This is a genomic window from Psychrobacter sp. ANT_H3 (assembly GCF_027919975.1).
GTDB lineage: Bacteria > Pseudomonadota > Gammaproteobacteria > Pseudomonadales > Moraxellaceae > Psychrobacter > Psychrobacter maritimus.
In genome coordinates, this window is the sequence record NZ_JAQISM010000009.1 from 1 (window position 1) to 57,671 (window position 57,671).

The window sequence follows — 57,671 nt, forward strand, 5'->3', positions numbered from 1 at the left end:
ACGGCAAACGAGATTGGTATGAATGTCTTTAAAGCCGCCATTGATAATCAATGCCGTAGCCAAATTGAAAAACAAAACGCATGGCGCATTGCGAGTGTGGCGATGACTGACGCCCAAGAGGAAGAAGTAAAAGGGAGAGTTTGTGGCTGCGTCAGTGAGCAAGCACCGCAGCAAGTGACTATCGTCGAGCTCGGCAATGCTGCGATAGATGCCAGCTATCGCACACAGCTGGTCGCTAGAGTGGTGGCAAAATCGCTGCAAAGTTGCTACGGCAGCATCGTCAAATAAGTAACTGATAAAGTTACCGACTGAGAGCGTTTTTTTAACGAAATAGGCTGGGTTAGCGATTGCTTAACCCAGCCTATTCATATAGATTATTTACTATCATTAAGGATAAATGGAATTTATCTGTAATCTATATCAAGGATGACTCATGAAAAGACGTGCATTTATAAAACTGGGTGGTCAGGTAACGGTAGCCGGAACGGTACTAACGCAGCTGAGCGCTTGTTCGTCAGATGACGATAACATCAAGCCGCCAAATCAGCTTGATGATTTAGACGACTTAGGCTATCAAGGGGCAGCGCCTTTCGTGCATGGTATTGCCAGTGGCGACCCGCTACATGATCGCGTGATACTGTGGACACGGATTACCAACGACGGCAGTATCGAGGCCTCTAGTATCCCTGTTGCTTATACGATTGCAACAGACCCAGCGCTTAAAAACATCGTTACTCAAGGGCGAGCAAAAGCCAGCGCCGCATCTGATTTTACCGTAAAAGTTGACCCTAAGAATCTCAAACCCAATACCACTTATTACTACGGCTTTGAAGCATTGGGTTATCTTTCTCCTATCGGTCGTACACGTACCATACCGCACCCAGACCTGCCAGCGAGTGAAGTTGATCGCGTGCGCTTGGCAGTGGTTTCCTGCTCGAACTATGGTTTTGGTTACTTTAACGGCTATGCCAATATCGCCAAGCAAGCCGACATATCTGCCGTTATACATTTAGGCGATTATATCTATGAGTACCCCGAAGGCTTTTATCGCGATAACGAATTAAAAGAAGAACGCCCGCTGTTTCCTAAAAACGAAATCATTAGTTTAGACGATTATCGCCGCCGCTATGCTTGCTACCGTACCGATATTGATTTACAAGAATGTCATCGCCAACATCCCTTTATAGCCGTCTGGGATGACCATGAGATAGCCGACAACTCATGGAAAGGTGGCGCCCGCTTCCACACCGATAGCAAAGGCAGTTATTTAGAACGTAAAATGTCCGCCGTACGTGCCTATCATGAGTGGATGCCCATTCGCGATGACAGTAGTAACGAATTAGACAGCCAATTACGCATCTATAGACGTTTCGAGTTTGGCAAATTGTTTGATTTAAATATGCTAGATACGCGCATATTTGGCCGTGAAAAGCTTGATGCGACAGCCAGTAATGAGCCTGAACGTCAACTGCTAGGGCTTGAGCAAGAAAACTGGCTATATTTAAAGATGCTGGAGGGCAAACGCCGGCAAGCAACGTGGCAAATCCTTGGACAGCAAGTCATTTTAGCGCCCTTTAAAGGCTCATCTGCGACCAATTCTGGCGATATTTGGAATGGCTATGCCAGCGCGCGGACGCGTTTATTAGACTTTATCGAAGAAAATGCCATCGATAATACGGTGGTCTTAACCGGTGACTATCATGCCTCATTTGCGTTTGATGTCTGTCAAAATCCTTTTGATGCCAATAGCTACAATCCAGCGACTGGCAAAGGCTCCATTGCGGTCGAATTTGTCTGCCCTGCCCTGACCTCTTTAGCCTTTCCAGAAAGTGGCGCAGGAGTAGAAGAAAATCCACATCAAAAATTCAATAACCAAACCGACCATGGCTATATGTTATTGGACATCAATGAGCAGGCTTTGCAATGCGAATGGTATTATACCGAGACGTTAAAAAAGCGTGATGACCGCTGTCGTTATGCCAAAGGGCTGGTAACCCAAGCAAGTAGCAATCATTTAGTTGAAGGTGGTCAATCGCGCCCTATTACTAAGACGGCTGCTTTAGCCAGTAAAGACACCTCTATGGCGATGAAAAAATCAGCCTCGCTAAGCGCTGGTTAAAGTATAGGCGAGAGCAATCTGCTATTTAAAATAATAATGGCTCATAGTAATGGCGTGTACTAAAAAAACACCTAATAAAGAAAATTCCCAATAAAAAGGGCGTGTTATATGCATATAACGCGCCCTTTTTATAAAAGCCTAACTGAATATATTTTACTTACCATTTATAAAGCCATAATTCTAAATAGCCGTTAAACAGCCACTAAGAATCCGCTAAATTAAAAAGAGCTATCCTCTTTAATAATGGTTGACGTTGGCAGTTGCGGCGTCTGTATAGGCAATACTCTATGATGAAAGTATTTGGATTTTCCGTCTAGGACTTTATTCACCGCTTTAACCAAATCACGAATAATGTCATCGTATATCCCGTGACTTAACTCCTTTTCAAACGGCGTATAAGGGTGCTTGCGCGCCGCTGAACTGACTTCCGTCACCCCTTGCTTAGTATAAAAAATATCAACGCGACCATCACTATTTAACACACAATTTAATTTACCACCTTCGAGTGCCATCTCTATGCGCTCAGGCATAAATATATAATCATCTACATCAATAAGCTTTTTTTCTACCTCGCGCTTTAACAACGCTTTTATATCGAACATTTCTATATCCCTAGCATTTACAAAATTATAATTATGATGAAGTATCCATTAGCAGACCTAGTTTTTAACTTTCACCAGTCTTTAGTTATTAGTTAATTGGCTTTTAGTTACTGGTCTTTTAGCCAATTGGCTAATAGGTCATGCTTTGTTTACTTAGACTATAAGAGGTAGTGCTATTTTTTAAGACCGGATATGTAAAGCTGCGTTTGCTGTTGGTAAAAAATGCTGCTCATTCTAGCGACAGGATATAAAATTCATTAGAAAAAAACAAAATTAGAAAAATAAAAAAGGAAAGCTGCCGTCTAAGCCGCTTTCCTTTTTGGTGAGTTAAAACATACGATTTAGCTTACTCAGACCCAGCCTTGCTTCCGAAATAATTGCAACGTGTCAATAACGACCGTCATCTCTTCGGGTGTCCCAAGGGTAATACGGTTGAAACCTGGAATAGAAGGAAACTCACGACCGACCGCGATGCCATGCTCTTTCATTCTATCTATGTATGTTTGCACATCACCCTTTACTTCATAAAAAATAAAATTGGTCTGCGAGGGCAAATAACGCAGTCCTAGCTCATCGAGTGCCGTCTCCATCATTTGCCTTGCTTGGTTAGTGGTTTGCAAACTGTGCGCCAAAAACGCCTCATCTTCGAGCGTTGCGATTGCAGCAACCGCACCTGATACATTGATATTATCCGTAGACATTAAAGACCCAATCTCTGCAATAATCTGCGGATGTCCAATCGCGTAGCCAACGCGCAAACCTGCAAGGCCAAATAGCTTTGAGAAGGTACGAACGACAATCAAATTATCTGATAGCCCTTGCTTTATCCACTCAACGCCACTCTCAAAACTTGGGTCTGTGACATACCCAAAGTAGGCTTCATCCAATAAGAAATAGTGGTTTTTTGGTGCATTTTTTATCCAAGCTTTGAGCGTATCCGTCGCGGTAATGATGGCCGTTGGATTGTTAGGATTGCACAGATAAAACAGGCTCATACCGTCAAATTCAGCCGTAGCTTTTTGTAGGTTGTCAAAATCTAAATCATAGTTATCGCGAGTTAATGGTACTTTGACCACTGGCACGCCTAGAGAGTGTGCATACAACTCTGCACAGCCAAAGGTTGGGTCTGGGATGACTAGCTGAAATCCTTTATCTGTCTTTAAGGCTTTGTCATACAGCATTTGCACGACAGCCCTGATACTCTCGATTGAACCATTACCCAATAAGACCTGCTTTTCAGGTACGCCGTTGATTTCGGCTACTTTGCTCAGCAGTTGAGCGCGCGGCTTATCGGGATAACGAGCAGCACCACCTAAAGCATTGAGGATGGCTTCTTTGGCAGAGTCTGACATGCCTAAGGAGTTTTCATTGAAGTCTAATCTGAGTAATTCATTGGTTTTAATTTCATTGGTTTTATTATGGGTACTTGTATGCATGATAGATAGTCCGCCTAAGTCGTCCGTGAGTAATAAAGCGCATGCAGCTGCTTAATATCATATTAAGTGGCATTTGGTATAATTACAAGTTATCTAACGGCAAATTATTAGTTATCAATATATACAGGTGAAAGCCTTCTTGGTTTAAGTATTAAATATAAAAAAAGGTGAGCTGCAACCTATGCAACTCACCTTCTCTACGTTTACACTCAGTCGAAATTGAACTATTAGATTAAATGCGCTTTTAATTCCAAAACTTTATCACGCGTTTTTGCCGCTTCTTCAAATTTTAAATCCCGTGACATTTGCTGCATCTGCTTCTCTAAACGCTTAATTTCTTTGGCGAGCAAATCAGGACTACGTAAAATACTGATATCAACATCAGGCAGATTACTCTTGATAGGAATCACCTGATTGTCATTGGCATTCTGATCTTCGCCCGTATCAATTTTATCGGTGATACTACGGCGCGCGCCTTTTGGCGTAATGTTATGCTCAAGGTTAAAGGCGACTTGTTTTTCGCGGCGACGGTCGGTTTCTTCAATCGCACGCTCCATACTGGGTGTGATGCGATCAGCGTAGAGAATAGCCTTGCCATTAATATGACGCGCCGCACGACCGATAGTCTGAATCAGCGCACGCTCAGAACGCAAAAAGCCTTCCTTATCCGCGTCAAATATCGCCACTAACGACACCTCTGGCATATCAAGCCCTTCACGCAAGAGGTTAATACCAACCAGCACATCATGGACGCCAGTACGCAGCTCATGAATAATCTGCATACGCTCAACCGTATCAATATCCGAGTGCAAATACGCGACTTTGACATCGTACTCTTTTAGATAACTGGTCAAATCCTCTGACATACGCTTGGTCAAAGTGGTAATCAATACGCGCTCGTCTTTTTCGCGGCGTTTGGTAATCTCTGATAGCACATCATCAACTTGGGTCAATACCGGACGAATCTCAATCTCAGGGTCAATCAAACCCGTTGGACGCACGACTTGCTCAACCACCTGCTCGCTATGCTCAAGCTCATATTGTGCCGGCGTGGCACTGACATAAATAGTCTTTGGCTTAATACGTTCCCACTCTTCAAACTTCATCGGGCGGTTATTCATCGCACTTGGCAGGCGAAAGCCGTAATTGACAAGGTTTTCTTTACGCGACCTATCACCTTTATACATCGCACCGATTTGCGATACCGTCACATGCGACTCATCGAGAAACAACAGTGCATCTTCTGGAATATAATCAAACAACGTCGGCGGCGCTTCCCCCGATGGACGACCAGAGAGATGCTGCGAGTAGTTTTCGATACCGTTACAGTAGCCAAGCTGCTGAATCATCTCAAGGTCATACTGGGTACGCTCTTTCAGACGCTGCGCTTCAACCAACTTATTATTTTCACGGAAATACTCAAGACGCGGCTCAAGCTCGGCGCGAATCGTATGGCTGGCCGCTTCCAATTTATTACGCGGGGTCACATAATGCGATTTTGGATAAATGGTAATACGCGGCACGCTACGCACAGTTTTGCCCGTTAAAGGGTCAAACCAAGTGATTTTCTCCACTTCATCATCAAACAAATGCACACGTACCGCCAGCTGCTCAGACTCAGCAGGATAGATATCCAACAGCTCACCGCGCAAGCGATATGTACCACGCCCAAAGTCCAGCTCGTTACGCGTATATTGCATTTCAACCAAGCGCTTAATAGTAGCAGTACGGTCGATTTTATCGCCCACCACCACATGCAGCAGCATTTTGAGATAACTTTCTGGGTCACCCAAACCATAGATGCACGATACCGACGCGACGATAATCGCATCACGACGCTCTAATAAAGCACGCGTGGCTGACAGACGCATTTGGTCAATATGATCGTTAATAGCGCTGTCTTTTTCGATAAAGGTATCACTAGCGGCGACATAGGCTTCTGGCTGATAATAGTCATAATAGCTGACAAAATACTCGACCGCATTGTTCGGAAAGAACGCTTTAAACTCACCATAAAGCTGCGCGGCAAGGGTTTTATTGTGCGCCATAATAATCGTTGGACGTTGGCATTCCGAGATGACCTTTGCCATGGTATACGTCTTACCAGAACCCGTCACACCGAGTAATAGCTGCTCATCCATGCCAGAATTAATACCCTTGACTAACTTTTCAATCGCTTGCGGCTGATCGCCTGCTGGCTCAAATTCGGTGACCATCTCAAAGGCGCGGCTCGATATTTGCGTCCCAGACGCATTGACACCACTAATTTCAGCTTCGCCTTGGAGCTGAGTGGCCAATTGGTTTAACTGACGCGACGAGCGCGGTTCAGGCATTCGCATAATGGTTTTCTTCCTGATTTTTATAAAAGGTTATAATAGTTATAAAAGCTTATAAGAGCTTAGGTTTATAACAATATGGGGTCTAAACTACAGTTTTTAAAGGATAATATCTGGGTTTATCCTCTAACGGCAATGCTATCTAAAAGCCAAAGTAAAAGGTCAAGTCAGCCCAGTATAAATAAGCAAATAACATCCAAGACAGAAGCATTAAGCTGAGTATTTCTAGAATACTGCCTGCACTATAAGTATGCTTTATTTATAAAAAACGCACAGAGCGACGGTTAAATTTACAAAGCTTTTCACGATTAACAAACTCATTACACGACCACTCAATAAAGCCTAACGCGCAAGGGTTCTATAGCGAATTTAAGCTGCTATCATCGGTAGTGAATTAAATAAGTAGCAACATATAAGCAGCAACACGATTAGTAAATATTGAATTGGCTAGTCAGCATTTAATGAATAGCCATTTAGAAAAATATTAGACCTCTTGCAAAAGTACCGTTTTATTGACCTCCGCTAACAGAGTATCAAGGGCTAGCAATGACTTATGCAAGAGATCTATTAATAACAATTTATTCATTAACGGCTTATCTACTAACGATATAAATTCAGTAAAATAATACAATGGAGAAAAACATGAGAGAACGTTACGCAAGTGGTATCGATGACAAAACAGCTAAAAAAATGGTCGATTTATTAAATGCCAATTTGGCAAATTTGATTGACCTAAGTATGGATAGCAAACAGTGCCATTGGAACTTGCAAGGTACTGGCTTTATCGGGGTGCATCAGCTATTAGATGATACTTATGAGCGCTTAACAGAAGCTTATGATACGGTTGCTGAACGCATTGTTATCCTTGGTGGTAAAGCCAATGGTATCTCTAAGCGTGTCGTTGAGGACTCTATTTTAGAGACTTACCCGACTGATATTACAGCAGTGGATGAGCATGTGCGCGAGCTTACCAACCGCTATAAAACCATTGCCGCTTCATTGCGCGAAGGGATTGATGTTGCGAGCGATGCGGGCGATGAAGATACCGCCGACTTATTGACTGAAGTTAGCCGTATTGTCGATAAAGATGCTTGGTTTATCGGTGCCAATGCGCCAAAGAAATAAGCATTTTATAGAAAAATGAAATATTATAATAAGTTATAGAAATAGAAAGGTCACTTTGAGAGTGACCTTTTTTATGTGTGCCAGTTTTATACAGTCATTTGATATAAAAGCGGTACGTTTAACTCAGATTTGAAAATAACAGGTTTAAAAAATACCTTTAATAATCTGCTTCATTTGCGGCAACAGCTCGCCTAGTTGTGCTTCGGTTGCACTGGTATCTTCAGGCAATGATTGCTGTAAAAAGGCAGCGGTAATTTGTGGTTGCTTGGCAAGGATACTTTGACCCATTTCAGTGTCGTAAAATTTAATTTGGGCATCAACTTCTGCTTGCGTATAGTAAGTCTTCGCTGCGCTGATATAAGCTTGGGTCAAGGTTTGCGCGTCTGTCGCATCGCCTATTCAATTACTCATAATTTTCGCATATTGACCTAAAACACTTTGGATTTGCTCTTGTAGCTGACGTTGACGCTTGTTTAACGACTTATCATTTATCTGCTGGCTGCCTTTTTGAACCTGATTTTGCGTTTGCATATTGATGGCATCGATAGCCGCCTGTTGGCCGTTGACGATAGATTGGATTTGCTCGTCAATATGCATCACTTGCATCAGCTTAATGATAGATACATCGGTCGGTGCTTGTTTATTATTATGCTGATTGGCAATCTTATTGACGTCCTTATTAACTGTATTGGGCTCGCTATGGATAATCAATTCTGCATTGGCATTTGCGATAGGAGCTGACATCAGCGTTACCACAACCAAGCTAAGTAACGGATTTATAATGGTAGTACGCTGGCGTGATTTTTTTATCGTAGCGTTATTAGAACGTTTCATATTAGGCTCTCATTATTATCGTTTTCGGTATTATATTTTTTAAATATTATGGATATCAGTTTTCAATTATTAATGTTCAGTGAGCAAATGAACGCTTTAAACAGTATCAGCTATTTGGTAAGTGTAAAATCTCAGCATTAGGCACTGACAACGTTATGATAGCTTCTTGAAATAACGGCTTGGCACGGAACTGATTTTCAATATCTTCAAATTTTTGTGCGATTTGTTGCTCTTTTTGGTTACCGGCGATGTCTACTGCGGCGACCATAAATATTTTTTTGGGTCCAACCCATTCTAAGTGTAAATAAGAGACACTATCGATATCAGGATGATTTAATAGCTCAGTTAATATGTAGTCATGCATTGTTTCTGAGACTTTATAGCCAACCAAAAAATCGCGATTACGATTGATCAAAAAGATGGCGACCATACCCAATAAGATACCAACCACAATCGAACCAAGCGCATCCCAAAACGGCTGTCCCGTATAAGCATGCATACCCATCGCCGCTGCCGCGACCACCAAGCCAATAACCGCGGCTAAATCTTCAAAGAAGACACCGCGCAAAGTTGGGTTTGAGGTATCAACAACATAACCAAGGGCGCTAACATTGATAGCCTTGCCATGCTTTTTACTTTGCAAATACGCTTGCGTTAGCGAGAAACCTTCAAGCACAAAAGCCACTGCTAAGATAATAAAGCCGATGGTATAGTTGGTTTCGGTCTCGGGCGCGTTCCATTCGGTAATACCGGTATAAATGGACACAATAGAACCTGCCATAAAGACGCCAAAGGCAGCAATCATCGACCACACATACGCCTCTTTACCGTAACCTAATGGATGACTCCTATCGGCAGGCTTAACCGCTTTTTTCTCGGCCACAATCAGCAACGTGCCATTGCCTGCATCTGCCCACGAATGCGCCGACTCCGCTATCATAGAAGCAGAACCGGTCATAAATGCGGCAACCGTTTTAGCAATCGCAATAATCAGATTTGCCCCAACCGCAATTAACACAGTGAGTAATGAGGAAGATTTTTTGTCATCCTCTTTTTTATCAGCATTGGTTGCAGAATAGGAGGAAGTGCTTGTAGTATCAAGGGGCACGCTATCAACGCCCCGCGCACGACCAGCTTGCGGTATTGATTGCTCTATAGATTGGGATTCTGATGGCTTTGCAGGTTTTGAACTCATGTGAGTCTCTGTCAATGGTCTATTTAATGGGTTAAAGCAGTCAAATAACACAGTCGAACCATAAGTATGCACGGTTTTAACTGTTTATTTGCCTGCCTTGTTTACCATTAAATTTAACCAAAAACCTAGCCTTGGTCAGTAAGGTTTTCGTGAGACTTTGTTTAAGTATTGATGGTCTTAATAGCTTTAAAGATTTGGGAGTGTCCCATTTTACGAGAACCCTACTGGATATGGCGATGCTGAGAAAGCTCGCCTATCATACATTTTCGATGATATGATTTATCCGTCATGTGATTAGAGTTTAGCTCTTACTATCTGAATTGTCGCTAATCATTTTATTAATATCGCAGCTAGGACGATGCGAGACTTCCATACGCAAGTTTTTACGGGCTAAGCCGGCATCAAAACGACATTGCTGCATCTCATTTTTAATCTCAAGCGCAGGGACTGGCGTTGGCTTACCATTGTCATCAATCGCCACCATGGTAAAATAGCAGCTATTGGTATGGCGAATCGTGCGGGCGCGCACGTCTTCTGCTTCTACACGAATACCCACTTCCATGGAGGTTCTACCGACATAGTTGACACTTGCCGCAAAGGTAACCAGCTCACCGACGTAAATAGGCTCACGAAACATCACTTGATCGACCGATAGCGTCACAACGTAACTACCACTATAGCGACTGGCGCAAGCATAAGCGACTTGATCAAGCATTTTGAGTAAATCACCACCATGTACATTGCCTATAAAGTTTGCCATATCGGGCGTCATCAGTACCGACATATACAATTCATGGTTTAAAGGGGCGCTTTTGGCAGTGGAGCTGGTATTGTATTGCGACATAATATTCCTTACCGTTATCAGAGACCTATCTATTTTGAATGTCCGTTATACAGTAGCCTCTGATAAATCGCAAATAAATGCCTATTAGAGGATACTATTTATGAAAAGGTAATGATTCAGCACAGTATTGGCTTGTTAGTTTATTTATAGGCATATAACTTTTATCGATATCTCAATTGCCAATTTTTAGCTAAAACCCTTGTAAAAGGGCTTATCTAGCAAGTAAAAGGACAATATTTGCTAAATAAGCAAAAAAAGCTTGACGTATTTTTTATCTTTGCTAGAATACGCCCCACTTAGCAAGAACTCGTTAGAGACTTTCTAAGCTCGCAGTAAGCCATTAAACACTTACCGCTTATTCTCCAATAGCTCAGTTGGTAGAGCAACGGACTGTTAATCCGTGTGTCCCTGGTTCGAGCCCAGGTTGGAGAGCCATATTTTAGTAGTAAATTTTTTGAGTCATCTTTGATTCGATTATGGCATTTGCCAAGACCCTCATCACTTTGATGGGGGTTTTTTTATGGCTGTTTTTCCATTTTATAAATATCTAACGCATAAAATCGTTAATCCAATATCCTTTTCTCTTAGTTCTGCAGAGCTTATAACCTCAGCTACATTCTTAAATATATGCAATGCACGCAAATAGATTTTGCCCTACTCCACTCGACCTTTATTAACCATCAAAACATAAAACAAAAGCATTTATACCCAGACTATTGTACGATAACCTCAAACGAGCAAACAATTTGACCTTGTAACGCTTGGCGATTAGAGTGTTCGTCCCCATTATTTATTTTTATAATAAAACCTTTATACCTATATATACTGTCTGTATGTTAACCCTTCACCATTCAAGGACTGGATTTTTATGAGTCACACTGAACAAATTACTTCTTCTGATAACACTCATTATTTAAACCATACTTTTTTTGAGCCAAGCGATGCTAGCACGGCGATTACTGCTACCTTGCTGATTGTGCATGGGATGGCGGAGCACAGTGGCCGCTATGCAGAGTTTGCGCAGTTTTTAGCGGATAATGGCATTGCGGTTGCCACTTATGATCAGCTTGGTCATGGGCAGACCGTTAAATCAACCGATGATTTGGGTTTTTTTGCTGAAGAGCATCCGGTACAGTCGTTATTAAAAGACGTTATTATCATGGCAGACAGCCTAAAGGCGCGCCATCCTAACGTACCGCATTTTGTCATGGGTCACTCGATGGGCTCGTTTATTGTGCGTAACGTCCTCAAGCATCATGCACAGAACTTTACTGGTGCAATCCTAATGGGCACGGCTGATGCCAATCCATTAACCAAGGTACTGTTGCCGATTAATAAAATCTTAGCAAAAGCCGCTCCTAGAAAGCCAAATACCGTCTTTGCCAACGTGATGAATAAAGTGCTCAATAGTAAGCTTGATAATCGTATTTCTACTTCGAAATTTGCGTGGCTAAATGAAGATCCTGCGGCTATCGAAGCGTACGAAGCCGATCCATTGACGGGTTTTGACTTTACCAATAATGGCTTTTTGACCTTGTTCACCTTAATGGACGCTGGTCTCAATAAAAACTGGGCGACAACAATTGCCAAAGGCTTTCCTATGTTATTGGTCAGTGGTGAGAACGATCCTATTGGCGATATGGGTAAAGGCATCCGCAAAATTGCCAGCCGTTTAGAAAAACAGAACTTTAGTGATGTCAAGCTTCAGCTTTATCCGCACATGCGCCATGAGCCACTTCATGAGCAGAATAAAGCATTGGTTTATCAAGACATCTTAGAATGGATAACGAGCCATACTCCTAATTAATAGCAGCATTAGTCATGAATAACAGCACTGCTACTGGCGCTTAAGTTATTTGCTAAAAGTCGCCAAATTAGCGACAATACAGCAAGCCCGTTTTTTAGTTAAAACGCTTTTATTCACTTTATTAGCACCGCTCTTTTTATTCGTTTTTATTTACCTTCCATCAATTTTAGGAATATTTATGTCATTGCAACAAACCATTGAACAAGCCTTTGAAAATCGTAACGAATATAGCCCAGCAACCATGCCAAAAGACGTACGCGATGCCATCAATGAAGTGCTTGAGCAACTAGACAACGGTAGCTTGCGTGTGGCAGAGAAAAAAGCTGGCGAATGGGAGGTCAATCAGTGGGCTAAAAAAGCGGTTTTATTATCATTTCGTTTAAATGATAACTATGTCCAAGCTGCGGGCGAACACGTGCAGTTTTATGATAAGGTGCCAACGAAGTTTGCCAACTGGACAGAAGCGCAGTTTAAAGAAGCCGGCGTACGCGTGGTACCACCAGCGGTTGCTCGTAAAGGCTCATACATCGCAGCGGGTGCCGTCTTGATGCCATCGTACGTTAATATTGGCGCTTATGTCGACCAAGGGGCGATGATCGATACGTGGGCTACGGTTGGTTCGTGTGCCCAAATCGGTAAAAATGTGCATTTATCAGGCGGCGTTGGTATCGGCGGTGTCTTAGAACCTCTACAAGCCAATCCAACGATTATTGAAGACAATTGCTTCATCGGTGCGCGCTCTGAAATCGTTGAAGGCGTGATTGTAGAAGAAGGCTCAGTAATTTCTATGGGCGTGTTTATCGGGCAATCAACGCGCATTTATGACCGCGAAACGGGCGAGATTCATCGCGGCCGTGTACCAGCAGGCTCAGTCGTTGTACCCGGTAGCTTGCCATCAGAAGACGGCACTCACAGCTTATATGCTGCCATTATCGTGAAAAAAGTCGATGCGCAAACCCGTGCTAAAACCTCAGTCAATGAGTTATTACGTTTAGCCTAATGCTCTATTTATTACGTTAATTGTTTTTATCATAAAAGATGCTGAGGCTGACTCCAGCATCTTTTTTAATGCTTTATGGCAGGTTAATAGCAGCTTAATGGCAAGTTTAATGGCAAGTTTAATGTAAGACATTACGTTATAATCTGCCTCTCGTTTGGATACTGAAACTCCGAGCGTTAGACAGATTATTAAGCCCTTTTTATTTGATAAATGCTCACGGCATTATCAATCTCTAACTGTATTTGAAAATATTATGAGTGAGTTATCTTTACGCACATCATTGATTCCTGTCACCGACCCTGAAGCAGGGTTACGTTTGACCGAAATTTTTTATTCGCTGCAAGGTGAAGCGCTGACCTCAGGATTGCCGACGATATTTGTGCGCTTGACCGGCTGCCCGCTGCGCTGCGTCTATTGTGATACCGAATATGCCTTTAGTGGCGGCGAACGTCATTCGCTAGAAGCCATTATCACGACCATCAAAAGCTATCCGTGTAAGCGTATCTGCTTGACTGGTGGCGAGCCATTAGCGCAGCCAAATGCCATTGAATTAATGCAGCGTTTGTTAAATGAGGGTTATGAGATATCGCTTGAAACTGCCGGCGCGCTGACGGTAGAAAATGTGCCGCCCACAGTCAGTAAAGTGATGGACCTGAAAACGCCAAGCTCAGGTGAAGTCGATAAAAACCTTTGGTCAAATCTTGACTATCTTACGGCGCACGACCAAATCAAATTTGTCATTATGAACCGCGCTGATTATGAGTGGGCGAAAGAAAAACTGCTTGAGCATCAGCTGGATAAATTGGTTGGTACGGTTTGGTTTTCACCGATGTTTAATGTCGCAGAAGATGTAGCCGATAGTAAAGCAATAAGCAGCCCTGAGGTGCCCTTACTGGCACGTGAGCTGGCTGAATGGATGCTAGCAGACGCCTTACCGGTACGTTTTCAATTGCAATTACATAAGATTATTTGGGCCGATGCTAAAGGTAAATAACCGCCTGATATCTGCATAAGTCGTGCAAAATGACAGTCAAAATAAATAGATAAATCAGCAACCTAAAGATAAAAGATAAAAGATAAATACACTCTAAATAGCTAACGAGCCGACTGCAAGGACGCATGAATGGTCAAACTGATTTTATTGGGCTTATTGGCGGGGGCGTTCTTTAGCTCGACATTTATTTTAAATGAGCTGATGAGTAATGCCGGTGGTCATTGGTTTTGGTCAGCAAGCCTACGCTATATTTTTATGTGGCTGATTATTACCGCCATTATTATCCTGCAACATGGTTTTGGTCGCATTCAAGCGCTAACGACCATTTTTCGTCAGCATTGGGGTTTTTGGTGCCTTACCGGCAGTATTGGCTTTGGGTTATTTTATACCGGCATTTGCTATGCGGGCGATCACGTCGCAGGCTGGGTCGTTGCCGCTACCTTTATGTTTACCGTGGTGACAAGCCTTATTGTATTAATGGCATTTGGACAAAGGTTTGACAAGAAATTTATCATTTATGCCTTTTTGGTCTTTATCGGAGTGGTATTGGTCAATGTCAGCGAAGGCTTACGCGCCTCTGCCCTAGCCGATATTGATAGCGCGCCGATGGCAGAAATGCTGCTTTACGGTGCCCTACCTGCATTAATCGCCGCTTTTAGTTACCCTATCGGCAATCAGCTGGTCTGGCAAGTCTCACACAACTCGCGTAAACACAATTCTCGTAAACACAGCGAGAAGCTGCAACCAGCGCGAGAAGCCAATAGTAAGCTTCATAACAATAAAAATCATAACGTCGATGCTAACCAAGCACTTATCTCAGAAGCTTACAATTTATCAGATGCCCTAAATAGTGCAGCTGATAATAGCATGACGTTAAAGACAAATCCTACCATCGAAGCTAAACCCGCCTCTACCTTACAAAACCTCATTGCTCGTATTCCTGCTATCGAAACGACACTCCTACAAAATGCCTTTAACAAAATTTGGCTCATGACCCTCGGTAGCTTGCCATTTTGGGTAATTTTAGGCGTACTCATACATCCCGAACCACCCGCAACCACACAAATTTTTAACACCTTGCTAGTCGCACTGTTGGCTGGAGTGGCTGCGACGAGCATATTTCTTTATGCGCGTGAACAAGCGGTAACCTCAAGTGAGGTGGCAGGCGTTGACTCGACCCAAGCCAGCGAGGTAATCTTTGCTTTAATTGGCGGTATACTATTGTTGAATAACACGCTACCCTCAGCATTGGGATTGGTCGGTATTGGGCTAATTATGCTAGGGCTTATATTGTTTGCAAAAGACGGTTGAGGCTCAAATAAATCATGATAAGTAACTTTATTTTTCCTGATATTCTGCTGTATTTATTAGATATGGTGGGCGTCATTGCTTGTGCCATTGCGGGTACTTTGCTGGCGCAGCATAAAGGCTTTGATATTGCTGGCTGTATTTTGGTTTCTATGGTCAATGCCATTGGCGGCGGTACATTACGTGATATGGCGCTGGATCGCCATCCGCTATTTTGGATGACTGACCTTAACTATGTCATCGTCATTACCGTCACCTCGCTTATTCTACAAATTTTCTTTCATTTGTATCATAAGATTGATAAAGCGCTTAAGTTCTTTGATGCGATTGGGCTGGCGGCTTTTAGTGTGATTGGTTTTAAAGTGGCTTTGGCGCAAGATGTGTCGCCGGTTATTGCGGTTATGATGGGGGTTTGGACGGCGATTATTGGTGGCTTATTACGTGATATTATCTGTAATGAGATACCTTTGCTACTACAGCGCGAAATTTATATCACTGCCAGTATTGCAGGGTCTTTGACTTATTTGGCGCTTGATTACTGGGGCGTTGACGCGGTTACCAATGAATTTATGATGTTATTTATCATCTTTGCCGTGCGTATGCTGGCGCTTAAATTCGATTGGCACCTGCCTTCTATTCGCTTGGTCGATTAACGAATTAGTCGTTTAGCCGCTTATCATCATGGCCGAAAAAATAGCACTGTTTTAATATCCATGCTTTAATATCGCTGCTTTAATGAGAAAAACGCATGCTCACCATTGCTTTAGATGCTGAATTGATTACTACTTTTGACCCGCGCTCGCTGATTTATCTGTTTGATATGATTGGGATTGTCGCTTGTAGTATTTCAGGCACGATACTAGCCAAGCATAAGAACTTTGATGTCTTTGGCTGCTTACTGGTATCGATTGTGACTGCCATCGGCGGCGGTACGGTGCGCGATGTGATTTTGGATCGTCATCCGCTGTTTTGGATGGTGGATATGAGCTATCTGACGGTTATTACCTTCTCTTCACTGGTGATGCAGATATTCTTTCACCCCAACTCTAAACGCGTCGATAAGTTCCTAAAACTCTCCGATACCATTGGGCTGTCAGCCTTTACCTTAATCGGCATCAAAGTTGCTGATAGTATGGGCGCCAATGTGCCGGTGGCATTATTATTGGGGGTAATTACGATTATTGTCGGCGGTATCATCCGCGATATGATTTGTAATGAAATTCCATTAGTGCTACAGCAAGAAATTTATATCAGTGCCGCTTTAACAGGCGGTATCCTTTACTTTGCGCTGCACAATCTTGGCGTGACCGCTTGGATTGCTGATATCTCGGCAATGGCGACGATTTTCACCTTGCGCATGCTTGCCATTCGTTATGACTGGCAATTTCCAACCATTGAATGGAAATATTAAAGTATTCAAGCCTAGCAACTACTAGCTTTCCTCTACTGTTTCTTTTACCAGCGCCAAATCTTTAACCATCAACTGTAAGCTTTGTTTGCCATTCCACTCATTAATGTCTAGCTGGAATAATAAATGCACTTTTTCGGCGCGGTAATCCCAAGCACTACTATCAAAATTGAATTGTATTGCCTCAATCGGATATTGCACATCGGGATAACGTAGCGACAATTTAAGATGTTTGTCTTTTAATACTTTAAAGCTTAATACCTCAAATACGCCGTCAAATATCGGCGGCGCAAAGCCATGACCCCAAATGCTGGCATTCGCTAGATGCTCTGCAAACCATAAGCTAAAGTCACCCGCTTGCAGCTCACCGTCGGTGAATTTTTGCTCAGCAAATACTTCATCATCCATCTGCGCCATCACTTCGTTAAACGCGGTCACAAAGCCATCAAAATTACGACGTTTGATGGTTAAACCTGCGGCCATGGCATGACCACCAAAGTGGCTGATTAAATCAGGATAACGTTCGGCAACTTGCTCAATCGCATCACGAATATGCACGCCTGCGATAGAGCGCGCCGAGCCTTTGATGGCATCGTCGTCACCCGTGCGTTCTGTATCCGCTGGCGCAAAAACGATACTGGGCAGATAATGGCTTTCTTTTAAACGTCCAGCGACAATACCGATAACCCCTTGATGCCAATCGTCTTGATATAAAATAATGCTGCGATTTTTATTATCAGTCGCCTGTTTCTCAGTTTTAGGCTGAATAAGATTTTCATCGCTCTCGTCAGCCCTATTATTAACATCAGCAGTATTAACATCACCAGTATTAACATTAGCATTAGCATTAGAATCAGTAGCAGCTAACGCTTGTACAATGCTATCTGCTTGCGCGCGCATCTCGCCTTCGACATGACGGCGCGTACGGTTAAGCTGCTCAAGCTCTTGCGCCAAACGCTGTGCGGTGCTCCAGTCATCGGTTAATAAGCACTCGATACCGATACGCATATTGTCCATACGCCCAGCGGCATTGATACGCGGACCTAAAACAAAACCAAAATCCTGCGCCTGTAATTGCTTAGGGTCACGACCCGCTTGTTCAAGCAGTGCCAATATCCCAAGCGAGCAGCGCCCTTGACGAATGGCATTTAACCCATGATGGACTAAAATGCGATTGTTTTTATCAAGTACACCCACATCGGCAATCGTCCCAAGCGCGACCAAATCTAAATACTGGCTGACTTGTACGCTAGACTTGCCTGCTTCGCGGCGTAATTTTGCTAGTCGTCCAAGCACATAAAACGCCACGCCGACACCGACCAATGCCTTACTGCTAAAGTGACAGCCGAGCTGATTGGGATTGACCACCGCTTCTGCAGGCGGTGTCTCTTTGGTGGTCAGGTGATGGTCAGTAATAATGACAGTGATACCATCAGCCTGCGCCCGCGCCACACCGTCGTGGCTTGAGATACCATTATCCACCGTCACAATCATGTCGGGCTTATAAGTCTTGATACCTAACTCGACAATCTCTGGCGTCAGACCATAGCCATACTTAAAACGGTCAGGTACTAAAAAATCAACGACTGCGCCCATCTTCGTCAGCGCACGCATCATCAATGCGGTACTGGTTGCTCCATCGCAATCAAAATCACCAACAATTAAAATACGCTGCCCTTCATCGATAGCAACATCTAATAGACGCACCGCTTCCGTGACGCCATGCAGCATTTCGGCTGGCAGTAAACCAGACAGTCCTGTTTCAAGCTCATCAGGCGCAGTGATACCGCGACCAGCATAAAGCCTAGCAAGGGTAAATGATTGGGCGGCAAGTGGTTGCAACGCGGCGGGCAACTCGTCGATGCGAGTGCTGGTATAACGGGGGGTTAAATTTAGCATGTTGGTATTCTACTGGCTTTGGCAGATAGCCACAATGGGAATTTTTAGTACTGTCGTCTAGGTTTAACGATTGCGTTGGTGGGTCTGATGGCGTAATTTATATTCCATATATTTTCTAGTCAACTTTAAATAAAATGAATCTACTAAATTATTAAGCGCGGCTTGAATAGGTTTTTCTTGCTTGCTGTGCCTACGCAGACAGAGGCTGCAAAAAACATATTCAAGCGCCGCTGTATTTTGTGTGTATTAAATTTACTCTATGCCAAACAAGGGTTATATATGGCGCATTTCTAAATCCCTGCTTGCTAAGCCGTTACTTATTTACAAAAACGGTGCAGAGTGACTGTAATTTTCTGCATTTTGCTACAAAGCAATGATTGTATGGGGCGTATAAATCCATAAAATGGTAAACATCTAAGATGACTTATTAGAAAATCATAAGATACTTATCATTTTTGCAATTTTTTCTTTTAATATATTAACCATTTTCTGTTTTTTAAACATTTTAAGGACGCTCTATGAAAACCACTCCGCTTGCTGAAAAACTGCCTAATACCATCGATCCAAATTTAGATCTTGAACAAGTTAAAAAAGACTGCGAAAAATTGGTCAAAAAACGCGCTAAGCTGTCAGCAGGTGTTGCCATCGTTCCAGTACCATTTTTTGACGTGGCAGTTGATGCCAGCATGCTAACCATGCTATTACCTGAGATTAGCGAACGTTTTGGTCTGATTGAAGGTCGTCAGTCTGCCATTGATTTAGAGTCACGCGCCATTCATTGGGCGGCGCTAAAAGACCGTACCGTTGACTTTGCAGGCTTAATGGCAACACGTGGTATCGTGAAAAAGACCGTCCAAGGCTTTGGTGGTCGTATCGCAGCCAAGCAAGTGACCAAATTTATTCCACTTGGCGGACAAATGGTTGCGGCAACCATGGGTTATATGATTTTCAAAAAAATCGCTACCGACCATATCAATGAATGCTATAACTTGGCAAAAGATATTCAGCAAAAGCAACATGGTAAGAATGTCTAAACATATAACGAATTAAAAGCTTAATAACTAATTAATAACTTAATAAGAAGCTAAAAAACAAACCCAGCTAAGAATCTCTTAGCTGGGTTTTCTATTTAAATTTAATTACATAAAGTATATTATGGCAAACTTCTAGCTACTTTTTACACCAAACTTCTAACTATTTTGTTTGGCAATCCAGTTTTGCATTTGCTCAATCTCAGACTGCTGAGCGTCAATAACAGCTTGCGCTAGCTTACGCATTTCGGCATCTTTACCATATTTCAGCTGTACTTTTGCCATATCAACCGCGCCGACATGATGCGGCAACATACCACGTGCAAAGGCCATATCAGGATTAGGATCAGCAATACCCGCCATCATCTCATCATGCATGGCGTCCATACCATCGGCATAGGCTTGTTGCATGGCTTTGGTATCAGGTGTGGCTTCAGCTGCATCAGGATGATTGGCTAGCCACGTTTGCATTTGCTTAATTTCTGCTTGTTGAGCATCGATGATGTCTTGTGCCAGCTGGCGCATCTCTTTATCAGTACCATATTTCAGCTGAATCTCTGCCATATCAACGGCGCCAATATGATGACCTAGCATCCCTTTGGCAAAGGCGGCATCTGGATCGTTATACTCCATCCCGACCATCATCTCGTCATGCATCTTTACCATAGAGTCATTAGACCTCTTGCAAAAGTACCGTTTTATTGACCTCCGCTAACAGAGTATCAAGGGCTAGCAATGACTTATGCAAGAGATCTATTGTATGCTTGATGCATCGGCGTCATATGTTCAGCACCTGCCATCGTGCCCGCTGACATATCGTGACCGGCGTGTGGATCCGCGGCGGCTGCAGTATCGTTAACATTATCAGTATCATTAACTACCGCTGTCTCTTCTGTAGCAGCTGCAGTTTCAACCTTGTCCTTGTCATTGGCAGGCTGACAGGCACTGATTAATAATGCCGCACTAATACTAGCGGTGAGAACAACAAGACGTGAATGATGAGTGATTTTCATGGTATATCCTTTATGTAAGTAGACAATAAAAAATGGTAAATCAGTTAAGATTTACCAATAAAAAACTATTAAACGAATGTGCTAAATGCCGCTACGTTAGAATCATCAGTGAGAATTTTACATATAGGTTCATTTTTTCTTGTTCTGAATGATTCATAAAGCCGTCTTCCTCTACACGACTCAGGTCGTTATGACTGCCTTTACATTGCTTAGGCTATTTAAAAGTCAACCTATTGCAAAAGGTACTTCTTCTTTTATTAGTTTCTTTTATGAGTTTCATATTGTATGAGCTTATAACTGCTGCTCAGCAGATTCAATATCTGCATATACTTGGTTTGTACCGTCTTTGTTTATTTGCATAATCTGATAAGGTGCAAATTGCCCTTGATATTCCATACCCGGACTGCCGACTGGCATACCAGGAACAGCAAGCCCGATGGCTTGTGCCGGTGGATTGGCTAAAAACTGAGCGACATATTTTGCTGGTACATGACCCTCAAACACATAACCGTCGGTTGTGACCGCAGTATGGCACGAGCGCATCTCTGTCGGCACGCCATAACGGTCTTTGAATAATGACAAATCTTTTGGATGCTGGCTCGTCGCTGTAAGGCCATGATTTTGCGCATGCTCTATCCAGTCTTTACAGCAGCCACAATTGACATCTTTATAGACGGTCGCTGAAACGTTTTTGAGTAAATCAGAATATTGGGCTTTAGCATTTATCGTAGCAGACTGATTAGGGTTTTCTAAATTATCCGCCGATGTATTATTCAGCGAAACTTGGGTTTGCGCCGAGTTCAAACTAGCTGCCTCAGTACCTACATTAGTATCTGCTTGATTACAGGCAAAAAGCGTCGACGCCGCTAATATTATAAAGCTGCCGCGTAAAGCTTTTTTCGTTAGCTGATTAGGTTTTAGCTGGCGCGATTTAAACTGACGACTAAATTTAGTGGCAAGGATAACCATAGTAAATATCTCGTTAATGATAAAAATGGCAGGTATTTTTAGAAATGCATGGCGTTGATAGTTGTAGTAATAGTTAGAGCAATAAAGCTCTAGCATTAAAATAGTAAATAAAAAGTATAACAACGTCAGTCTGACAAGCAGATGACGCTAAGATGACAATTTTGTCATCTTGCCAGCTTAGCATAGGAATAGCGCTCACATTACTCTATGATTGATGGCAGAAAATTCAGGAATATCGCAACTGCGCTAGCATAATAAAAAAGCAAAGAGTCTGAACTTAAACTGCCTTTTCATTAACCGCTTTTTATTAACCGTTTTTTATTAGAAAACATCTTTAATTAAGCCCTAAAAAAGCCCTGCCATTGCAGAGCTTTGTTATTTTTAGCGTTGTTAATGATTCAGATAATTAATCGTTCACTGGATTATCAGGTTGGTAGTTTGAATGTGATGGTTTTGCAAAGGCAAACTTAACCACCTGCAATGCCACACAAACGGCACCAGTGATCAAGACCACGTCACCAAAGGTACGAATCCAACGCAGTGTCTGCAAGAAATCTTGCTGTAAGAAGCCTTCACTACGAGCGTACCATAAGCCTTCGGTCATTGATGCGTGCGCTTGGAAAATACCAATTGGTAATAAACTGGTGACAATCATCAATACCAAGCCTGCATTTAATGCCCAAAAACCCGTTTTGATAAGATTTTCACTAAACACATAATCTGGACGGATATAACGCATGACCAGTAAGACAAAACCAATCGCTAAGAACCCATAGACCCCAAATAAAGCGGCATGTGAGTGAACGGCTGTGGTATTTAACCCTTGTAAATAAAACAGTGACACAGGTGGGTTAATCATAAAGCCGAACACGCCTGCTCCCAACATATTCCAGAAGGCGACGGCAACGAAACACATGATAGGCCATTTGAGCTTATCCATCCATGGCGCTTGACGCTGCATAGACCAATGCTCATACCCTTCATAACCTAGTACCACTAAAGGTACAACTTCCAAGGCACTAAATGAGGCGCCGATTGCCATGACTGGCGTGGTTGTGCCTGAGAAGTATAAATGGTGGAAGGTACCGGGTACACCGCCGAGCATAAATAGCGCCGCAGAAGCGATGGCAGAACCAGTGGCGATTTTTTTATTAACCAAGCCTAAGTTATAGAAAATAAAAGCCAATGATACGGTGGCAAATACTTCAAAGAAGCCTTCTACCCATAAATGTACCACCCACCAGCGCCAGTATTCCATGATGGTTAAATGTGTACGCTCGCCGTAGAACAAGCCAGCACCATAAAATAAACCCACGCAAACAACTGATGCAAAGAATATCGCGAGTAAGTTTTTATCGCCCGGTTGTTTAAATGCTGGTAAGCAACCACGGGTCATTAATACCAACCAGAACAATATGCCGACCCATTTTAAAATCTGCCAGAAGCGACCAAGGTCAATAAATTCATAGCCTTGATGACCAAACCAGAAGTTGTATTTCGCCGGCATAATGCCAGCAATGGCAAAGTATTGGCTAATAAATGAGCCAACGACGACGATAATTAACGCCACCCAAAGTATATCAACGCCCAATTTTTGATACTTAGGGTCTTTACCGCCATTGATAAGCGGTGTTAAGTACAAGCCTGCCATCAAGAAAGCAGTGGCAATCCAAAATAATGCGGCCTGAATATGCCACGTACGCACCAGCGAATATGGGAAGTAATCGGCGACGGCAATACCGTAAAACTCTTGTCCTTCAACGGTATAATGCGCGACGAAACCGCCAATAAATACTTGAAAGACAAACAACCCCATGACTAAAACACCGTATTTCGCCAAGGCTTTTTGCGACGGCGTTAACGCTATTTTGGTTAATGGGTCAGCGTTTGGTGTGATTTCCTTGACGTCTTCTTCTTTACGTAAAAATGACCAACCCCAAATAAGGAAACCCACCCCAGCAATTAAGAACACCACACTGGCGATAGACCACATGATATTTTCTGAGGTTGGGACGTTATCAATTAGCGGCTCATGCGGCCAGTTATTAGTATAAGTCGCATTGGTACCCGGACGTTCGGTAGACGCCATCCACGTGGTCCAAAAGAAAAAGTTGGTCAGTTTTTGTCTGTCTTCAATATCTGCCAAAGTATTGTTTTTCATGGCAAAGTTTTCACGCGACTTTTGCAAGGACGGCTCATTACCATACAAGCCAATATAGTAAGGCGCGACTTCATTGATGGCAGCGATACGCGTATCGGACAACACCACTTGATTTTTATCATTGGTATTGCTACCACGGTATTCTTTTTTCAACTGCGCATTGAGCACCGCTCTTTGATCGTCTGTGGTGGCGGCAAAATCATGCCCATATAACTCCTGTGCCCTGATATCTAACCAAGCGACAAGCTCTCTATGTAACCAATCTGCCGTCCAGTCAGGCGCTTGATAGGCACCATGCCCGAGTACTGAGCCAAGCTGCTGGCCACCGGTACGCTGCCAAGCAGATTGACCATCTAAAATATCTTCTTCTGTGATTAAAACCTTCCCATTGCTGTCAATATACTGATCAGGGATAGGAGGTGCGGTACGATACACTTCCACGCCGCCCCAGCCTAAAAAGGTAAAGGTAACCACGAGGACGGCGATTAAGCCCCACCAATACTTCTTGTACTCGCCCATATCTTGCTCCTACTGGCTAGATAGATGATTTGAACACTTAAACATTTATTTAAAATGAATTTTTATAAGCGTTATGATTCCAAAAATGAAAAAAATAATGTTGCCCGTCGCGATAAGTCTATTGATAGCTATGATTAATAGTTCTGCAAATATTAAGCCTACTGTCTTAGTCTTAGTCTTGGTTTTAATATTTAGGTAAGAATAAAGGTTAATAGCTTAAATTTAAGATTACCTCACTGACCCATTGATAGACTTTATCGCTTCGATAGCTAAAAGTATTTGATGAGTATTTACATCTAGCATCAAACTGGAAACATAATAACATTCATTTAATATGAATGTTAATAGTTATTTCTATTTATTCTTATAATCATAATAAACTGTACCGCTCATTCTTTATAAAATAAGCCATTAACCTCGCTATAAATTTCCAAAACATTGGGGCGAATATCAAAGCCAGTTAAGGGATTGTGCATAATGAATAGGCATAAAAAAACCAGATAGCATTGAACTATCTGGTACGTGGTTAAATTACTCTAAAACCAATATCGTGCTAATTATTTAGCGTTTGATAACACCTGATAACTACGCTCAATCACCGGCGCATCAACCATATTACCGTCAACTTTAAAGACTGCCTGCCCACTGCGCTCATATTCTGTGACCACACGTTGGGCAAATTCAAGCTCGCTAACCGTTGGTTGCAGTGACTGCTTGACGACGTCAACTTGCTTAGGATGGATACAAAGCATGCCGGACATGCCCATCTGCGACCATAGCTGCACACGATGATGCAGCCCTTTATTATCATTAAAATCTGCATACACACTGTCAATCGGCGCGAGCAATTGGTGGACTTTTGAGGTCAGGATAAGCTGATAACGAATTTGATTGGCAATAATATCCGCTGATGCTGTGCCCACTTGCACTTGTAAATCATTGCATAAATCTAAAAAGCCATAGCTAAATGCAAGCAGCCCTGAAGCTTTTGCCATCTCCTCAATACGGTATAAGCCCATAGCATTTTCTATCAAGGCAATCACGGGCAGCCCCGCTTCTTGATACACCTTTTCGATATCTGCTGGCTGTTCAGCTTTTGCTAACAGAACACCTGCTAGCTTAGGCAATTGCTGACATAGCGCTAAATCTTTAACAAATTCTGCGCTGCTCGCTTGATTAATACGTAGCCAAATCGGGCGATAGCTTTTAGCGTCATGCTCAGCATCATAATATGCTTTTAGTGCTACGCGAGCTTGGGCTTTGTCTACTTGCGCAACCGCATCTTCTAAATCAACAATCACCGCATCTGCCCCACTAGCAAAGGCTTTTGCTACCCGATCTATTCGCGTTGCCGGAACAAATAACCATGTCTTGGTAGCCGCAAGCGATTCAATCATTACTCGGTAATTTTGCGATTCAGTACGGGTATCGCTGCTCGTGTTTTTATGGGCAGGCTGATTGCTAGAAGCTGACATGCTTAGTTCCCATAGATAGATAGGTAAATAAATAGATGAATAGGTAAATAGTCATCTTAGCAACATTTAGCGTGATTGTGCCATGACAAAAGCGCTTGTCATAGCACAATCACTGTATAGCTACCCTAGATTATTAAGACTCCTCTGGTTTATCAAATAACTTCTCGATAGGTTTACTATGGATTTTGGAGCTATTAAACAGTGATTTATTACCGCTATCACCTTCTGTCCAAAAGTTAATATTAAACTGGGCATCGTCACTTAATTCTACGCGGTGCCAATATTGAGGCGGGCTGACCGCAAACTGCCCAGCGTTAATAACCACTGTCTTTTCTGGTTCAGTGGCCGCTTCATCAGCAAAGCCATAAAAGGTCACCGTCCCTTGCATGACACAAATTTGTCCGTAGACGCCTTCCGCCGTATTGTGATGGGTTAACAAGGCGTTAGGCACTTTATCTTTGGTGAAGAAGTGTGTTGAACGTTTTATTTTCCAATGGCTTGGAATGACGGGATTGGGATTGGTGGTGCTAGTGGTATTTTTAGTATTCGTAGTATTTGTAGTGGCACTCATGATAACTCCTTGGCTAGTTTGCTTAATATAGGTTTTATTTCTCAATCTGCCTTAAAGGTTAATATTCAATTGAGAATAATTATCATTAATATAAAATAGCACTTTTTAAAAGGCTTTGCCAGCCTTGTATGAGTTTGATTATTAATAAAAATATAACGCCCAAAAATGCCTACCTACTCCCCATTAAGTAGTATAGAAAGTAGACCCTATACTGCTTTCGCTCAATAGTTATGACGCCCCCTTTATTGCTATCTTGTGCCCATTACCGGCATCAGAATTTATAATGGGGACATTATCATGCATGCAAAAGAATTACTCGAGGTTGAACGCCGTGAGATAAGGGCGCTTCACTATACGTGGATTGCTTTTTTTCTGACCTTTTATGTCTGGTTTAATATGGCGCCGCTGGCAACCTCGATGCTACAGACGGAAAGCTATTTAACCCCTGATCACATCAAATTATTTTTAATTGCCAACGTCGCGTTGACGATTCCGGGGCGCGTCATCGTTGGCATGGCATTAGACCGCTTTGGTCCGCGGCGCGTGTTTTCTATCTTAATGGTGGTGATGGCGATACCGACGTGGTTTTTCGCGTTTGGCGACTCTGCCATGCAACTATTCGTCTCGCGCTTATTCATGTCTATCGTCGGCGCAGGTTTTGTCGTCGGTATCCATATGACGGCATTGTGGTTTAAACCAAAAGATATTGGCTTTGCCGAAGGCTTTTATGCTGGCTGGGGAAATTTTGGTTCAGCAGCAGCGGCGATTACCATCCCAACTGTCGCTTTACAATTCTTTGGCGGCGATGATGGCTGGCGCTGGGCAATTGCTTTATCTGGTCTATTAATGGCGCTATACGGCGTGGCTTATTGGTTTTTAATTACCGATGGACCGGACGTCGGTACGCATAAAAAATCCCGTAAAGCTGGTGCGCTAGAAGTGTCGACTTGGAAAGACTTGTGGTTATATTGCTTATTTATCGTTCCTTTATACGGCGTATTGGGATTGCTGGTGTATCGCACCCAAGCGATGGGATTTTTAAGTGCGACGGGCGCTATCATTGCTTATAGCGTGATTGTATTGATGGTCATTTATCAGATTTATAAAGCCATCAGTGTCAATGTGCCCATGCTGAAAGCCGGTATTCCAGAAGACGATAAATACCCCTTTAAATCGGTGGCGGCGCTGAATGTCAGCTATTTTGCCAACTTTGGTGCAGAGCTGGCGGTGGTTTCCATGCTACCGATGTTCTTTGCTGCGACTTGGAAACTTGACCCGACTGCGGCTGGTTTGATTGCCTCTACCTTTGCCTTTGTCAATTTATGGGCGCGCCCACTTGGCGGTTATATCTCTGATAAAGTCGGTAATCGTCGTTTGGTGATGCTGATTTATATGTTCGGTATTGGCATTGGTTTTGCGCTGATGGGTATGCTTAATGCCGAATGGCCGCTATTTATCGCCGTGGTCTTTACCATTCTATGCTCGGTGTTTGTACAAGGGGCAGAAGGCGCGACCTTTGGGATTATTCCTTCAATTAAACGTCGTTTGACCGGTCAAATATCAGGCATGGCAGGCGCTTATGGTAACGTTGGCGCGGTATTCTACTTATTTATTTATACCTTTGTAGAGCCCAATCAATTCTTTTATATCATTGCAGTCGGCGCATTGATTGCATGGGTCGTCTGTTATTTTTGGTTGGCAGAACCCGAAGACGCCTTTGGTGATGAATATAAAATGTCATCCGTTGATCGTCAAATTGCGGCAGAAAGTAAGTACTAGAAATAAGTAATAAAAGCTGATATTAGCCGTTAATATTTATATCAAAAACTAAGACATCACAATCATACTCTCAGATTGTTATGTCCAAAACTAAAAACCCACCTAGCATATTGTTAGGTGGGTTTTCAGTTTTAGATAAATGGCTAATTAGATAAATAGCTACTTAGATAAATGGTTAACCGTCCATACCGCCGCTTCTACCCGTGTTCGCAAACCGGTTTTATTGAGGATATGCTTGACGTGTACTTTTACCGTTGATTCGGCAATATCCAAATTATTGGCAATCATCTTATTACTCAGCCCCTCAGCAATCATCTGAATGACTTGTAGCTCTCTGCTGGTCAGATTACTGGCGATATCTTGAATGCTTGGAGTGCGCAACGTTTGGGCAAGTATCGAGGCTAGATTGGGACTGATGACCAACTCACCGCGGAGTATTTTTCTGATATCAATAATAATCAGCTCAGGCTCCATATCTTTTAGCAGATAGCCATCGACACCCAATTTTAACGCCTCTTGTACGTCTTCACCGCTATCAGAAACGGTGAACAGGACGGTCTTGGTATTGATATTTCTAGCTTTAATTTCTCTCAAGGTTTCGATACCGGTGAGCACCGGCATTTTATGGTCAAGTATCACCAAATCGACGTCATTATTTTCTAAAAAGGCTAATGCCTCTTGACCATTACTGGTTTCGCCAACGACTTTGACATCGTCTTCAAGACTTAATAACTCGGAGATGCCGCGGCGTAGCATCGGATGGTCATCGACCAATAATAGGCGCGCAGGCGACGTACTGGTATAAACTTTGGTGCTCATAACATACTCACAAATTAAAAAAATGGTACAAAAATTTAATGATTTAAATTTAATAATTCAGGATTACAATGCTTAAAAACTGCTTAGCAGAAATCATATTTAAAAATGAAACTGGTTAGAAAAATCCGCCAAAAAAACGCCAATCAACAACTTTAAAAAAGACCATTCAATCGCTTAAAATTACAATATTATGAGCTTATAAATAAGCATCTTTATCATTTTCTTCATCAAAGAAATTGGGCTCAAATCTGACCGTAACGATAGTGCCGCGTGGCTCGTTATCGGTCACGATAAGTTCGCCGCCGATATTATGGGCGCGCTCTTTCATAATCATCAAGCCGTGATGTTGGGTTTGATCGACACCGCCAGACATGCCAACGCCATCATCGATGATACGCATGACGATATATTTATCACTGTCCTCGTATTCTAGGTGAATTGCGACGTTTTGTGCTTTTGCATGGCGGCTGATATTTGACAGCGCTTCTCTGGCAATCTGAATCAAATCTATCTGCTCAGTAGCGCTCAAATTAAGCGTCATAATATGGTTGTGTACCGTTATATTAAAATCGCCTTTTAAGGCAAACTCACTGGCAGCATCGTGCAAGGCTTCGTCGAAATTATCATTATCGATGGTCAAGCGAAAGGTCACCAATAAATCTCTTAACTGCTGATAAGCGGAGCCTAGCCCCATTTTTATCTGCTCGATATTTTGCGCTACCGGTGCTTTGACGGGCTCGCTGCCAGCGTTTTTAAGGTGTCTCTCAAGGACGCTGACTTGGATTTTTAGATAAGACAACGACTGCGCCAAGGAGTCATGCAGCTCTCTCGCAATGGTCGAGCGCTCTTCAAACAAAATCAGCTGATGCTCTTGCTGTTTTTGCTTACGCAGCGATAAGGCGGTACTGATTAGGTTGGTCAGCGCCACGATGAGCTCGTTATTTTGCGCATCCAATTCAGGACTGCTAAATGGGAAAACACTCCCCGCCTCTGTCATGTTTATACGCTGTTCTGGCGCAATACCATTACCATGACCAGTCTTATTACTGTCATCATCAGCAATAAAAGAGTAGTTCATCATTAGCGCCGACTTAGGTCGCACGCGCAATTCGCCAAATTCTTCTTGTTGATGAACAATAGGATAAGACTTGGTATGTTCGCCATTTTTCGTTGCGCAGTTATCACAGTTGAGCTTTTTACACAGCTCTTTCATTTTTTCGCCATGCAGCACGATGGCATTTTTACTGGTGATATATTTATTCTGTATGCACAAGGTAAATTCTAAATGCGGCAAGGTTTTGCTGAAATCTGCAATCAAGGCATCGAGCTGATATAAGCTCACTTGGCTGGTGGTCAGCGATTTTGAAAAGTCATAAAACAGTGACAGTACTTGGTTGGCTTTAACCAGATGCTGGGTTTTTACCTGCACTTCACTTTCAAGCGAGCGCTGATAGGTCTCAATCGTACTTGCCATATCATTAAAAGAATTGCCAAGCACTTCAAACTCTCGATAGCCTGCGATGGATACTCTGGTATTAAACTGACCGTCTTTAAATTGGTTATTGGCTTTAATCAATTGATAAATAGGCGTGAGCACCAATTGATGCAATCTGCGCATGCCAATCAGCACAATAATGATGGTCAGTATCAACGAGAGGATTTGCAGATTTTGCTGCCATGTCTGGCGCTGCTCGTTTCGGTACTGCAGCTCACCAACAAAATGATTCACATCTTCGATATAACTGGCAGAAACGCCATAAAAATCCTGTTTATCCTGCGCCAATAAAGTCGGCTTTAAGTCTTGATACCATTGCTCTTTTATCTTATTAAGCTGCTCATTGATAAGCGTATGTCTATTGGCACTCGTTAGCTGATAGACCTGCAATTCTGCCAGCCGAATTTCCATATCCTTAATCAAGATAGCTGTCTTTTCAGCGGTGTTTTTATTAGAAAAATCTAATTTATCTCGTTTAACAGACGTCTCATTTTCTTGGTCGCTGACGCCGTTTTGGTTAATATTTAAACTTGAGCTAAAAGGATGGTCATCGGAAAAACCAGTCGCAATCTGAAAGCTAATGCGATAAGTGGCCATGCGTATCGAGCCTGCGGTATTAATCGCTTCCGCATCAGACCGTGCTACCCAAGCCAGCGCCCCACTCCCCAACGCTGACATCAAGGATAAGATGGCGATGATAATAATAGCGCCCCAAGCATGAAGGGTTAAAGACTGGCGGCGTTGAATAGACTTCATGAATAGCATTTACCCATCAAAATTAGTAAAAAAGAGGCGTTCAGTATCAGCGTTAACAACTTACTAAAAGTATTAAAAACATCTTAAAAAAAGCCTTAAAAACATCTTAGAAACATCTTAGAAACACCAAGTGCGCCTAACCAATCTCAAACCAGTTCTGGTTAAAAACTCCACACTTTTCAAAAAATAAAAACCACATCAGTCCATTCAGAGCAAACTTTTAGTAATCATTCTGCCCGCAACATACCTCTTTTAGCCATCAGTATACCACTATGTATGAATACTCATCATCGGGATAACGCAGTACCGTGAGTTATCGTTTCTATAAAACCATTGATTGTGATGATTTGCTGTTATCAAGGGCGCATTGGTGACAGACATCAATCTACCGCATCAACCTAACCCAAATATAAGCAGTCATTAACAACAATCAAAGCGACTGCATACGGTAATTTTTATAACGGCTGAAGGTTATAAAACTATCCATTATAACTAAGCATAAATGATATTAAGTGAGGAATAGTATGGGCAATGATTACAACTTCAAAGGTGGTAAGCTCATCACTGACTGGCGACCTGAGATAGATGAGTTCTGGAAAGGGGGCGGCAAAAAAGTCGCCACTCGCAATTTATGGATATCCATTCCATCCTTGCTACTGGCGTTTGCAGTATGGATGGTATGGAGCGCGGTCATCGTGCGCTTACCTGAGATTGGTTTTGATTTTGATGGCGGGCAGCTATTTTGGTTAGCCGCGCTGCCCGGACTATCAGGGGCGACGCTACGGATTTTTTATTCTTTTATGGTGCCGATTTTTGGTGGTCGGCGTTGGACAGCGATATCGACTTTGTCTTTATTAATTCCGGCATTATGGATGGGCTTTGCGGTTCAGAATCCTGATACGCCGTTTATGATATTTGCCATTATTGCGCTACTTTGTGGCTTTGGCGGTGGTAACTTTGCCTCGTCTATGTCCAATATCTCGTTCTTTTATCCAAAAGCGGAACAAGGCACAGCGCTTGGGCTAAACGCTGGTTTGGGTAATTTGGGCGTGTCGGTCATGCAGTTCGTCGTCCCGATGATTATATTGGTAGCGGCCTTTGGTAGCTTAGGCGGTGACCCACAAGTCTCTGCCAGCGGCAAACTGTTTTATCTACAAAACGCGGGCTTTATTTGGGTACCCTTTATCCTGCTGTTCTCAGCATTGGCATGGTTTGGCATGAACGACATTGCCACCGCCAAAGCTTCTTTTAAAGACCAATCGGTTATCTTTAAACGCAAACATAACTGGATTATGTGTATTCTTTATATGGCAACCTTTGGCTCATTCATTGGTTTTTCCGCCGCATTTCCGATGCTGATTAAAAACTCATTTCCTGCCATTGATGCGCTTAAATTTGCCTTTTTAGGTCCCTTGGTTGGTGCGCTATTTCGTCCACTAGGTGGCTGGATATCTGATAAAACCAGCGGCGCAAAAGTCACTTTTTGGAACTATATCGTGATGGTGTTGGCGGTATTGGCGGTGATGTATTTCCTACCTAGCGAGACCAATGAGGGCAGCTTTGTCGGCTACTTTATCTCCTTTATGGTGCTATTTATCACCACCGGTATCGGTAACGGCTCTACCTTTACCATGATTCCAGTTATTTTTAGAACCTTTCACGAACGCCTTGAGCCTGAAAAAGCAGGGACAGAGCCGCTATTTATTGAAATACGTAAAGAGTCTGCAGCGGTGGTTGGATTCACCTCAGCAATCGCCGCTTATGGCGCGTTCTTTGTACCAAAAATGTTCGGTTCAGGACTGGGTATTGATGGCACCTTTATCGCCTTAATTGTCTTTTATATTCTCTGTATCGTATTGACTTGGTGGTATTACAGCCGTGCTAATGCTGAGATTCCTTGTTAAAGCAGATATTTTATAACAACCCTTTAACAACCGTCTTTTGAATGAGCAATAACCAACCCTATGAAGTGCTACTTGCTAATGTGAGTAGCACTTTTTTTGTTTTAAATCTTTGCTAAGTAATTTTCAGCTGCTAAATAAGCATGGCTTATGGATGTTTAACGATTAGACGTTTAACGATTAGATGCTCAATAATTAGACACTTAACAGTTTTTTTAAGCAAATTTGATAACTTGCCGCTACTACTAAGGTGGTAGTGGCCTGCTCATGTTAGCTGATAGTAAGAGGGTGACGGCTTACTTAAAATGACGCTATCGAAATAATATTTACGGCTTAGCTGCATACCGATATCAAGCACTATCAAGATAGAAGCATTCTGCACTCAGCTCTAGATACACCTTAGGCAATAAAACAGAGGATAGCGAAATGAGCCATTTACTCGACCAATTCCGTTTTTTTAAACGTAAACAGGGCGAATTCTCCGATGGGCATGGCGAGACGCGTGATGAGTCTCGTGACTGGGAAAATGTGTATCGTAGCCGTTGGCAGTATGACAAAGTTGTGCGCTCAACGCATGGCGTCAACTGTACCGGTTCTTGCTCGTGGAAAATCTACGTCAAAAACGGCTTGGTGACGTGGGAGACGCAGCAAACCGACTATCCAGAAACCCGTCCTGACTTACCAAACCACGAACCGCGCGGCTGTCCTCGTGGCGCAAGCTACAGCTGGTATATGTATTCAGCGAACCGTGTGAAATACCCTAAAGTGCGTAAACCACTATTAAAATTATGGCGTGAAGCCAAAGCGCAGTATCCTGATCCAGTCGATGCGTGGGGCAGTATTGTCCAAGACCCTATCAAAGCAGAACAGTATAAATCTAAGCGCGGTTTGGGCGGCTTTATCCGCTCGACGTGGGCAGAAGTCAATGAAATCATCGCTGCCAGTAATGTGTATACCGCCAAAACCTTTGGTCCTGACCGTATCGTCGGTTTCTCTCCAATTCCTGCCATGTCGATGGTCAGCTACGCCGCTGGTAGTCGTTATTTATCATTAATTGGTGGTGTTTGCTTATCGTTTTATGACTGGTATTGTGACCTGCCACCAGCATCGCCGATGGTTTGGGGCGAGCAAACTGACGTGCCAGAATCAGCCGATTGGTACAACTCTGATTATATTATTGCGTGGGGTTCAAACGTTCCGCAAACGCGTACACCAGACGCGCATTTTTTTACCGAAGTACGTTATAAAGGCACCAAGACCGTCTCCATCACGCCTGACTATGCGGAAGTATCGAAATTAACCGATTTATGGTTAAACCCAAAACAGGGTACCGATGCGGCAGTCGCGCAGGCATTTTGTCATGTGATTATCAAAGAATTTTATCTTAAGCAGCCTAGTGATTATTTCTTAGATTACGCCAAGCGCTATACCGACTTACCTGTGCTCGTCATGCTAGAAGGTGAAGAAGGCGCACGCCATGCAGGCCGCTATCTACGCGCTTCTGACTTAATCGATAATTTAGGTCAAGAAAACAACCCAGAATGGAAAACCATCGGTCTAAACAATGATGGCGAGCTGGTTTCTCCGCTTGGCTCTATCGGCTACCGTTGGGGCGAAAAAGGCAAATGGAATCTTGAGCAAAAAAATGGCACCACAGGCGCAGATATTGACCTAACGCTGACTTTAAAAGACAGCAATGAAACCTGCAAAGTCGGCTTTGATTACTTTGGTCATGTGGATCATCCACATTTCACCTCAGTACCGGGCGAAGCGATACAGCAAAAAACCGTCCCCTGTAAAACCATTACTTTGGCCGATGGCACAACCGCTATCGTGGCGACCGTCTTTGATTTAACCGTTGCCAACCTTGGGGTTGATAATGGCGTTGGCGGCGAGCACGTCACCGACGATTATAACGATGCCACCGTACCCGGCACACCTGCTTGGCAAGAAGTCATCACCGGTCTGAGCCGTGAGCGCGTTATCCAAGTCGCGCGTGAATTCGCTGAAAACGCCCATAAGACTCATGGTAAATCGATGATTATCATCGGCGCGGGTATGAACCACTGGTATCACCTCGATATGAACTATCGCGGCGTGATTAACATGCTCATGCTATGCGGCTGTATCGGTAAATCTGGCGGCGGCTGGGCGCATTATGTTGGGCAAGAAAAACTACGCCCTCAAACCGGCTGGTTGCCATTGGCATTTGCGCTTGATTGGCATCGTCCGCCGCGTCATATGAATGGCACGAGCTTCTTTTACAATCACAGCTCACAGTGGCGTCATGAGACCATCTCTGCCCATGAAATCCTCTCGCCTCTCGTTGATAAAAAGTTTTTCCCTGAGCATATGCTTGATTACAACATTCAAGCAGAACGCGCAGGCTGGTTACCTTCAGCGCCGCAACTCAATCGTAACCCACTGACCATCGCTGCCAAAGCCGCCGATTGCGGTAAAGATGTGGAAGAATATGTGGTCGATTCTCTACAAGACGGCAGCTTACGCTTTGCTTGTGAATCCCCTGATAATCCTGACAACTTCCCGCGCAATATGTTTATCTGGCGCTCAAACTTATTGGGCTCATCAGGTAAAGGCCATGAATATATGCTGCATTATTTCTTGGGCACCAAAAACGGCTTGCTCAATAAGGAAAATGCAGAGGGTCACCTGCAACCAAAAGAAGTCGATTGGGTAGAAAAAGGCCCTACTGGCAAATTAGATTTGGTTGTCACCCTAGACTTCCGTATGTCTTCTACTTGCTTGTATTCTGACATCGTGCTACCAACAGCGACGTGGTACGAAAAAGATGACATGAATACCTCCGACATGCACCCCTTTATCCATCCACTCACTGCGGCAACCGACCCTGCATGGGAGTCTAAAACCGATTGGGAAATTTATAAAGGCATTGCCAAAAGCTTCTCTGAAGTATCAAAAGGTCACTTAGGCGTTGAAACCGACGTCGTCACCTTGCCGATGCAACATGACACCCCAGGTGAGTTGGCACAACCATTTGGTGGCACTGACTGGAAAACGGCTGGCGAAAAACCTGTACCGGGTAAAAACTGCCCGATGATTAAAGTGATTGAGCGTGACTATCCGAATACTTATGCCAAATTTACCTCGCTTGGCCCTGCCCTAGAAAAATTAGGCAATGGCTCCAAAGGTCTGAATTGGGATATGAAAACCGAGGTCAAACAGCTCGGCGATTTAAATCACCGCGTCACTGAAACCGGTATCTCTGAAGGCAGACCGCGTCTTAATACGGCGATTAACGCTTCTGAGATGATTTTGATGCTCGCGCCTGAAACCAATGGTCATGTGGCGGTAAAAGGCTGGGCTGCACTCTCTGAGTTCACCGGTCGCGACCATACTCATCTTGCTAAATCTAGCGAACATGAAAAAATCCGCTTTAAAGATATCGTCGCCCAACCACGCAAAATCATCTCAAGCCCGACATGGTCAGGTATTGAGTCAGATGAAGTCAGTTATAACGCCGGTTATACCAACGTCCATGAGCTGATTCCTTGGCGCACGATTACTGGTCGCCAGCAGTTTTATCAAGACCATCCTTGGATGCAGGCGTTTGGTGAGCAAATGCAGCAGTATCGTCCACCGATTGATACCAAGACCACTGAGCTACTCAAAGACGCCAAACCAAATGGTAATAAAGAGATTGTACTGAACTTTTTAACACCGCACCAAAAATGGGGCATCCACAGTACCTACTCTGAAAACTTGCTCATGCTAACCCTAAGCCGTGGCGGCCCTTGTGTTTGGATGTCAGAAGTCGATGCCCAAAAAGCTGGCATCGTCGATAACGATTGGATTGAGCTGTTCAATGCTAATGGTGCTATCACCGCTCGTGCCATCGTTAGCCAGCGGGTCAAAGAAGGCATGACCATGATGTATCACGCCCAAGAAAAACTGGTCAATATTCCCGGTTCTGAGCAAACAGGCACGCGCGGCGGTATCCATAACTCAGTCACTCGGACGATTTTGAAGCCGACCCACATGATTGGTAGCTATGCCCAGCAGTCTTATGGCTTTAACTATTATGGCACCGTTGGTTGTAACCGTGATGAGTTTGTCGTGATTCGTAAGATGTCAAAAATCGACTGGTTAGAGGACAAACCCGATAACGAATTACCGCGCCCATTACCAACCACCATTGAGGATTAAAGCGTTTTCTTCTATTGCAAATCCGTCGTTTTAAAAGACATTTTTTTAAGACGACATCTTTTGAAACGACATGATTGAAGAATAAAGGCTGCTTTTTCTACTAATATTTGGAGCACAGATCCATGAAAATTCGTTCGCAAGTCGGCATGGTGCTTAACCTTGATAAATGTATCGGTTGTCACACCTGCTCAGTCACCTGTAAAAACGTCTGGACCAGCCGTGAAGGTATGGAATATGCGTGGTTTAACAACGTTGAGTCAAAACCCGGTATCGGCTACCCCAAAGAGTGGGAAAACCAAACCAAATGGAAAGGCGGCTGGATACGTAATGCCAACGGCACCATCAATCCGCGCATCGGTGGTAAATTCAGAGTATTGGCCAATATCTTTGCCAACCCTGATTTGCCAGAGATTGATGATTATTACGAACCGTTTGATTTCGATTATCAACATCTACATACCGCCCCTATCAGCAACCATCAGCCTATTGCTCGCCCGCGCTCAGCCATCACCGGCAAACGTATGCAAAAGATTGAATGGGGCCCTAACTGGGAAGAAATCCTCGGCTCAGAGTTTGAAAAACGTCGCAAAGATAAGAACTTCGACAACATTCAAGCTGAGATTTATGGCGAGTACGAAAACACCTTTATGATGTATTTGCCGCGTCTGTGCGAGCATTGCTTGAACCCTACGTGCGTGGCGTCATGCCCAAGTGGCGCGATTTATAAGCGTGAAGAAGATGGCATCGTCTTGATTGACCAAGAAAAATGTCGCGGCTGGCGCATGTGTATCTCAGGCTGCCCGTATAAAAAGATTTACTATAACTGGAAATCGGGGAAATCTGAAAAATGTATCTTCTGCTATCCACGTATTGAAGCAGGCTTGCCGACAGTTTGCTCAGAAACTTGTGTTGGTCGTATCCGCTACTTGGGCGTACTGCTTTATGACGCAGACAAAATCGCCGAAGCGGCAAGCACCCCTAACGAGCAAGACCTTTATCAAGCGCAGTTGGACGTATTCTTAGACCCTAATGACCCTGCCGTTATCGCTCAAGCGTTAAAAGACGGCGTCCCGCAATCGGTGATTGATTCAGCGCAGCGCTCACCAGTTTATAAGCTGGCGATGGATTGGAAACTTGCGCTACCGCTACACCCTGAGTACCGCACGCTGCCTATGGTGTGGTATGTGCCGCCGTTATCACCGATTCAAAACGCTGCTGAAGCGGGTAAAGTCGGTATGGATGGTTTGATTCCAGATGTCGACAGCTTACGTATTCCACTCCGCTATCTTGCCAATATGCTTACCGCAGGTGATGAAGAGCCGGTGCGTTTGGCATTAAAACGCCTACTTGCTATGCGTAGCTACAAGCGTATGCAACTGGTTGAAAAACAAGAAGTACAAAGTATTTTAGATGATGTTGGTTTGACCAAGCTACAAGTTGAGGAGATGTATCGCTACTTAGCTATTGCCAATTACGAAGACCGCTTTGTGATTCCAACAGCGCATCGTGAAGAAGCCTTAAGTGATGCCTTTGCTGAGCGTAATGGTTGCGGCTTTACCTTTGGCGAAGGCTGTTCAGGACATTCTGACAACAGTATGTTTGGCCAACGTAAAGCCAATCGCCGCGATTTCATCGATACTGTCCAAAAGTGGGAGTCATAAGATGCAAACTACTCAAGTTCATACTAGCAGTTCAGTAAATGACATTATTGAGACGCCGATGATTGGCGCTTCAGACTTAAAAATACTCAAAGTCCTAAGCTTACTTATCGACTATCCAAGTAATGAGCTGTTTTTAGGCGATACGCTTGCCGATTGCACCGAGATTGTCGCCAAATCAACGCTGATTAGCCCAGAAGTACGCACACAAATTATCGACTTGATCGAAGATTTAATCGATACCGGCTCTCTTGAGGCGCAAGCGCGTTATGACGGTCTGTTTGAGCGCGGTCGTTCTTTATCATTGTGGTTGTTTGAGCATGTACATGGCGAATCGCGCGACCGTGGTCAAGCGATGGTCGATTTGATGGGTCAATATCAAGAAGCTGGCTTTGAGATTAGCGTCAAAGAGCTGCCTGATTATCTGCCTTTATATCTCGAGTTTCTAGCCTATCAAGCAACTATTATCGAAGACGATATTCAAATTCGTATGGATATCGCTGATGTTAGCCATATCATTGCGCTGCTTGCTGCCAGATTAGAGGATCGCGGTAGCCTGTATAAAGGCTGCTTTAATGCGCTATTGCAAATCGCGGGTAAACCGCTTGAGATTGTTGAAGAGTATCAAGAAAAAATCAGCAAAGAAAAGCGCGATGACAGCTTTGAAGCATTAGATAAAGAATGGGAAGAAGAAGTGGTGACGTTTTTGGATGCGCAACAAGAAGAGCGCTGCCCGTCACAGACGAGTACCCAAAACCTTGCGGCAAAAGCGGGGATAAAAAACGCCTCTGCTACAAATGCGGTCGATGCCCCTGTGCACTGGGTAGACTTTAAAACCAACCAACCGGTTAAACCCTAATAAGGAGAAAGGACATGAATATCGCAGATCCTAGTGTACAGTCTTTAGCCAACCTCAATTGGCTGCAAATTTTTCTTTTTGGCGTTTATCCCTACGTAGCCTTGACCATCGCTATCATTGGTACTTGGGTGCGTTTTGATTTATCTCAGTATTCATGGAAGGCAGGTTCGACCCAGATGCTCAGAACCAAAAACATGCGCCTTGCCAGCAACCTCTTCCACGTCGGTATTATCGTGGTATTGCTCGGGCATTTATTTGGGATGTTGACGCCGCATTTTCTTTATGACCGTTTTATCAGCGCGGGTCATAAGCAAATTTTAGCGGTGGTCGTCGGTGGTATCGCGGGGGTGTTTTGTTGGTTTGGCTTAGTCATGTTGATGTGGCGACGCTTTACCGATGACCGCATCTCAAACACCTCATCGTTCTCGGACAAATTGGTACTGGTGCTGTTATTTATTCAGCTGAATTTAGGGCTACTGTCTATCTTTACCTCAGTAAAGCATTTAGATGGTTATACCATGATGAATTTGGCCGGCTGGGCACAAGATATCACCGTCTTAAGACCTTGGCAGGCAGCAGCACGTATTGAGCAAACTGACCTTATTTATCAGCTGCATATGGCGCTCGGCATCACCCTGATTGCGATATTCCCATTTACACGGCTTATCCATATTATCAGCGCGCCAATCTGGTATTTCGGTCGCCGTTATCAGATTGTCAGAGAGAAACGTTCACAATAGAAACGTTCACAATAGCGATACAGCATTGATGTTTGGATGAAGTTACGATACTATAAGATTCATTTTTAATGAATCTTATAGAAACCACTCAATTATTAGACGGTTAAATGCTTAATCCCAGCGCTTTTTTAACAGTTTAATGATGGTTTTCTTAATGACAGTTGTCAGATTCATAGTTTGAGCTTCAATCCCAAAACTTATCAATGTGAAATATCACTAAAGGATCCACCATGGCGTCACCAAAAACCCTAGAAATCGTGAAAGCAACCGTTCCTGTACTCGAAGAACATGGAACCGCGATTACTACCGTATTTTATAAAAATATGTTTAACGAACATCCTGAACTACTGGATATTTTTAATGAAACCAACCAAAAATTAGGTCGTCAGCAAACCGCACTTGCCATGACTGTTTTGGCCGCGGCCAAGCATTTGGAAAAATTGGCGACATTATTGCCGCAAGTTACCCAAATCAGCCATAAGCATCGCGCTTTGCAAATTTTGCCAGAGCACTACCCGATTGTTGGTCATCATCTATTGGGTGCGATTAAAGAAGTACTGGGTGACGCGGCGAACGATGACATCATCAATGCTTGGACAGAAGCCTATGATGAAATCGCTTCGGTATTTATCCAAATCGAACACGGCATGTACGAGCAAGAAATGTGGTCAGGTTTTGCGCCGTTTAAAATTACCGAAAAAGCAGAAGCCGCGACTGACATTGCTGCCTTTACCGTCGTTCCCGTAAACGCTGATATTGATTTAAGCAAACTCAAATTGTCTGCTGGTCAATACATCACGGTTAAAACTGACCCAAAAGACAGTAAGCATATAGCTCTACGTCATTATTCTTTATATTCAGCGAATAGCGACAAAGGCATTCAGTTTGCCGTCAGACGCGACAATCGTAATGAGCATAATGGCTTAGTCTCAAACTATTTACATGACCACTTAGACGTTGGCGATACGATTTTACTATCTGCCCCTGCCGGTGATTTTGAGCTTAACCAAGAGCTAGTACAACAAAACGAAATCCCATTGGTATTGGTCAGCGCCGGTGTTGGCGTCACGCCAATTTTATCGATGTTAGAGGCGCAAGTAGCGGCCAATCCACTACGCCCTATTATTTGGGTTTATGCTTGTCAGAATAAAGAACATCATGCCTTTGACAGCAAGGTTAATGAGTTGCTTGCCGCCGCTGAGAATGTAGAAAAGCATATCTTCTACTTTGAGTCAGGGCAAATTCTAGACGAAGCATGGCTTGCTACTTTACCGAAGCCTGCCGATATTTATGTTTGTGGTTCTATGATGTTTATGGAAAGCATCATCGACGGTTTAATGACCCTCGACCATGGCGTTGATAGCGTTCATTACGAACCCTTTGGTCCGAAGATGAGCCTAGAGTTGGCTTAATATTATCAGTCTAACTAAGTATTTAAGCATTGAGTAAGATAGAAAATGCGCTCAACACTTGGTTAAAGATAATATAAAGTCACTTAGCAACAGCCATAGAGCCACCTTTAAACGCTTCATCAGTGCGTAAACAATTTAAAGGCGGCTCTATTTTTTTATTTAATTTTTGACGTAAAACTTTAATCGTATTTAACGATATTTATCATCCGATTCCTTTTATCAGAACCCTTAATGGAGCAAAAGCCATGACTGTTAGTACCTACAATCCAGCCGATCATACCAGCAACCAAAACGCTCATGCCTCTACTGCTGCCCATCATATAGCAACTGGTAATGGGGATGATATTCTGCGGGTCATGCCAACCCTATCCGACTTGCAAAAACCACATTCTGACCAAGAATTTATCGAAAAAGCGATGGCGGAAGAACGCAGCAACCATAAGAACCTGATTGCCTCTAGCCGTGATGAGCTGCCTTCAGTGACGGTCAATGGTGTGATGATAGATAGAACCAATATCGCCCAAGAGCTGCAATATCATCCAGCGGAGAACAAAGAAGATGCGGTATTTTTAGCGACGCAAGCACTGGTGGTGCGTGAATTACTCAGACTGGCTGTGTTAGATGAGCCAAGTCTTGGTGAGACGGCTTGGGAAAACGATGAAGAACAAGCGATTTCTACTTTAATAGACAAAAACGTTCAAGCAACGATGCCAGATATGGCAACCTGTGAGCGCTATTATAGCCAGAATATTACGGACTTTAAGACCGATCCCATCATGACCGTACGCCATATTTTATTAGCCTGCCCGCCTGAAGATGGCGATGAGCGCTTAAAGCTTAAAAAGGTCGCGTACGAGTTTATCGAACAAATCAAAAATAACGCCAATCCTGATGCCGAGTTTATCCAATTGGCACGCCAGCATTCGGCTTGCCCTTCAAAAGAGCAAGGCGGCGAATTGGGGGTTATTAGCAAAGGACAAACCGTACCGGAATTTGAAAGCACGTTATTTAAGCTAGATAAAGGACTTGCACCAAGCCCTATCGAGAGCCGTTACGGTTTTCATATCGTTGAGGTGCTAAATAAAGAATCTGGCATTCAGATGACTTATGAGCAAGTCAGCCCTGCTATTCACAATAAGCTGAGCCAGCAAGCCTTTCACCAAGCATTATGCGATTATTTGTTTACCTTAGCGAATGAGGCGGATATCGAAGGTATCGAGATGACACTTGAGCAAGAGAATATCTTCCGTGGTTAAGCAATGCGCTGTCGGTCACTTAATTCTTATGTTATAAAATAGCTGTTATGGTATAAAGGTTCTTAAGACAATAAGCCACCTCTTATGCTATTTATGCTATGTGTCGTTCAATATCAATAACACAGTTCAATATTAATAAAATGAGTAGATATTTATGATTACGGTTGCAGAGCTAATCTCTGAAATACAGCAGCGCATAGAAACTTATAATACTAACGACTATCCGCTACATAAAAGAGACGTCGCAAGTTACGACTTATTAGACAGCCGTAATCATATATTGGCAGAAGATATTGTCTCGCCCTTTGCGATACCAAGGCAAAATCTATCGGCGATGGATGGTTATGCGATTGCTAAAGACAGCGTGCTTGCAGCAGACAGCACGATTGATATCGTCGGTGAGTCACAAGCTGGCAGCTCTTATGATGGTGACATCACAGCAGGACAAGGGGTGCGTATCTTTACTGGTGCGGTCGTTCCTGATAGCTGTGATACGGTCATTATGCAAGAAAACACCAATTTTGCCGCCATAAAAGACAGCATTGATAAATCACAGCCTTATGCTATTACCCTCAGTCAAGACGCTAAACCTGATGACAATATCCGCAAGCAAGGCGAAGAGATTGAAACTGGCGAAGCGGTTTTATTAACAGGTAAGCGCTTAAATCCTGCTGATATCAGCCTACTGGCTAATTTAGGTTTTGATAAAGTGAAGGTATATCAGCCTTTAATCGTTGGGGTACTGGCAACGGGTGATGAACTGGTTGCAATTGGCAATGAGCTGACCAGTTTGGCGCAAATCTATAACTCCAACACCCCTACTTTGAAAAGCTTACTCGCTGATTTGCCCGTCACTATTCGTGATTATGGCATCATTGCTGATGATTTAGATAAAACCACCACTGCCGTAACCCAAGCGATGCAAGAGTGCGACGTGCTTATCTCTACGGCTGGCGTATCGGTCGGCGATTATGACTTTTTAACCACGGTCATTGAACAGCTTGGGCAAATTAATCATTATAAAGTGGCGATGAAACCCGGTAAGCCGTTTGTGTTTGGCGAGCTGACACAAAATCTTGCCAAGCCGGTATTATATTTTGGCTTACCCGGTAATCCGCTATCAACCGTCGTTGGTAGCTTACAATTTGTCATTCCAGCTTTGTGGCAGATGGCAGGCGCTGCGCTACAAGAGCGCCCCATGCAATTAAGCCTAACCGCAACGCTTAAAAACGATATTAAAAAATCAGCAGGACGGATGGATTTCCAAAGAGGAATTGTATCGCAGAATGACGCTGGCGAATTTCACGTTGAGAGCTTTAGCAAGCAACAATCGCACCGTATCAAACAGCTTAGCCATGCCAATTGCTTTATTGTTTTGGCACAAGATTCTGGCAATGTGGCTGCCGGTGAAACCGTAAAAGTGCAGCCCTTCCCTTGGTTGCATAGCTGAATAATAGCTAAACAACAGCTAAATAATTGAATCATTAATAACGGTATAGTTAAAAAGTTGCATGGCTAATTAATGGTATAAAGAGTTACACAGTTAATCATTCTTTATACTGTTGATTAGCCATGAATCATGAGAAACTGCTTGGGGCGTATCTTGATTTTAAAAATTATAACCAATGAGCATCTACTACTTTGGTGGTAGTTTTCAGCTCACTTATGGTGAATGGTTATTTGCTAGCAAGCTGTCATAATCGTATTTAAATGGATTTTCCCACTCACAACCTGAGGCAACGCCTAAAAGTACACACTATACTTAATATTAATGGTAATCATCTATGAACCATCTTGCCCCCAACGCAGGTAACGTAGGTAATGCGCAATTGTATTCGCCTGCCGCTGCACCCGCTATTTTTGATGGTGACTCATCGAAAACTGCTATCACGTCGACGTATTCTCCGGCCACGCTCTCTCAACCATTAACCGATGGTTTCGCACGACGTCTCACCTATTTGCGTCTATCGATTACTGATTTCTGTAATTTCCGCTGTGAGTATTGCCTGCCAGATGGCTATCAAGGCAAACCACCACAAAACGAGCTCAGTGTTACTGAAATTGCTACCTTAGTCCGCGGCTTTGCCCAAGTCGGTACTAAAAAAGTCAGGATTACTGGCGGTGAACCCTCTATACGCCGTGACGTGGTAGACATTATTAAAACCATCAAAAACACCGAAGGTATTGAAACGGTTGCCATGACCAGTAATGGTTATAAGCTTGGTAAGCACTTAGCTAGCTGGCAAGCCGCTGGACTGAATCAGCTGAATATCAGTATGGACAGCTTTGATGCCGCGACCTTCCATAAGATGACTGGCTTTGATATGTTGCCGCAGCTCTTGGCTGATATGGATACCTTACTGGCAACCACAGATATTAAGCTAAAAATAAACAGTATTTTAATGGCTGAAACTGCCTTTGAAAATCTGATGAATGCCATCGACTATGTCAAAGACAGAGCGGTTACTTATCGCTTTATTGAATTTATGCAGACCAGTGACAACAGCGATTTGTTTTTTGCCCAGCATGCACAGTCCGATATCATTACCAATTATTTAAGCAAACACGGCTGGCAAACCCATATACGTGGTAGCAACGATGGTCCAGCGATAGAATATAGCCATCCAGATTATCAAGGGCGTATCGGTATGATTGCCCCTTATGCTGCTCATTTTTGTGATAGCTGCAATCGTTTGCGGGTAAGTAGTCAAGGCAAGGTGCATCTGTGTCTATTCGACCAAGGTAACTACGATATTCGTCAGTATCTCGAACAAGACGATGTGGCAGGGCTGGTTAATACCCTGCATAGCTTTATGCCGATTAAACCTGAGCATCATCATCTTCACGAATCAAACAGTGGCATGATGAATAACTTGTCGATGATTGGCGGTTGATTTATTAATAATAAAAACTTTTATTTTCACAGCAAGCGTATTTATTAAGGAATATCCATGAGTAAGCTGCAAGCCCCCTTTACCCCGCTTAATATCGCTATTTTAACGGTTTCTGACAGTCGTACTATTGCAGAAGATACCTCAGGGCAATATTTGGTTGACCAACTGACCGCCGCAGGGCACCAACTTGCCGATCGTCAGCTGATTATTGATGATATTTATAAAATTAGAGCCGTTATCAGTGGCTGGATTGCTGACCCAGATGTGCACGCTATCATCACCACGGGCGGTACTGGCTTTTATATTCGCGACAGTATGCCAGAGGCGGTTGGCGTCTTATTTGATAAATCAGTCGATGGTTTTGGTGAAATGTTCCGCTTAATCTCAAAAGACGATATCGGCATGTCGACTATTCAATCTCGCGCCGTGGCTGGCATGGCAAATGGTACGGGTATTTTTTGCCTACCCGGTTCATCAGGTGCTTGCCGCACTGCTTGGGAAGGTATCTTACAAGAGCAGCTCGATAGCCGCACGCGTCCTTGTAATTTTGTCCCGCACTTTATGCGCACCAATCCAGGTCACGATTAATTCATGCTTGAAGTTGCAGATAGCTTAACCCAAGCAGATGAATACAATCATTTAGCAGGTATCGTTATTTTGGCGGGCGGCGCCTCCAAACGTATGGGGTCGCCAAAAGCTGAGCTTATCTTGCCAACAGGTGAGCGTTTGCTTGATTATCATGTCAGACAAGCACTTGAATTAAGTGCTGCGATGATGAGCAATCTACCTATTATGATTGCCGATAATGGACGTGGCTTTAGCATCAATCCAAATTTGATTAAGAGTTCGAAGTCATCAATTTTTCATATTAGGGATTATCTATCTGCTAACGCTCTTTCTAACATAGCGCTTTCTAGCAATGATGATAAACCCATTGAAACCGGTGGTGCGTTGGTAGCGATTGAAGCAGCACTGCAATCTTTGGCAAGTTCAAACCAATTAACTAAAGATGCAAACTGGCAGCAATCTTGGCTGCTGGTCATTAGCTGCGATAGCTTGATTCCTATCACCGATTTATGGCAAAAACTGCAACCTTATATCACGCAAGCTGCAGACAAATCTGTTATTTGCCTGACCGATGACAGTCATTTATATCCATTGTTAGGTCTATACCGCTTGGATATGGGGCCTGATTTAAAGCGTTATATTGACGATGAGCAGCGGCAAGTAATGAAGTTTATTAAGCCGATTGTGCAGCCTGTAGCTTTCGTGAAAAAGTGGCAGAATTTAACCAATTTCAATACGCCTAAAGATTTTGCAAGTGCTTGTTTAGCCTTAAACAACTTATAAAAAGGTTTAGTTAAAGGTTTAGTTAAAGAAAGCAACTTTAAGAAAAACTGGCCATTTAAGAGAAATAAAGAATGAATAGCGACAGTCAAAAAAACAGTAATCCACCAAGCAAGCAAGCAAGTAACCAATCTGGCTTATCTCATCTAGACAGCGACGGTGATATCACCATGGTCGATGTAAGTGGCAAAACGGCGAGCACCAGAGAAGCACATGCAAGCGGACAAGTGGTTTTTCCTGCAGACATTTATACGAAAATCAAAGCCGCGGACGGTATGACCAAAAAAGGCAGCATCACCCAAACTGCTCATATCGCTGGCATTATGGCTGCCAAACGCACCCATGACCTGATTCCACTTTGCCATCCTTTGCCTTTAGATAAAATCAGCTTAAGCTTTGCATACGATGATGCAAAGCATAGCATTGCCGTGACTGCCACGGTGAAAGTTACTCATAAAACTGGGGTGGAAATGGAAGCATTAACCGCTGTTAGCGTCGCCTGCTTAACCATTTATGATATGACCAAAGCCATCTCGCATGACATTGTGATTGATAATATTCATCTCATGAAAAAAACCGGCGGTAAGTCCGACTATCAACATGCTTAAATTGGCTTTATGAATACCATCTACAAAAAGCTTAGTAATGAATAAATAATGGAGATTTCTATGAGCACTTTAGTAGAAAGCAATACAAATTCAGAGATAGATGCCTTGATGAATATTAACGTCTTATATTTTGCCAGCTTAGCCGATGAAGCCAATTGCCATGAAGAAAAAATCAAGGTGCCACAGTCGACTTCACTAACAGAGCTATATGAGCAGCTGCGCCAAAAGCATCGCTTTAGTCGCCCGCAGTCAGAGCTGCGCGTGGCGGTAAATGACTATTTTGCCAAGTGGACGGATGAGATTTATGACGGCGATAGCGTGGTTTTTATCACCCCAGTGGCTGGTGGTTAATTTAAAATAGCTTTTTATTAACCTATTCCTTTATCTTCCTTTATAAATCTACTTTTTATGAGCGCCGTGACTTTACGCGATGCTTCAAAGTTAAAAACCTCGTTATACAATATTGTTAAATAATAGGCAGAAAAAATGACAGACAATGTACATGGGCAGTCGATGAGCATCAAGCGTAGCATCGATGAGGCGTATCTCATCGCTGAACGTGATGGTTTTGCACTTTTAGATACCGATATTGATGAAAGTCGGCTTAAAAGCACCCTTGATGATGACAGCTGCGGGGCGTTTGTATGCTTTGAGGGCCGCGTTCGCAATCATAATAATGCCAGTAGCGTCAATCGTTTGACCTATTATGGCTACGAAGACCTCGCCATCAACCAAGGTCGCGCCGTTATTAAAGAAGCCAAAAAGCGCTTTGAGATTACCCATGCGATTGCCATCCATCGTATCGGTGCGCTAGAGATTGGTGATGTGGCGGTTTGGGTTGGCGTCGTCTCAGCCCATCGCTACCCTGCTTTTGATGCTTGCCGCTGGATATTGGATACCATCAAAGCCGATATTCCAGTTTGGAAGCAAGAATATTACCAAGATGACTCTTCAAAATGGCTTAGTAATAACGGTTAAACATGCGCTTCAAATAACTGCTCAAGGCGATAGCTAACCTTTAGCAATGACAGTGAGCAATAATGGCAAGCAATAATAGGAAGGTTCCATAATAATGCTTAAAATAATAACCATAACCTCAGCTTGCTTAGCATTAATGCTAACTGCTTGTAGCAAAGAGCAAACCACTCAGCCTATCCAATCAGATGCCGACAACACCACTGAGCACAATCAAACGCTGCGTATCGCTGCTGCTGCCAACTTATCTGATGTATTGCCTGAGATTATAGCCGGCTATAAAACGGATAAAAACTTGCCGGCACAAGAGATTGAGGTGACTTACGCCTCTTCAGGTAAGCTATATGCGCAAATTATTTCTGGCGCACCTTACGATATATTTTTATCTGCCAATCAAGAATTTCCTGCCAAACTTGCCAAAGAAAAACTAGATAATTTAAAGTCTGTTGACAAAACAACCTATCAGCCGTTTACCTATACCCAAGGTCAACTGGCACTGTATAGCACGACTAAATCTCTACAAGGACTCAACCCTACTGCCTTAAATGAATTATTGACGACGGGTTCTGATAGTAAAATCACCATTGCCAATCCAGAACTTGCCCCTTATGGCCAGTCAGCACAAGCGTATCTACAAGCGCAAAATATCTTTGACACGCTCACTGAGCAAAATCGTATTATACAAGCTGAAAATATCGGGCAAGCGTTTCAATATGCGCATACTGGCAATGTTGATTATGGCTTTGTCGCCCAATCACAACTGACGGCGATTAAAGCCACGCCTGAGCAGTTTTATACGTTAGCGCCAGAGTCTTACCCAGCTATTTTACAAGATGGAATAGTGCTTAGTGATGCTACTGCTGCGACAGATTTTTCCAACTATCTGCGCGCGCCTGCTGGACAGCAGTATTTTTCTAAAGCCGGCTATCTTGTGGTTGACCGATAAGGCTTTGTGGATTGACGGATTGACGGATTGATTAATAAATTAAATACATGCGCTTATTGATACACTTGCAAATAAAGTGATTAAGTAGACGGTTAGGATAAATGAAACGGTTAGCATGGACTAAGCCAGTTGATAAGTGACGCTATGATTGCTCAATCTCTGATAGTAGACATGCTAAGCCCCGTTTGGGTAAGTATCAAGCTTGCCGCTATCACCACCTTATGTTTGCTGCTGTTCGCCACTCCTGTGGCGTATTGGCTTGCCAAACCCAGCCACGGGCAAACGGTATCTCGTCTTAAAGTTCTGCTGATGGGCATCATTGCCATGCCGCTGGTCTTACCGCCTACCGTGATTGGTTTTTATTTATTATTACTGCTAAGCCCGAGCGTTGGTATTGGTAAATGGCTTATCGAGCATAACATCAGCCCCTTAGTTTTTACCTTTGAAGGACTGGTTATCGGCTCCATTATCTACTCCTTACCCTTCTATATTCAGCCCGTTTACGCCCAGTTTTTACGTATTCCAGCAAGCGTCATGGAAGTCGCGCATTTATTAGAACCCAGCCGTCTTAGACGTTTTATAAGGGTCGCCCTACCACAGGCGCGTATTGGTATTATTTTGGGCAGTTTAATCAGCTTTGCCCATACGATTGGCGAGTTTGGCGTGGTGCTTATGATAGGCGGCAGCATTTCAGGTGAGACAAAGGTTGTCTCTATCGCTATCTATGAGCAAGTAGAAGCGCTAAATTATGAGGCGGCACACATGATGTCGGGGATTCTTATCATTATGGGTATTATTATGGTGGCGCTGATTGCTAGTGTCAGCCGGCTTAATCAACGTCCATAACCATTTAATTAATCAATTAACTCAACTCATCAATTAATAACGAATCAAACTTCTCATGTCAAAAATTAAACTTCTGCATTACTGGTTTTTTTTCGCCAAATCCAAATCGTTGGTATAAGCAAATAAAGCCGGTGCACCGCCAGTATGCCAAAATAAAACACTATCGGTTTCTTTGATTTTCCCCGTACGAATCATATCTATGAGCCCGCCCATCGCGCGACCGGTATAAACAGGATCTACCAATATTCCTTCCGTTTGGGCAGTCATGGCAATCGCTTCATTTTCTAATGCGCCCACCACGCCATAACCTTCACCAACATAATCTGAGTTCAAGATTAAATCTGACGCGATAAATTCACAATCCGCACCGATTAATTTTGCCGTGCTATTGGCAAGCGCCAATGTATATTGATCGAAAGAGACTTTATCGGTTTCGCCTTTATCAATATTAATGCCCACGATTTGATAAGGTGAGTTAAAGATTTTGTTGCCAAGCATCAAGCCTGCCTGCGTGCCGCCAGAGCTCGACGCAAACACGATATGCGTCAAGGAGATACCCATGCTTTGACGCTGCGACTCTAGCTCTTTAAACGCTTCTACAAAAGCTAACGCCCCTTGCTCACTTGAGCCACCGTACGGCACCACATAAACGTTCTTACCTTGGTTGGTTAATTGCTCAACGATGCTCGGAATATCTTCGCCTTTACGATTGGCGCCTGCCCAGTGGATATGACAACCGAATAGCTTATCTAGCAACAGATTGCCACTTGCCAGCGCCGGCTCTTCGCCGCCCAAAACTAAATTACATTCCAGCCCTAAACTAGCCGCCGCCGCGGCCGTCTGACGACAATGGTTTGACTGTATCGCGCCTGCGGTGATAATCGTATCAGCACCTTTGGCAAGCGCATCACCAAGGATAAATTCAAGCTTGCGGGTTTTGTTGCCACCCAATGCCAGTCCCGTATTGTCATCTCTTTTCATATAAATTTTGGGACCGCCCAAGGCGTTACTCAATCGTTTCAGCTCAATTAGCGGGGTTGGGAAGAAACCTAACGGCTCTCTAGGTAGGTGGTTATAATCCATATTTTATTTTATCCCTATTATATTATTTATCTAAAATTTGCATATTGGCACAGCCACAAAAGCAGAGTGAGCTGTGCTGTCTGCTACCTTAAAGCCAGTATAAAACTTAACATGGAAAACAGGCGATATCTCTTATCCGATTAATCATCAACAATGAATAGGATTAACAAAATAATGAGTGGGCTTTTAATGAAAAGTACATAAAAAACCATCAGACACAAAAAAACCTCAAGCAAACTAATACTTGAGGTTGAAACTTTTGTATTAAAACTAAGTTTTAAATATGGCGCAGCGGACGGGACTCGAACCCGCGACCCCCGGCGTGACAGGCTAGACCCACCATATTTCATTAGCCTGTATTAAAGTACTTTAACCTATAAACCCTTATTAATAAAGAGGCATGGGATAATATTTCAAATGACTTTTAGCGTAATTTAAAGTTATTTTTCAAGTCAGATATACCAATTTTGGTCACTCATAAAGCATAAAAATTATACTTTATCATGAAAATATAAGTATATATTTTATACTTATATTTTAGATTCGCATTACTAACAGAGCCTCAATATACATCTTTAATCCTCCAAAATCGTATGCCACTGTTTCATTATTAGCGAAGGACTACATACAATCTCTAAACTAGACGTAGTTTGATTTACTGTTAAGCTGCATGATCAAAACCTCTCAAGTTTAACTGTACGGGATTAGCGGCAGGGGTCAGAGCAACGCCTGTGCGGAATGATAAACAATAAGAGCTAACAAATAAAAATCATGGCCTCTACACCTGAGTTCTTCAATGCTCGTGAAATGTGCGAGGCATGGGCAACCTATATTTAATGATTGGGTTCACGGCTCGTCCATCGTCAAGAGCAAATACACAGAACTCGGGATGTTCTCAAAAATATTCTTAGTAACTATAGTGGCGAATTATGACTCCAACCCTCTGCTACGATTTCTTTAACCGCTTGGTCGTAATATTCTGGTAGCTTTCTATCTTTATAATAACTGGTATTCATGAACTCTTTATACTCTAAGCCTCCAGTCAAGCTATCAATCATCCTATCGTACGGTTCACGAACTTCAGGCCATGACAACTCATCGCCTAACACTCGACCAATATAGCTCATCATATAACTTTGCAATGCGAAAGGCTTCTCTATTTTACCCTGTATAGCTAGACGGTATATGGGCTCGAATGCTTCTAATACTGGTTTAACAACTCGTGTTTCTTTGCTTGCAGCTTTACTCACATCTTCGTCTGTCCATTGATCACGATATGTAGAGAAAGCCTCTATAATGCCCTCTCTCGATTTCCAGTTGATAAGCGCCTTTTTAAACTCAATAGCAGCTTGCTTGATTTCTTGATCGTTCATACTGAATTCTTTCATATTATTTAACCTTTATAACGTCATTAGTTTTAGTAGGTTCATCCCATAATGTACGATTTGGCACTATAGTTTGAGTTGCATTACCCACATTGGTCACTCCTGAGGGATTAGTCGTCGACGCAATTGAAGATTGATAAACTCTTGGTGCTTCACCTGCTTTTGGATTCATGACAAAAAAAGCTACGATACGTATCGTGCATCGTAGCTTCTAGTTAAATCAATAATTTTGTAGAATAATTTATAGTATAAATTATTCTGAAGTAATCCTATACTAGGAAAGCATATCTTGCTCTATTTTCTTTCTTTCTGAATTCCTGTCCATATGAGTTTTGGATCACCTGTATATTCACAAAAGCATAATGCAGGCCAGTCTTTATCATTAGTAATATAAACACCAAGTGAATTATTCAAATGTACCTTCTCACACCAAATGCTATGTATGTACCAACCTTGTTCATTTTTAGGGCTTTCAAGCTGCTGTAATAATTCTCCAGCAGCATTATAGACCGCGGCATTATTAGGTGGAATAAATTTATCGTTATCTTCAAAAAAAACTAGCATTACATACTTACTATCGATTATATATGAAGACCTAATTCCAAATGAAGTAATAGTTTGAGTAGTTCCATCTTCCATCATAAGATTAACAGTATACTCAATACAACTTCCACGGTCTTTTACACTACTCCATTCAACAAAATCTTCAAAAAATATATCTGATTTTTTAGCAGGTGAGCCAGAACTAATTCTATATACTATTTCGTTATTGCTAAATATAATTCTTTTATAAATACAACAAATTCTTTTCATACTAATTAATTTCCTTTATTTCTTTTATTTCAAATAGTTCAGGATTAGTATAGGGAGACTTATCTACAAAGTTAGTTTGTTTGACTCCACCTGGTAAAGTTTTTTTCGTCACTGTATCGTACATTGTTCCTGCTATACCTTCACGTACGCCTACTCCAGATTTTACTTCAAATTCAACTACATAAAAACTATTAGGCTCACCATTATCTAAATTCTTTGGTTTGAACTCTTCTGTCACAGCTAATTTATTTCGCATATCACTAACTGAATTTACAGGTTCTTGAGTAGCCCATCCCCCTAAGGACTTAGACGGATTAGGATTTTTCGGATCAATAATAGTTTCGTACTGATCTTTGCTAACTACCATACGGTAAGTTTCGGGTTGATCGACAACTCTATCTTTAACTGTTGTTCCAGGTTTCCAAGCAGGATATCCAGTTCCGTAATAGGAAGGCCATTCTTCGTTCATCTCAATAATCTGACTATCACTTATACCTTTGGTACTACCTGTACGTGGCAAACCGTCTCGATCTGTCACCTGACCTGCATTAATATTCTCTGCGCGATGTATAACTGGGTTATTAGGTGTTGCTGTAAAATCCCTTACGGCTGAATTACCGAAGCTTGGATTATCAACATTAACATTATTCTCAATACGCTGAGCGTCTATTTCTGCTTTAGAAGCTGCGCTATTTACTGTAGCTTTAGGCTTCGGCTTGGTTATATTTAATACTACACCACCTGCGCCTAAGTCAGTACCCAGCTTAACCCAACCTGCCGTTTCTTTAGAGACACCCGCTGCATCTAACACAGCAGAAGGGACTTGCTCGGTTGGTTTTTTATTGAAATTTGATCCGCCAGTGGCCATGTTATCCAAGCCATTAGCGATTAATACTGCTCCTCCTATGCAGCCAACTCCTGTCACGCAAGCTGCTGAGCCACCTATCACTTCAGCAGCCCCGACGCCTGCTTGAGCGACAGGAAGCACTTTCTCATTAAATGTCTTATCTGATACTGCTTGAATACTTTTACCATCACGTAGGTCAGCACCATTCTTAACGGCTTGATTACGGGCATCTAACTCTTTTTGATTGACCTTCTGTGCTTGATTACCACTTGGCTTAGGTTTGCCTGGAGTAGGTCCTGCTGTTTTTCCTTTATAAGGTTGAACCACACCGCCAGTCCAGCTATAACCATAACTTTTTGTCTGATTTTGAATTAAGTTAACTAGATTGGTATCAGGTTTCTTAATATTTGAAAAATTCTGAGTGAAGGTTGTCGTCTTACTAGTAGAAGCTGTATTTTTCCATAGTCTTGATTCAAAATCAGCACCTACGCCATTGTCATACATGACTTTATCAATAGCAGCACCCTTGGCGTTATTGCCAACTCTAATGGTTACATCATCATTATATTTCTCATTATATTTTGAACTATTTGCCCATCGTAAGGCATCTTCTATTTCTTGCAGAGTATAAGATTTACCATCTGCTCTTTTCCACCCTTGTTTTTTAGCTTTTTCAAACAGTACTTTAGCTAACTCTTTTTCTTGTGGATGCAGCTGTCTATTGTTCGCATCCACATTAGTAGCGGTCACTGTACTCGACGTATCAAGTCCAGCGGCACTGCCAACACCTAGTAAAGTTAAACTAATCACACCACTTGCGGCACCTTTGGCTACATCTTCACTCATTCCTGTATCAATGAGTGCTTTAGCTAGTTTAGCTTGCACATCATTGAGCGTTGGCGCAGCTGCTGCAACACCACCTGTGGTTAATGCACCCTCGACACTACCTGTACCTAATGCACCAAGCGCCGTATGAGCAGCGACACGATAGATTCCGCCTTCATCCCATTTGGCAATAGCTGCATTTTTCTCTGCATTGCTGAGAGTCGTGTCAGCTATAATCGCTTTGATACGATTATTGGCAAAGTCTCCAACGGCCTTCGGCGCTTCCTTGCCGAACTCTTTAGTAATCTGCGTCTGCGCCCCCAGCTCCTCAGTGACACGATTGGCATCAAACACACTCTCAAGCTTACCAGCAAGTGCTTCGCGGTTGTCCATCGTGAATATGCCTTGCTCGTCGTTATAGCCACTGACGCCGCCTTTAGTAATACTACTGTTGCTATCGCCGTCACTGCCATAGCCGAGACCATTCATCGTCGCTTGTGGTTTATCTTTGATTTTACCAACACTGAGGCCAACAGAGATCGCATCACCTTGATAGCTTGTGGTGTTTATGATGTCGGTTGAGGTGACGCCTTGCTTGAAGACAATGTTACTTTTTCCCTTAGCTTGTGCTTCCTCTGAGGTCAGGAACACGGCTCCTGTAAAGGTGCCTTTGCCTTCAACGACTAGATCGGCTTCATTGGCGAAGAAGCCTGTTTGCTGGGCTACCATCTTAGAGTCGGCAGTGATATTGGTCTTAGCGCCATTGGCTGAGAAACTTGAGCCTTTACCGTTACCCATGATGTCAACATCAAGGTTAAAGCCTGCGCTCTTTTGATTGCTGTCATAGGTATAAGTGTCTTGTGGCGATTCCATGTTGACATTGCCACGGATAATGCCTTGAACTTTATCAGTGTTAAAGACAACGCCTTTGCCGTTGACGTCGTTAGCAATATCAAAGGTAGTCGTGCCACCAACGTTGACTTGAGTGTTGGCATAAGTCACTGAGTCGCTGTTGGCATAGCCTTTGCCTTTGCTAGCACTGGCAGTGATACCGCCTGAGCCACTGCTGTCCATATAACCGCCAATAGCCGTACTTGAGCTAGAGTTGGTGCTACGAGTGTTGCTGTTTTGCGCGACACCGTTTAGGTTAAAGTCATTATCGGCTTTAAAGAGGGCATCATTAGTGACATTCAGGTTACTGCCATTGACGTTAATATCGCTATCAGTGCCTGCGCCTGTGGCGATCAGTGCTAAGTTGGTGGTGGTGATGTTAGACGCTTGGTTTTTCTCAGTGTAGCTTGAGCTGTTAGATTGACTCTTTTGAGTGCCTACAGTGGCTTGAATGCGGGTGTTGCCAAGGCCTTTAAGGCTTTGTGCATTGACACCGCCAGTAAGTAGTCCTTGTGCGGCTTTGTTAGCTTCTTTAGCAAGGGCTTTGACCTTTAGCGCACCAGCAACACCTGCCATGCCTTTCATGCGTACGTTGTCGGTGTTGCCTCCAGCGTCGATTAAGCTGTCAATGCTTTTGGCACTGTCAACAAGACTGTTAGAGACTGAGACGGTAAGTCCGCTTTGCTTGAACTTGGTTTCGCTTTG

General features: G+C 43.1%; 47 protein-coding genes and 1 tRNA gene (1 of these 48 running past the window's edge). 28 read left to right on the forward strand and 20 right to left on the reverse strand.

Annotation, left to right across the window (positions count from 1 at the left end):
• Together PG901_RS06805 and PG901_RS06810 are read left to right on the forward strand one after the other, a co-directional pair.
• On the forward strand, positions 1–288 hold a 288-nt coding region (locus tag PG901_RS06805; protein ID WP_271133986.1), incomplete at its 5' end, for a hypothetical protein.
• Positions 289–433: 145 nt separating this feature from the next.
• Positions 434–2,119, forward strand: a complete 1,686-nt coding sequence (locus tag PG901_RS06810) for an alkaline phosphatase D family protein (protein ID WP_271133987.1) — start codon at positions 434–436, stop codon at positions 2,117–2,119.
• A 218-nt stretch (positions 2,120–2,337) separates the two neighbouring features.
• On the opposite strand, the gene PG901_RS06815 is transcribed toward PG901_RS06810, so the two are convergent.
• From PG901_RS06815 to uvrB, 3 genes are all read right to left on the reverse strand, one after another.
• Entirely contained in the window at positions 2,338–2,721 is a 384-nt protein-coding gene (locus PG901_RS06815; protein WP_271133988.1) for a hypothetical protein, read from the reverse strand.
• A gap of 350 nt (positions 2,722–3,071) precedes the next feature.
• Complete coding sequence (locus tag PG901_RS06820; protein ID WP_227670939.1) at positions 3,072–4,157, reverse strand: pyridoxal phosphate-dependent aminotransferase; 1,086 nt, start codon at positions 4,155–4,157, stop codon at positions 3,072–3,074.
• A 227-nt stretch (positions 4,158–4,384) separates the two neighbouring features.
• Complete coding sequence (uvrB, locus tag PG901_RS06825; protein WP_201562790.1) at positions 4,385–6,496, reverse strand: excinuclease ABC subunit UvrB; 2,112 nt, start codon at positions 6,494–6,496, stop codon at positions 4,385–4,387.
• Positions 6,497–7,135: 639 nt separating this feature from the next.
• Here uvrB and dps point away from each other — a divergent pair.
• Positions 7,136–7,618 carry a DNA starvation/stationary phase protection protein Dps gene (gene dps / locus PG901_RS06830; RefSeq protein WP_193031191.1) on the forward strand — a complete coding sequence of 161 codons (483 nt, stop codon included), beginning with the start codon at positions 7,136–7,138 and terminating at the stop codon, positions 7,616–7,618.
• A 144-nt stretch (positions 7,619–7,762) separates the two neighbouring features.
• On the opposite strand, the gene PG901_RS06835 is transcribed toward dps, so the two are convergent.
• The 4 genes from PG901_RS06835 to PG901_RS06850 all read right to left on the reverse strand — a co-directional run bounded on the left by PG901_RS06835 (position 7,763) and on the right by PG901_RS06850 (position 10,491).
• Entirely contained in the window at positions 7,763–7,990 is a 228-nt protein-coding gene (locus tag PG901_RS06835) for a DUF2059 domain-containing protein (protein WP_271133989.1), read from the reverse strand.
• A gap of 27 nt (positions 7,991–8,017) precedes the next feature.
• Complete coding sequence (locus tag PG901_RS06840; protein WP_271133990.1) at positions 8,018–8,452, reverse strand: hypothetical protein; 435 nt, start codon at positions 8,450–8,452, stop codon at positions 8,018–8,020.
• 106 nt (positions 8,453–8,558) lie between these two features.
• On the reverse strand, positions 8,559–9,647 hold the full coding sequence (locus PG901_RS06845; RefSeq protein WP_271133991.1) for a cation diffusion facilitator family transporter: 1,089 nt from the start codon (positions 9,645–9,647) through the stop codon (positions 8,559–8,561).
• A 301-nt stretch (positions 9,648–9,948) separates the two neighbouring features.
• On the reverse strand, positions 9,949–10,491 hold the full coding sequence (locus PG901_RS06850; RefSeq protein ID WP_271133992.1) for an acyl-CoA thioesterase: 543 nt from the start codon (positions 10,489–10,491) through the stop codon (positions 9,949–9,951).
• A gap of 359 nt (positions 10,492–10,850) precedes the next feature.
• On the opposite strand from PG901_RS06850, the gene PG901_RS06855 reads away from it, so the two are divergent.
• From PG901_RS06855 to PG901_RS06885, 7 genes are all read left to right on the forward strand, one after another.
• A tRNA-Asn gene (locus PG901_RS06855) sits at positions 10,851–10,926 on the forward strand.
• Positions 10,927–11,359: 433 nt separating this feature from the next.
• The gene (locus PG901_RS06860; RefSeq protein ID WP_271133993.1) at positions 11,360–12,298 is read left to right on the forward strand and encodes an alpha/beta hydrolase; all 939 of its coding nucleotides are present in this window, start codon (positions 11,360–11,362) and stop codon (positions 12,296–12,298) included.
• Positions 12,299–12,476: 178 nt separating this feature from the next.
• Positions 12,477–13,298 (forward strand): 2,3,4,5-tetrahydropyridine-2,6-dicarboxylate N-succinyltransferase, encoded by an 822-nt coding sequence (gene dapD / locus PG901_RS06865; protein WP_271133994.1) that lies wholly within the window; start codon positions 12,477–12,479, stop codon positions 13,296–13,298.
• A gap of 253 nt (positions 13,299–13,551) precedes the next feature.
• A complete protein-coding gene (gene queE, locus PG901_RS06870; protein WP_271133995.1) occupies positions 13,552–14,292 on the forward strand; it encodes a 7-carboxy-7-deazaguanine synthase QueE in 741 nt (246 codons plus the stop codon).
• Between the two features lie 129 nt (positions 14,293–14,421).
• Positions 14,422–15,603: a multidrug resistance efflux transporter family protein gene (locus PG901_RS06875; protein ID WP_271133996.1), complete on the forward strand. Its 1,182-nt coding sequence runs from the start codon at positions 14,422–14,424 to the stop codon at positions 15,601–15,603.
• 14 nt (positions 15,604–15,617) lie between these two features.
• Entirely contained in the window at positions 15,618–16,253 is a 636-nt protein-coding gene (locus tag PG901_RS06880; protein WP_201562802.1) for a trimeric intracellular cation channel family protein, read from the forward strand.
• A gap of 95 nt (positions 16,254–16,348) precedes the next feature.
• On the forward strand, positions 16,349–17,011 hold the full coding sequence (locus PG901_RS06885) for a trimeric intracellular cation channel family protein (protein ID WP_271133997.1): 663 nt from the start codon (positions 16,349–16,351) through the stop codon (positions 17,009–17,011).
• 21 nt (positions 17,012–17,032) lie between these two features.
• On the opposite strand, the gene recJ is transcribed toward PG901_RS06885, so the two are convergent.
• Positions 17,033–18,907 (reverse strand): single-stranded-DNA-specific exonuclease RecJ, encoded by a 1,875-nt coding sequence (recJ, locus tag PG901_RS06890; RefSeq protein ID WP_271133998.1) that lies wholly within the window; start codon positions 18,905–18,907, stop codon positions 17,033–17,035.
• A 518-nt stretch (positions 18,908–19,425) separates the two neighbouring features.
• Between recJ and PG901_RS06895 the strand changes: the two genes are divergently transcribed.
• Entirely contained in the window at positions 19,426–19,941 is a 516-nt protein-coding gene (locus tag PG901_RS06895) for a hypothetical protein (protein ID WP_201618804.1), read from the forward strand.
• A 156-nt stretch (positions 19,942–20,097) separates the two neighbouring features.
• Here PG901_RS06895 and copM read toward each other — a convergent pair whose 3' ends face one another.
• The 6 genes from copM to PG901_RS06920 form a co-directional block, all read right to left on the reverse strand.
• On the reverse strand, positions 20,098–20,604 hold the full coding sequence (gene copM / locus PG901_RS13650; RefSeq protein ID WP_333780674.1) for a CopM family metallochaperone: 507 nt from the start codon (positions 20,602–20,604) through the stop codon (positions 20,098–20,100).
• Positions 20,605–20,678: 74 nt separating this feature from the next.
• Positions 20,679–20,951: a hypothetical protein gene (locus tag PG901_RS13655; RefSeq protein WP_333780675.1), complete on the reverse strand. Its 273-nt coding sequence runs from the start codon at positions 20,949–20,951 to the stop codon at positions 20,679–20,681.
• A 291-nt stretch (positions 20,952–21,242) separates the two neighbouring features.
• Positions 21,243–21,920 (reverse strand): DUF411 domain-containing protein, encoded by a 678-nt coding sequence (locus tag PG901_RS06905; RefSeq protein WP_271133999.1) that lies wholly within the window; start codon positions 21,918–21,920, stop codon positions 21,243–21,245.
• 406 nt (positions 21,921–22,326) lie between these two features.
• The gene (locus PG901_RS06910; protein WP_271134000.1) at positions 22,327–24,600 is read right to left on the reverse strand and encodes a nitric-oxide reductase large subunit; all 2,274 of its coding nucleotides are present in this window, start codon (positions 24,598–24,600) and stop codon (positions 22,327–22,329) included.
• A gap of 557 nt (positions 24,601–25,157) precedes the next feature.
• Entirely contained in the window at positions 25,158–26,075 is a 918-nt protein-coding gene (locus PG901_RS06915) for an HpcH/HpaI aldolase/citrate lyase family protein (RefSeq protein WP_271134001.1), read from the reverse strand.
• Positions 26,076–26,208: 133 nt separating this feature from the next.
• Positions 26,209–26,646: a DUF1971 domain-containing protein gene (locus PG901_RS06920; RefSeq protein ID WP_201624897.1), complete on the reverse strand. Its 438-nt coding sequence runs from the start codon at positions 26,644–26,646 to the stop codon at positions 26,209–26,211.
• 297 nt (positions 26,647–26,943) lie between these two features.
• Here PG901_RS06920 and PG901_RS06925 point away from each other — a divergent pair, with 297 nt between their 5' ends.
• On the forward strand, positions 26,944–28,425 hold the full coding sequence (locus PG901_RS06925; protein ID WP_271134002.1) for an MFS transporter: 1,482 nt from the start codon (positions 26,944–26,946) through the stop codon (positions 28,423–28,425).
• A gap of 159 nt (positions 28,426–28,584) precedes the next feature.
• Here PG901_RS06925 and narL read toward each other — a convergent pair whose 3' ends face one another.
• Together narL and PG901_RS06935 are read right to left on the reverse strand one after the other, a co-directional pair.
• Positions 28,585–29,244: a two-component system response regulator NarL gene (gene narL / locus PG901_RS06930; protein WP_201624899.1), complete on the reverse strand. Its 660-nt coding sequence runs from the start codon at positions 29,242–29,244 to the stop codon at positions 28,585–28,587.
• 196 nt (positions 29,245–29,440) lie between these two features.
• A complete protein-coding gene (locus PG901_RS06935; RefSeq protein WP_271134003.1) occupies positions 29,441–31,495 on the reverse strand; it encodes a histidine kinase in 2,055 nt (684 codons plus the stop codon).
• A gap of 524 nt (positions 31,496–32,019) precedes the next feature.
• Here PG901_RS06935 and PG901_RS06940 point away from each other — a divergent pair.
• The 16 genes from PG901_RS06940 to modB all read left to right on the forward strand — a co-directional run bounded on the left by PG901_RS06940 (position 32,020) and on the right by modB (position 51,122).
• Positions 32,020–33,399, forward strand: coding sequence for a NarK family nitrate/nitrite MFS transporter (locus tag PG901_RS06940; protein ID WP_201562826.1), 1,380 nt, complete (start codon positions 32,020–32,022; stop codon positions 33,397–33,399).
• A 423-nt stretch (positions 33,400–33,822) separates the two neighbouring features.
• Positions 33,823–37,581, forward strand: coding sequence for a nitrate reductase subunit alpha (locus PG901_RS06945; RefSeq protein WP_271134004.1), 3,759 nt, complete (start codon positions 33,823–33,825; stop codon positions 37,579–37,581).
• A 122-nt stretch (positions 37,582–37,703) separates the two neighbouring features.
• Positions 37,704–39,242 carry a nitrate reductase subunit beta gene (gene narH / locus PG901_RS06950; RefSeq protein WP_144297179.1) on the forward strand — a complete coding sequence of 513 codons (1,539 nt, stop codon included), beginning with the start codon at positions 37,704–37,706 and terminating at the stop codon, positions 39,240–39,242.
• 58 nt (positions 39,243–39,300) lie between these two features.
• Positions 39,301–40,098 carry a nitrate reductase molybdenum cofactor assembly chaperone gene (narJ, locus tag PG901_RS06955; protein WP_271134031.1) on the forward strand — a complete coding sequence of 266 codons (798 nt, stop codon included), beginning with the start codon at positions 39,301–39,303 and terminating at the stop codon, positions 40,096–40,098.
• 14 nt (positions 40,099–40,112) lie between these two features.
• Positions 40,113–40,838, forward strand: a complete 726-nt coding sequence (narI, locus tag PG901_RS06960; RefSeq protein ID WP_201562832.1) for a respiratory nitrate reductase subunit gamma — start codon at positions 40,113–40,115, stop codon at positions 40,836–40,838.
• A 230-nt stretch (positions 40,839–41,068) separates the two neighbouring features.
• Entirely contained in the window at positions 41,069–42,250 is a 1,182-nt protein-coding gene (locus PG901_RS06965; protein ID WP_201588786.1) for a globin domain-containing protein, read from the forward strand.
• 245 nt (positions 42,251–42,495) lie between these two features.
• Positions 42,496–43,506, forward strand: a complete 1,011-nt coding sequence (locus PG901_RS06970; protein ID WP_271134005.1) for a peptidylprolyl isomerase — start codon at positions 42,496–42,498, stop codon at positions 43,504–43,506.
• Between the two features lie 154 nt (positions 43,507–43,660).
• Positions 43,661–44,956 (forward strand): molybdopterin molybdotransferase MoeA, encoded by a 1,296-nt coding sequence (locus PG901_RS06975; RefSeq protein ID WP_271134006.1) that lies wholly within the window; start codon positions 43,661–43,663, stop codon positions 44,954–44,956.
• Between the two features lie 334 nt (positions 44,957–45,290).
• Positions 45,291–46,400: a GTP 3',8-cyclase MoaA gene (moaA, locus tag PG901_RS06980; RefSeq protein ID WP_271134007.1), complete on the forward strand. Its 1,110-nt coding sequence runs from the start codon at positions 45,291–45,293 to the stop codon at positions 46,398–46,400.
• A 57-nt stretch (positions 46,401–46,457) separates the two neighbouring features.
• Entirely contained in the window at positions 46,458–46,988 is a 531-nt protein-coding gene (gene moaB / locus PG901_RS06985; protein WP_271134008.1) for a molybdenum cofactor biosynthesis protein B, read from the forward strand.
• Positions 46,989–46,991: 3 nt separating this feature from the next.
• Positions 46,992–47,750, forward strand: coding sequence for a molybdenum cofactor guanylyltransferase (gene mobA, locus PG901_RS06990; RefSeq protein ID WP_271134009.1), 759 nt, complete (start codon positions 46,992–46,994; stop codon positions 47,748–47,750).
• A 71-nt stretch (positions 47,751–47,821) separates the two neighbouring features.
• Positions 47,822–48,355, forward strand: coding sequence for a cyclic pyranopterin monophosphate synthase MoaC (gene moaC / locus PG901_RS06995; RefSeq protein WP_271134010.1), 534 nt, complete (start codon positions 47,822–47,824; stop codon positions 48,353–48,355).
• 60 nt (positions 48,356–48,415) lie between these two features.
• Positions 48,416–48,706, forward strand: a complete 291-nt coding sequence (locus PG901_RS07000; protein WP_055125092.1) for a MoaD/ThiS family protein — start codon at positions 48,416–48,418, stop codon at positions 48,704–48,706.
• A gap of 135 nt (positions 48,707–48,841) precedes the next feature.
• Positions 48,842–49,333, forward strand: coding sequence for a molybdenum cofactor biosynthesis protein MoaE (locus tag PG901_RS07005; protein ID WP_271134011.1), 492 nt, complete (start codon positions 48,842–48,844; stop codon positions 49,331–49,333).
• A 94-nt stretch (positions 49,334–49,427) separates the two neighbouring features.
• Positions 49,428–50,276 (forward strand): molybdate ABC transporter substrate-binding protein, encoded by an 849-nt coding sequence (gene modA, locus PG901_RS07010; protein WP_271134012.1) that lies wholly within the window; start codon positions 49,428–49,430, stop codon positions 50,274–50,276.
• Positions 50,277–50,420: 144 nt separating this feature from the next.
• The gene (gene modB, locus PG901_RS07015; RefSeq protein WP_271134013.1) at positions 50,421–51,122 is read left to right on the forward strand and encodes a molybdate ABC transporter permease subunit; all 702 of its coding nucleotides are present in this window, start codon (positions 50,421–50,423) and stop codon (positions 51,120–51,122) included.
• Between the two features lie 78 nt (positions 51,123–51,200).
• Here modB and PG901_RS07020 read toward each other — a convergent pair whose 3' ends face one another.
• The 4 genes from PG901_RS07020 to PG901_RS07035 all read right to left on the reverse strand — a co-directional run.
• On the reverse strand, positions 51,201–52,205 hold the full coding sequence (locus tag PG901_RS07020; protein WP_271134014.1) for a D-cysteine desulfhydrase family protein: 1,005 nt from the start codon (positions 52,203–52,205) through the stop codon (positions 51,201–51,203).
• A 914-nt stretch (positions 52,206–53,119) separates the two neighbouring features.
• The gene (locus tag PG901_RS07025) at positions 53,120–53,593 is read right to left on the reverse strand and encodes a hypothetical protein (protein ID WP_271134015.1); all 474 of its coding nucleotides are present in this window, start codon (positions 53,591–53,593) and stop codon (positions 53,120–53,122) included.
• Between the two features lie 291 nt (positions 53,594–53,884).
• The gene (locus tag PG901_RS07030) at positions 53,885–54,403 is read right to left on the reverse strand and encodes a hypothetical protein (RefSeq protein WP_271134016.1); all 519 of its coding nucleotides are present in this window, start codon (positions 54,401–54,403) and stop codon (positions 53,885–53,887) included.
• Position 54,404: 1 nt separating this feature from the next.
• Positions 54,405–57,671: the 3' portion of a two-partner secretion domain-containing protein gene (locus tag PG901_RS07035; RefSeq protein WP_271134017.1), read on the reverse strand. Its footprint extends 5,121 nt past the window's final position; the window shows 3,267 of its 8,388 coding nt (coding positions 5,122–8,388); its start codon lies off the right edge, out of view; it ends in the stop codon at positions 54,405–54,407.

Coding starts and splice junctions, on each gene's coding strand:
- PG901_RS06810 (WP_271133987.1), top strand. CDS start 434: ATGAAAAGACGTGCATTTATAAAACTGGGTGGTCAGGTAACGGTAGCC.
- PG901_RS06815 (WP_271133988.1), bottom strand. CDS start 2,721: ATGTTCGATATAAAAGCGTTGTTAAAGCGCGAGGTAGAAAAAAAGCTT.
- PG901_RS06820 (WP_227670939.1), bottom strand. CDS start 4,157: ATGCATACAAGTACCCATAATAAAACCAATGAAATTAAAACCAATGAA.
- uvrB (WP_201562790.1), bottom strand. CDS start 6,496: ATGCGAATGCCTGAACCGCGCTCGTCGCGTCAGTTAAACCAATTGGCC.
- dps (WP_193031191.1), top strand. CDS start 7,136: ATGAGAGAACGTTACGCAAGTGGTATCGATGACAAAACAGCTAAAAAA.
- PG901_RS06840 (WP_271133990.1), bottom strand. CDS start 8,452: ATGAAACGTTCTAATAACGCTACGATAAAAAAATCACGCCAGCGTACT.
- PG901_RS06845 (WP_271133991.1), bottom strand. CDS start 9,647: ATGAGTTCAAAACCTGCAAAGCCATCAGAATCCCAATCTATAGAGCAA.
- PG901_RS06850 (WP_271133992.1), bottom strand. CDS start 10,491: ATGTCGCAATACAATACCAGCTCCACTGCCAAAAGCGCCCCTTTAAAC.
- PG901_RS06860 (WP_271133993.1), top strand. CDS start 11,360: ATGAGTCACACTGAACAAATTACTTCTTCTGATAACACTCATTATTTA.
- dapD (WP_271133994.1), top strand. CDS start 12,477: ATGTCATTGCAACAAACCATTGAACAAGCCTTTGAAAATCGTAACGAA.
- queE (WP_271133995.1), top strand. CDS start 13,552: ATGAGTGAGTTATCTTTACGCACATCATTGATTCCTGTCACCGACCCT.
- PG901_RS06875 (WP_271133996.1), top strand. CDS start 14,422: ATGGTCAAACTGATTTTATTGGGCTTATTGGCGGGGGCGTTCTTTAGC.
- PG901_RS06880 (WP_201562802.1), top strand. CDS start 15,618: ATGATAAGTAACTTTATTTTTCCTGATATTCTGCTGTATTTATTAGAT.
- PG901_RS06885 (WP_271133997.1), top strand. CDS start 16,349: ATGCTCACCATTGCTTTAGATGCTGAATTGATTACTACTTTTGACCCG.
- recJ (WP_271133998.1), bottom strand. CDS start 18,907: ATGCTAAATTTAACCCCCCGTTATACCAGCACTCGCATCGACGAGTTG.
- PG901_RS06895 (WP_201618804.1), top strand. CDS start 19,426: ATGAAAACCACTCCGCTTGCTGAAAAACTGCCTAATACCATCGATCCA.
- copM (WP_333780674.1), bottom strand. CDS start 20,604: ATGGTAAAGATGCATGACGAGATGATGGTCGGGATGGAGTATAACGAT.
- PG901_RS13655 (WP_333780675.1), bottom strand. CDS start 20,951: ATGAAAATCACTCATCATTCACGTCTTGTTGTTCTCACCGCTAGTATT.
- PG901_RS06905 (WP_271133999.1), bottom strand. CDS start 21,920: ATGGTTATCCTTGCCACTAAATTTAGTCGTCAGTTTAAATCGCGCCAG.
- PG901_RS06910 (WP_271134000.1), bottom strand. CDS start 24,600: ATGGGCGAGTACAAGAAGTATTGGTGGGGCTTAATCGCCGTCCTCGTG.
- PG901_RS06915 (WP_271134001.1), bottom strand. CDS start 26,075: ATGTCAGCTTCTAGCAATCAGCCTGCCCATAAAAACACGAGCAGCGAT.
- PG901_RS06920 (WP_201624897.1), bottom strand. CDS start 26,646: ATGAGTGCCACTACAAATACTACGAATACTAAAAATACCACTAGCACC.
- PG901_RS06925 (WP_271134002.1), top strand. CDS start 26,944: ATGCATGCAAAAGAATTACTCGAGGTTGAACGCCGTGAGATAAGGGCG.
- narL (WP_201624899.1), bottom strand. CDS start 29,244: ATGAGCACCAAAGTTTATACCAGTACGTCGCCTGCGCGCCTATTATTG.
- PG901_RS06935 (WP_271134003.1), bottom strand. CDS start 31,495: ATGAAGTCTATTCAACGCCGCCAGTCTTTAACCCTTCATGCTTGGGGC.
- PG901_RS06940 (WP_201562826.1), top strand. CDS start 32,020: ATGGGCAATGATTACAACTTCAAAGGTGGTAAGCTCATCACTGACTGG.
- PG901_RS06945 (WP_271134004.1), top strand. CDS start 33,823: ATGAGCCATTTACTCGACCAATTCCGTTTTTTTAAACGTAAACAGGGC.
- narH (WP_144297179.1), top strand. CDS start 37,704: ATGAAAATTCGTTCGCAAGTCGGCATGGTGCTTAACCTTGATAAATGT.
- narJ (WP_271134031.1), top strand. CDS start 39,301: ATGATTGGCGCTTCAGACTTAAAAATACTCAAAGTCCTAAGCTTACTT.
- narI (WP_201562832.1), top strand. CDS start 40,113: ATGAATATCGCAGATCCTAGTGTACAGTCTTTAGCCAACCTCAATTGG.
- PG901_RS06965 (WP_201588786.1), top strand. CDS start 41,069: ATGGCGTCACCAAAAACCCTAGAAATCGTGAAAGCAACCGTTCCTGTA.
- PG901_RS06970 (WP_271134005.1), top strand. CDS start 42,496: ATGACTGTTAGTACCTACAATCCAGCCGATCATACCAGCAACCAAAAC.
- PG901_RS06975 (WP_271134006.1), top strand. CDS start 43,661: ATGATTACGGTTGCAGAGCTAATCTCTGAAATACAGCAGCGCATAGAA.
- moaA (WP_271134007.1), top strand. CDS start 45,291: ATGAACCATCTTGCCCCCAACGCAGGTAACGTAGGTAATGCGCAATTG.
- moaB (WP_271134008.1), top strand. CDS start 46,458: ATGAGTAAGCTGCAAGCCCCCTTTACCCCGCTTAATATCGCTATTTTA.
- mobA (WP_271134009.1), top strand. CDS start 46,992: ATGCTTGAAGTTGCAGATAGCTTAACCCAAGCAGATGAATACAATCAT.
- moaC (WP_271134010.1), top strand. CDS start 47,822: ATGAATAGCGACAGTCAAAAAAACAGTAATCCACCAAGCAAGCAAGCA.
- PG901_RS07000 (WP_055125092.1), top strand. CDS start 48,416: ATGAGCACTTTAGTAGAAAGCAATACAAATTCAGAGATAGATGCCTTG.
- PG901_RS07005 (WP_271134011.1), top strand. CDS start 48,842: ATGACAGACAATGTACATGGGCAGTCGATGAGCATCAAGCGTAGCATC.
- modA (WP_271134012.1), top strand. CDS start 49,428: ATGCTTAAAATAATAACCATAACCTCAGCTTGCTTAGCATTAATGCTA.
- modB (WP_271134013.1), top strand. CDS start 50,421: ATGATTGCTCAATCTCTGATAGTAGACATGCTAAGCCCCGTTTGGGTA.
- PG901_RS07020 (WP_271134014.1), bottom strand. CDS start 52,205: ATGGATTATAACCACCTACCTAGAGAGCCGTTAGGTTTCTTCCCAACC.
- PG901_RS07025 (WP_271134015.1), bottom strand. CDS start 53,593: ATGAAAGAATTCAGTATGAACGATCAAGAAATCAAGCAAGCTGCTATT.
- PG901_RS07030 (WP_271134016.1), bottom strand. CDS start 54,403: ATGAAAAGAATTTGTTGTATTTATAAAAGAATTATATTTAGCAATAAC.